The 57671-nt window shown below is 71.2% G+C and carries 43 protein-coding genes, 1 tRNA gene and 1 pseudogene (2 of these 45 running past the window's edge); 16 read left to right on the top strand and 29 right to left on the bottom strand.

Going from position 1 to position 57671, the window contains the following annotated elements; genetic code table 11:
- From E0500_RS24715 to E0500_RS24700, 4 genes are all read left to right on the top strand, one after another.
- Positions 1 to 555: the 3' portion of an alpha/beta fold hydrolase gene (locus E0500_RS24715; RefSeq protein ID WP_131558766.1), read on the top strand. Its footprint begins 312 nt before the window's first position; only the last 555 of its 867 coding nucleotides appear in the window; the start codon falls outside the window, past its left edge; the stop codon is at positions 553 to 555.
- 17 nt (positions 556 to 572) lie between these two features.
- On the top strand, positions 573 to 2885 hold the full coding sequence (locus tag E0500_RS24710) for a CoA transferase (RefSeq protein WP_131558764.1): 2313 nt from the start codon (positions 573 to 575) through the stop codon (positions 2883 to 2885).
- A complete protein-coding gene (locus E0500_RS24705) occupies positions 2882 to 4489 on the top strand; it encodes an AMP-binding protein (protein WP_181587120.1) in 1608 nt (535 codons plus the stop codon). The genes E0500_RS24710 and E0500_RS24705 overlap by 4 nt, the downstream gene beginning before the upstream one ends.
- Positions 4490 to 4624: 135 nt before the next feature.
- Positions 4625 to 5833, top strand: a complete 1209-nt coding sequence (locus E0500_RS24700; RefSeq protein WP_131558762.1) for an NAD(P)/FAD-dependent oxidoreductase — start codon at positions 4625 to 4627, stop codon at positions 5831 to 5833.
- A 47-nt stretch (positions 5834 to 5880) separates the two neighbouring features.
- Here the strand turns inward: E0500_RS24700 and E0500_RS24695 are convergent, their stop codons facing one another.
- The 3 genes from E0500_RS24695 to E0500_RS24685 all read right to left on the bottom strand — a co-directional run bounded on the left by E0500_RS24695 (position 5881) and on the right by E0500_RS24685 (position 12737).
- Positions 5881 to 8472 (bottom strand): SpoIIE family protein phosphatase, encoded by a 2592-nt coding sequence (locus E0500_RS24695; protein WP_131558760.1) that lies wholly within the window; start codon positions 8470 to 8472, stop codon positions 5881 to 5883.
- Positions 8473 to 8605: 133 nt separating this feature from the next.
- On the bottom strand, positions 8606 to 11482 hold the full coding sequence (locus E0500_RS24690; RefSeq protein ID WP_165934847.1) for a glycosyl hydrolase family 95 catalytic domain-containing protein: 2877 nt from the start codon (positions 11480 to 11482) through the stop codon (positions 8606 to 8608).
- 202 nt (positions 11483 to 11684) lie between these two features.
- A complete protein-coding gene (locus E0500_RS24685) occupies positions 11685 to 12737 on the bottom strand; it encodes a LacI family DNA-binding transcriptional regulator (RefSeq protein ID WP_181587119.1) in 1053 nt (350 codons plus the stop codon).
- A gap of 74 nt (positions 12738 to 12811) precedes the next feature.
- On the opposite strand from E0500_RS24685, the gene E0500_RS24680 reads away from it, so the two are divergent.
- A complete protein-coding gene (locus E0500_RS24680; RefSeq protein WP_131558756.1) occupies positions 12812 to 13135 on the top strand; it encodes a hypothetical protein in 324 nt (107 codons plus the stop codon).
- The gene (locus E0500_RS24675) at positions 13132 to 15798 is read left to right on the top strand and encodes a discoidin domain-containing protein (protein ID WP_131558754.1); all 2667 of its coding nucleotides are present in this window, start codon (positions 13132 to 13134) and stop codon (positions 15796 to 15798) included. The genes E0500_RS24680 and E0500_RS24675 overlap by 4 nt, the downstream gene beginning before the upstream one ends.
- A gap of 60 nt (positions 15799 to 15858) precedes the next feature.
- Here the strand turns inward: E0500_RS24675 and E0500_RS24670 are convergent, their stop codons facing one another.
- Complete coding sequence (locus E0500_RS24670) at positions 15859 to 17733, bottom strand: ABC transporter ATP-binding protein (RefSeq protein ID WP_131558752.1); 1875 nt, start codon at positions 17731 to 17733, stop codon at positions 15859 to 15861.
- Positions 17734 to 18095: 362 nt separating this feature from the next.
- Between E0500_RS24670 and E0500_RS24665 the strand changes: the two genes are divergently transcribed.
- Positions 18096 to 18272, top strand: coding sequence for a hypothetical protein (locus tag E0500_RS24665; RefSeq protein ID WP_165934846.1), 177 nt, complete (start codon positions 18096 to 18098; stop codon positions 18270 to 18272).
- A 100-nt stretch (positions 18273 to 18372) separates the two neighbouring features.
- Here E0500_RS24665 and E0500_RS24660 read toward each other — a convergent pair whose 3' ends face one another.
- The 3 genes from E0500_RS24660 to E0500_RS24650 all read right to left on the bottom strand — a co-directional run bounded on the left by E0500_RS24660 (position 18373) and on the right by E0500_RS24650 (position 21234).
- Complete coding sequence (locus tag E0500_RS24660; RefSeq protein ID WP_220140600.1) at positions 18373 to 18867, bottom strand: DUF6069 family protein; 495 nt, start codon at positions 18865 to 18867, stop codon at positions 18373 to 18375.
- A gap of 151 nt (positions 18868 to 19018) precedes the next feature.
- Positions 19019 to 19891, bottom strand: coding sequence for a hypothetical protein (locus E0500_RS24655; RefSeq protein ID WP_131558750.1), 873 nt, complete (start codon positions 19889 to 19891; stop codon positions 19019 to 19021).
- Positions 19892 to 20316: 425 nt separating this feature from the next.
- Positions 20317 to 21234 carry a LysR family transcriptional regulator gene (locus tag E0500_RS24650; protein WP_220140599.1) on the bottom strand — a complete coding sequence of 306 codons (918 nt, stop codon included), beginning with the start codon at positions 21232 to 21234 and terminating at the stop codon, positions 20317 to 20319.
- Between the two features lie 136 nt (positions 21235 to 21370).
- On the opposite strand from E0500_RS24650, the gene E0500_RS24645 reads away from it, so the two are divergent.
- Both E0500_RS24645 and E0500_RS24640 read left to right on the top strand, forming a co-directional pair.
- Complete coding sequence (locus E0500_RS24645) at positions 21371 to 22279, top strand: SDR family NAD(P)-dependent oxidoreductase (protein ID WP_131558748.1); 909 nt, start codon at positions 21371 to 21373, stop codon at positions 22277 to 22279.
- 79 nt (positions 22280 to 22358) lie between these two features.
- Positions 22359 to 23828 (top strand): hypothetical protein, encoded by a 1470-nt coding sequence (locus E0500_RS24640; RefSeq protein WP_309505132.1) that lies wholly within the window; start codon positions 22359 to 22361, stop codon positions 23826 to 23828.
- Here the strand turns inward: E0500_RS24640 and E0500_RS24635 are convergent.
- Positions 23814 to 25409, bottom strand: a complete 1596-nt coding sequence (locus E0500_RS24635) for a PH domain-containing protein (protein ID WP_131558746.1) — start codon at positions 25407 to 25409, stop codon at positions 23814 to 23816. The genes E0500_RS24640 and E0500_RS24635 overlap by 15 nt on opposite strands.
- A 339-nt stretch (positions 25410 to 25748) precedes the next feature.
- On the opposite strand from E0500_RS24635, the gene E0500_RS24630 reads away from it, so the two are divergent.
- Both E0500_RS24630 and E0500_RS24625 read left to right on the top strand, forming a co-directional pair.
- On the top strand, positions 25749 to 28787 hold the full coding sequence (locus E0500_RS24630) for an amidohydrolase family protein (protein ID WP_309505131.1): 3039 nt from the start codon (positions 25749 to 25751) through the stop codon (positions 28785 to 28787).
- 291 nt (positions 28788 to 29078) lie between these two features.
- On the top strand, positions 29079 to 31421 hold the full coding sequence (locus E0500_RS24625; protein ID WP_399119799.1) for a glycosyl hydrolase family 95 catalytic domain-containing protein: 2343 nt from the start codon (positions 29079 to 29081) through the stop codon (positions 31419 to 31421).
- A 169-nt stretch (positions 31422 to 31590) separates the two neighbouring features.
- On the opposite strand, the gene E0500_RS24620 is transcribed toward E0500_RS24625, so the two are convergent.
- Positions 31591 to 32919, bottom strand: a complete 1329-nt coding sequence (locus E0500_RS24620) for an aspartate aminotransferase family protein (RefSeq protein ID WP_131558742.1) — start codon at positions 32917 to 32919, stop codon at positions 31591 to 31593.
- Positions 32920 to 33009: 90 nt separating this feature from the next.
- Between E0500_RS24620 and E0500_RS24615 the strand changes: the two genes are divergently transcribed.
- Positions 33010 to 33915 (top strand): LysR substrate-binding domain-containing protein, encoded by a 906-nt coding sequence (locus E0500_RS24615; protein WP_220140597.1) that lies wholly within the window; start codon positions 33010 to 33012, stop codon positions 33913 to 33915.
- A gap of 9 nt (positions 33916 to 33924) precedes the next feature.
- Here E0500_RS24615 and E0500_RS24610 read toward each other — a convergent pair whose 3' ends face one another.
- Positions 33925 to 34446, bottom strand: a complete 522-nt coding sequence (locus E0500_RS24610) for an SMI1/KNR4 family protein (RefSeq protein ID WP_309505130.1) — start codon at positions 34444 to 34446, stop codon at positions 33925 to 33927.
- Between the two features lie 184 nt (positions 34447 to 34630).
- Here E0500_RS24610 and E0500_RS24605 point away from each other — a divergent pair, with 184 nt between their 5' ends.
- The gene (locus tag E0500_RS24605) at positions 34631 to 35506 is read left to right on the top strand and encodes a hypothetical protein (RefSeq protein WP_131558738.1); all 876 of its coding nucleotides are present in this window, start codon (positions 34631 to 34633) and stop codon (positions 35504 to 35506) included.
- 101 nt (positions 35507 to 35607) lie between these two features.
- On the opposite strand, the gene E0500_RS24600 is transcribed toward E0500_RS24605, so the two are convergent.
- A tRNA-Pro gene (locus tag E0500_RS24600) sits at positions 35608 to 35681 on the bottom strand.
- A gap of 149 nt (positions 35682 to 35830) precedes the next feature.
- Here E0500_RS24600 and E0500_RS24595 point away from each other — a divergent pair.
- Positions 35831 to 36565, top strand: coding sequence for a transketolase (locus E0500_RS24595; protein ID WP_258572922.1), 735 nt, complete (start codon positions 35831 to 35833; stop codon positions 36563 to 36565).
- A 111-nt stretch (positions 36566 to 36676) separates the two neighbouring features.
- Entirely contained in the window at positions 36677 to 37600 is a 924-nt protein-coding gene (locus E0500_RS24590) for a transketolase family protein (RefSeq protein ID WP_131558736.1), read from the top strand.
- A 130-nt stretch (positions 37601 to 37730) separates the two neighbouring features.
- On the opposite strand, the gene E0500_RS24585 is transcribed toward E0500_RS24590, so the two are convergent.
- The 6 genes from E0500_RS24585 to tdh form a co-directional block, all read right to left on the bottom strand.
- Positions 37731 to 38090 carry an MmcQ/YjbR family DNA-binding protein gene (locus E0500_RS24585; RefSeq protein WP_131558734.1) on the bottom strand — a complete coding sequence of 120 codons (360 nt, stop codon included), beginning with the start codon at positions 38088 to 38090 and terminating at the stop codon, positions 37731 to 37733.
- Between the two features lie 44 nt (positions 38091 to 38134).
- A complete protein-coding gene (locus E0500_RS24580; RefSeq protein ID WP_131558732.1) occupies positions 38135 to 38671 on the bottom strand; it encodes a GNAT family N-acetyltransferase in 537 nt (178 codons plus the stop codon).
- Complete coding sequence (locus E0500_RS24575; protein ID WP_131558730.1) at positions 38668 to 39246, bottom strand: helix-turn-helix domain-containing protein; 579 nt, start codon at positions 39244 to 39246, stop codon at positions 38668 to 38670. Before E0500_RS24575 ends, E0500_RS24580 begins: the two co-directional genes overlap by 4 nt.
- A 44-nt stretch (positions 39247 to 39290) precedes the next feature.
- Positions 39291 to 40196 (bottom strand): LysR family transcriptional regulator, encoded by a 906-nt coding sequence (locus tag E0500_RS24570; protein WP_131558728.1) that lies wholly within the window; start codon positions 40194 to 40196, stop codon positions 39291 to 39293.
- Between the two features lie 49 nt (positions 40197 to 40245).
- A complete protein-coding gene (locus E0500_RS24565) occupies positions 40246 to 41445 on the bottom strand; it encodes a glycine C-acetyltransferase (RefSeq protein ID WP_131558726.1) in 1200 nt (399 codons plus the stop codon).
- 145 nt (positions 41446 to 41590) lie between these two features.
- Entirely contained in the window at positions 41591 to 42619 is a 1029-nt protein-coding gene (gene tdh / locus E0500_RS24560) for an L-threonine 3-dehydrogenase (protein ID WP_131558724.1), read from the bottom strand.
- 326 nt (positions 42620 to 42945) lie between these two features.
- On the opposite strand from tdh, the gene E0500_RS24555 reads away from it, so the two are divergent.
- On the top strand, positions 42946 to 44847 hold the full coding sequence (locus E0500_RS24555; protein ID WP_131558722.1) for a DUF2264 domain-containing protein: 1902 nt from the start codon (positions 42946 to 42948) through the stop codon (positions 44845 to 44847).
- 28 nt (positions 44848 to 44875) lie between these two features.
- Here the strand turns inward: E0500_RS24555 and E0500_RS24550 are convergent, their stop codons facing one another.
- The 12 genes and pseudogenes from E0500_RS24550 to E0500_RS24495 all read right to left on the bottom strand — a co-directional run.
- Positions 44876 to 45445 (bottom strand): GAF domain-containing protein, encoded by a 570-nt coding sequence (locus E0500_RS24550; RefSeq protein WP_131558720.1) that lies wholly within the window; start codon positions 45443 to 45445, stop codon positions 44876 to 44878.
- 28 nt (positions 45446 to 45473) lie between these two features.
- Positions 45474 to 46073, bottom strand: coding sequence for an ATP/GTP-binding protein (locus E0500_RS24545; RefSeq protein WP_131558718.1), 600 nt, complete (start codon positions 46071 to 46073; stop codon positions 45474 to 45476).
- Positions 46051 to 46425 (bottom strand): DUF742 domain-containing protein, encoded by a 375-nt coding sequence (locus E0500_RS24540; RefSeq protein WP_131558717.1) that lies wholly within the window; start codon positions 46423 to 46425, stop codon positions 46051 to 46053. The genes E0500_RS24545 and E0500_RS24540 overlap by 23 nt, the downstream gene beginning before the upstream one ends.
- Positions 46422 to 46856, bottom strand: coding sequence for a roadblock/LC7 domain-containing protein (locus E0500_RS24535; protein WP_131558715.1), 435 nt, complete (start codon positions 46854 to 46856; stop codon positions 46422 to 46424). The genes E0500_RS24540 and E0500_RS24535 overlap by 4 nt, the downstream gene beginning before the upstream one ends.
- Before the next feature lie 62 nt (positions 46857 to 46918).
- Positions 46919 to 48936: pseudogene (locus E0500_RS24530) on the bottom strand (ATP-binding protein).
- 491 nt (positions 48937 to 49427) lie between these two features.
- Positions 49428 to 49955 carry a flavin reductase family protein gene (locus E0500_RS24525; protein ID WP_258572921.1) on the bottom strand — a complete coding sequence of 176 codons (528 nt, stop codon included), beginning with the start codon at positions 49953 to 49955 and terminating at the stop codon, positions 49428 to 49430.
- Positions 49952 to 51352: a dihydroorotase family protein gene (locus E0500_RS24520; protein ID WP_131564738.1), complete on the bottom strand. Its 1401-nt coding sequence runs from the start codon at positions 51350 to 51352 to the stop codon at positions 49952 to 49954. Before E0500_RS24520 ends, E0500_RS24525 begins: the two co-directional genes overlap by 4 nt.
- A complete protein-coding gene (locus E0500_RS24515; protein WP_131564739.1) occupies positions 51340 to 52515 on the bottom strand; it encodes an acyl-CoA dehydrogenase family protein in 1176 nt (391 codons plus the stop codon). The genes E0500_RS24520 and E0500_RS24515 overlap by 13 nt, the downstream gene beginning before the upstream one ends.
- Positions 52494 to 53528 (bottom strand): PrpF domain-containing protein, encoded by a 1035-nt coding sequence (locus tag E0500_RS24510; RefSeq protein WP_131564741.1) that lies wholly within the window; start codon positions 53526 to 53528, stop codon positions 52494 to 52496. The genes E0500_RS24515 and E0500_RS24510 overlap by 22 nt, the downstream gene beginning before the upstream one ends.
- Positions 53525 to 55387, bottom strand: a complete 1863-nt coding sequence (asnB, locus tag E0500_RS24505) for an asparagine synthase (glutamine-hydrolyzing) (protein WP_131564743.1) — start codon at positions 55385 to 55387, stop codon at positions 53525 to 53527. Before asnB ends, E0500_RS24510 begins: the two co-directional genes overlap by 4 nt.
- A 7-nt stretch (positions 55388 to 55394) precedes the next feature.
- The gene (locus E0500_RS24500; protein WP_131564745.1) at positions 55395 to 56210 is read right to left on the bottom strand and encodes a cupin domain-containing protein; all 816 of its coding nucleotides are present in this window, start codon (positions 56208 to 56210) and stop codon (positions 55395 to 55397) included.
- Between the two features lie 562 nt (positions 56211 to 56772).
- On the bottom strand, positions 56773 to 57671 hold the 3' portion of the coding sequence (locus tag E0500_RS24495) for a DMT family transporter (protein WP_131564747.1). The gene runs 73 nt beyond the window's last position; only the last 899 of its 972 coding nucleotides appear in the window; the start codon falls outside the window, past its right edge; its stop codon occupies positions 56773 to 56775.

Genomic DNA, 57671 nt, shown 5'->3' with positions numbered 1-57671 from the left:
GTCTGCAACTCGTGGGGCGGGACGATCGCGCTCAACCTGGCCGCCAAGTACCCGGAGCGTGTCCGGTCGCTTGTGATCACCGGCAGTATGCCGGTCTTCCACGGTCCTCTGGCCCCGCTGCCGGAGGGCGGCCGGCGCGGACGCAACGCCCGCGACGTGTACTACGGCGGTGACGGCCCGTCCCGGGAGAAGATGCGGGCCCTGATGGCGCGTCTGGAGTGGTACGACCCGGACGCCGTCCCCGAGGGCACCGTGACGCTGCGCCACGAGCAGAGCCTCGACCCGGAGGAGACCGCGCTGGCCGGCGCCTCGGACAACCCGCGCGGCGACTGGCAGGACCTCTCCGCCGAACTCGGCCGCATCGAGGCCCCCGCGCTCTTCCTGTGGGGGATGTACGACGCCTTCCTGACCCCCGACTACCCCCTGATGCTTGCCCGCATGGTGCCGCGGGGCAGTCTCCATGTGATGGATCAGGCGTCCCACCACCCCCAGGAAGAGCGTCCGTACGATTACTACAGCGTGGTCAGCGGGTTCCTGAACCAGCACCACGGCTGACGGCGAGCGGAGGACACGTGAGCACATCGATCCCCCGCGTCGTCGAACTGTCCAGCCCGTTCGCCCGGTTCGCGGGCAGGCTGCTGGTCGGGCTCGGTCACGACGTCGTCCTCGTCGAACCCCCTCAGGGCGACGGGACCCGGCGCGAACTCGGCGGTGACGCCTTCGCCCACTGGCACGCCGGGAAACGCTCGGTGACGCTGGACCCGTCCACCCCTGAGGGCGCCGCCGGGCTGCGACGCCTGCTGGCGGGCGCCGACGTCCTGCTCGACGGAACGCCGGACGGCGCGGGCCCGGCCGCCGAGGGCCTCGACCATCTGGTCCATGTGCGTGTCACCCCGTTCGGGCTGGTCGGTCCCCGCAGCGGTTGGCAGGGGACCGACCTGGTCGTGGCGGCGCTGGGCGGGATGCTCGCGCAGGTGGGCGATCCCGACGGGCCGCCGCTGCGGCTGCCGGAGAACCAGGCGGAGCAGCTCGCGGGCGTCAACGCGGCGATCGCCGTCCTGCTCGGCCTGCGGGCACGGCGCCGGGGGCCGGGTCAGCTCATCGACGTCTCCGCGCAGGCATGTGTCGCGGCGGCCCTGGAGGCGGGTGCCCTCGCCTATCTGCACGAGGACCGGGTACCGCCGCGGCCGGGGCGCGTGCACCCCCTGGTCCCGCACGGCCTGTTCCGGGCCGCGGACGGTCACCTGGGCGGTGGGCTCGGGGGCAGCCCCCGTATGTGGGACGCGCTGCTCGCCTGGCTGCGCGAGGAGGGCGCTGACGCCGATCTCGCGGAGCCCCGGTGGCAGGACCCGGTCGAGCGCAAGAAACACCAGGAGTACGTCTTCAAGGTCGTCCAGGACTTCGTCGGCACCTGGCCCAAGGCCGAGTTCGCGGAGCGGGCGCAGGCCAGGAAACTGCCCTGGGCGGCCGTGGACCTGCCGTACGAGCTGCCGGACAACCCCCAGCTGTCCGCGCGGAACTTCTTCACCCGGGTCGAGGGCCGGACCGACGTGGGCTTCCCGTTCGCGTTCCCCGAGGGCCGCAGGGTCACCCGGCTCGGCGTGCCCGGCCCCGGCGACGACCAGGCGCTCCTCGACGAGCAACGCCCGGTGCCACGGACCGGGGGTGCCTCCTCCGCCCGGCCCGCTCTGGACGGCGTACGCGTCCTCGACCTGACCTGGGTCCTCGCGGGTCCGTACTGCACGAAGGTCCTGGCCGACCACGGCGCGGACGTCATCAAGGTGGAGTCCCTCGGACGCCCCGACCCCACCCGGTTCGCGCCCTTCATGCACCTGTCGCGGGGCGACCACACGGACCCGAACACCAACGGCTACTTCAACGAGGTCAACCGCAACAAGCGCAGCATCGCCCTCGACACACGGACCGAGGAGGGCGTCGCCGTCCTCCGGGAGCTCATCGCCTCCTGCGACGTCCTCGTGGAGAACTTCAGTGCCACGGTCATGACCCGGCTCGGCCTCGGCTACGACGCGCTGCGCGAGATCAACCCGGGCATCGTGTACGTGAGCATGTCGGGCATGGGCCACACCGGCCCGCGTGCAGGCTGGGTGTCGTATGCCGACACCGTCTCGGCCAGTTCGGGGCTGACCGGGCTGACCGGCTGGGGGCCGGACGACGTGGTGGGCGTGATCTACGGCCACGGTGACATCGTGGCGGGTCTGCAGGCGGCGCTGGCGACGGTCGCCGCGCTGGAGCACCGGGCGGAGACCGGGCGTGGCCAGCACATCGACCTGTCCCAACTGGAGGCGATCGCCGCGCACATGGGGACGAGCCTGCTCACGTCGTCCCGGACTCCGATCGGCAACGCGCACCCGGTGTGGAGCCCTCAGGGGGTGTACCGCTGCCTCGGCGCGGACCGCTGGCTGGCCGTGAGTGTCCGCTCGGACGAGGAGTGGGCGGCGCTGTGCGACGTCCTCGGCCGTCCCGAACTCGCCGTCGACACCCGGCTGTCGACGGCGGAGGGCCGCAGGCGTGAGAGCGCCCTGGTCGACGGCGTGCTGGGCGAGTGGGCGCGCGGTCTGTCCGCCGATCTGGCGGCGGAGCTGCTGCAGGAGCGGGGGGTCCCGGCCGGGGCGGTGCAGGACGGCCGTGAACTCGTCGAGCACGACCCTCAGTTGAGGGCACGCGGCTACTACGTCCGTGCCGAGCACCCGGTCGCGGGCGCCTTTCTGCACGAGGGCGTCCCCATCCGTCTCACCGGCACGCCCGGCGGCATCCGGCGGGCCGCGCCCGTGCTGGGTGCGGACACCGACGAGGTGCTGCGCGACGTGGCGGGCATCTCTCCGGAGCGGCTCCGGCGGCTGCACGAGGAGGATGTGCTGCGATGACCGACTCGACGGCGTACGGCACGGGCACACCCGGCGCGCGGGTGCACGACATGACCGTGCCGGGGCTCGTCGAGTCGGCGGCAGAGAGGTTCGGTGACCGGATCTTCCTGCGCGTGGGGGACGTGACGCGCACGTACGCCGAGACCCGCGAGGCCGCGGCCACCATGGCGGGCGCGCTCGCCGCCCGGGGCTGCCGGCCGGGCGACCGGATCGCGGCACTGCTGTCCAACCGGATCGAACTCGTCGACCTGGTCCTCGGCTGTGCGTGGCTGGGCGCGGTCGTGGTGCCGTTGAACACCGGGTTGCGCGGCCGGTCGCTGCGCCAGGCGCTGGACGCGGCCCGGCCCCGGTTCCTGTACGCCGAGGCGGAGTCGGCGGCGCACGCCGCGGCGGCCGGGCATCGTGGCGTCGTCTGGCCGGTGGGCGGCGAGGACGTCCCCCGGCCGGGCGTGGCCGAGACGATCCCGCCCGCTCCGGTGCGTCCGGAGGACACCGCCGCCCTGCTCTTCACCTCGGGCACGACGGGGAGTTCGCGCGGTGTCCGCTGCCCGGGGGCCCAGTTCGTGTGGTGGGGCCGCAATGTCTCGGACGCACTGCGGCTCACGTCCGACGACGTCCTGTTCACCTGTCTGCCGTTGTTCCACACCAACGCCCTCAACACCCTGGCGCACGCCATGACGGTGGGCGCGAGCTGCGTCGTCGGCGGGCGTTTCTCCGCCTCGCGCTACTGGTCGCAGGTGGCCAAGGCCCGTGCCACGGCCGTCTATCTGCTCGGTGCGATGGTGCCCATGCTGCTCGCGCGGCCACCCGGCCCGGACGACCGGGCACACCGGGCGTGGCGCGGTCTCTCCCCGGCCACCCCGGGCCCCCTGTGGCGGCCCTTCCGCGACCGCTTCGGCGTCACCCTCGTCGACGGGTTCGGCTCGACGGAGACGAACCTCGTGATCGGCGCCACGCCCGACGAGTACCGGCCCGGCCGCATGGGCACGGTACGCGAGGGCTTCTCCGCACGGGTGGTCGACGAGACGCTCAGCCCGGTCGCGGACGGAACCCCGGGCGAGCTCCTCGTCCGCAGCCACCACCCGTACGCCTTCTCCACCGGCTACCTGGGGGATCCGGAGCCGTCGCCCGGTTCCTGGCGCCGTACGGGCGACCGTGTGGTCCGCGAACCCGACGGCTGGTTCCGCTTCGTCGACCGCGTCAAGGACGTCATCCGGCGCCGTGGCGAGAACATCTCGTCGTCCGAGGTGGAGTCGGTGGTCCGCTCCCATCCGGCCGTCGCCGAGGCGGCGGCCTTCCCCGTGAACTCGGAGCTGGCCGAGGACGAGGTCATGGTCGCGGTGGTCGTCCGGCCGGGCAGTGTGCTGGACCCGGAGGACCTGGCCCGGCACTGTGCCTGTGAACTGCCCGCCTTCGCCGTGCCCCGCTTCGTGGAGACGGTTCCTGCGCTGCCGCTCACCGAGACCGGCAAGGTCCGCAAGGCCGTCCTGCGCGAACGCGGCGTGACCTCCCGCACCTGGGACCGTGGCGGCGGCACCTCGGTAACGGCGCCCCTTCGGGGCACGTGGACGGCATCCGCACCGCGGCCGGGCTCGCCGTCCTGACCACGGCACCGCGTCCCGGCGGAGCCCGCGCCCGGTCACCCGGCCGGGTGGAACTCCCGGCCGACGCCCGGTCGTTCACCTCAGTAGCCGCGCGGCCGACCGGCGTCCGTGGGCAGTACGAGGGGAGTGGCGGGAGTGGCGCGGATCATCGTCATCGGGGGCGGGACGGCCGGTACGGCGGCGGCGCTGGCCCTGCACAAGGCCGGGTTCGACGTCACCGTGCACGAGGCGCACCCCGACTCGGCGGAGGACATCGGCGCGTTCCTCACCCTCGCGACCAACGGCCTGCGGGCCCTCGCCCAGTTCGACGCCGTCTCCGCGGTCACCTCCGTCGGTTTCCCGCTGACCACTCTGCGCGTACTCGACGGTACCGGCACGGAGTTGGCGCGGCGTCCCCTCGCGGGGGCCCAAGACCCGCTCCTGCCGTACCGGTGCCTGCGCCGCGGCGAACTGAACGCCGCCCTCCAGGCGGAGGCCGTTCGCAGGGGCATCGGTGTCCGGCACGGCGCCCGGCTGGCCTCCGTCGAGGACGGCCCGGACGACGTCACCGTCCGCTTCACCGACGGCAGCACCGCGACCGGCGGTCTGCTCATCGGCGCCGACGGGCTGAACTCCACCGTCCGCCGCACGATCGCCCCGGCCGTACATCCCCGTTACTCAGGCGAGCACGTCCTCTACGGCTACACCACCGAGGCACCCGTCGCCGGTCCCACGGACCTGTTCACGCTGATCCGCGGCAGCGCGGCCGCCTTCGGCTACGCGGTGAGCCCCGCCGGGGAGACGTACTGGTTCGCCCGCGTCAGCGGTGACCCGCTGTCGGCCGAGGACCTCGCGAACGGCACCCCGGCCCGTTGGCGCGACCTGCTCCTCCCGCTGCTGGGCAAGGACGCCACGCCCGCCGCGGACATGGTCGCGGCCACCACCGACAGCATCCTGGTCACCAACGCCACCGAGATGCCGCCGGCCATGCCCTGGCGTTCCGGGCGGGCTCTGCTCATCGGTGACGCCGCACACGCCGCCTCACCGGCGACCGGGCAGGGCGCGTCGATGGCGTTGGAGGACGCCGTCGTCCTCGCGAAGGCCCTGCGGGACGCCCCGGACACCGAGCGCGCACTGACCGCCTACGAGACGCTCCGCCGCTCCCGCGTGGAACACAACATCACCACCAGCGGACGGATCTCCCGGGGCGCCCACTCCCCCGCGACCGTCCGCCCGGGCAGCCTGGACAGTCCGGGCACGACCGCTGCCCCGGTCAGCGATGACGACCTGGTCCGGCAGCTGGACTGGGGCACCGACCTCTGGACCATGGTCACCGACAGCAGCCCGGCCGGTGACCGGGGCTGATCCGAGCCGGGGCAGGGCCGTCCGGTCACACCGGGGTAGACGTCCGGTCACACCGGCGAGACGCACTGCTCGGCCCAGACGATCTTTCCGGTGGGTGTCTGGCGGGTGCCCCAGCGGTCGGTGAGCTGACCGACGAGCAGCAGGCCGCGACCGCCCTCGTCGAAGGTGCGGGCGCGGCGCGGGTGCGGAGCGGCGTTGCTGCCGTCGGCGACCTCGCAGATCAGGCACTGGTCCTGGATCAGCCGCAGCCGGATGGGGGCGGCGGCGTGCCGGATGGCGTTGGTCACCAGCTCACTGACGACCAGTTCCGTGGTGAACGTGAGGCCGTCCAGCCCCCAGCGGGCCAGCTGGTCGGACGTCACCTTCCGGGCGTCGGCGACGACGGAGGGCTCCTTGTCGAGGTCCCAGGTGGCGATCCGGTCGACGTCCAGGGCGCGGGTACGGGCGACGAGAAGGGCGACGTCGTCCGTGGGCAGACCGGGGAGCAGCCTCTCCAGGACGGTGTCGCAGGTGTCCTCCAGGTCCCGCCCGGGGTGGTGGGACAGAACGCGGCACAGCGTGTCGAGGTTGCCGGGCCTGGCGTTGATCAGGCCGTCGGTGAAGAGGGCGAGCAGGCTGCCCTCGGGCAGTTCCAGCTCCGTGGCCTCGAAGGGCAGACCTCCGACACCGAGCCGGGGACCGGCGGGGACGTCGAGCAGCCGGACCGTGCCGTCGCGCCGGACGAGCGCGGGAACGGGACCGCCCGCCCGGGCGATGGTGCAGTGCCGGGTGACGGGGTCGTACACCGCGTACAGGCAGGTGGCGGCCATGTCACCGGCGGGCTCCTCGGCCTCCGGGGTCTCAAGCACCTCCGGGATCTCGGTGCCGTCGGTCGTCTCGACCTGGCCATCCTCTTCGTCCCAGCTTTCGTCCCAGCCTCTCCTCCGGCTTTCCTCCCGGCTGTCGCCCGCCGCGCTGCTGCTCTCCGCGCTGCTGCTCTCCGCGGCCAGGCGGATGACCAGGTCGTCCAGCTGGGTGAGCAGCTCGTCGGGGGCGAGGTCGACGTCGGCGAGGGTGCGCACCGCGATCCGCAGCCGCCCCATGGCCGCCGTCGCCTGGAGGCCGTGGCCGACGACGTCCCCGACGACGAGCGCGACCCGGGCGCCGGACAGCGGAATCACGTCGAACCAGTCGCCGCCGAAGCCTGCCTGGGTGCTGCCGGGCAGATAGCGCCTGGCGACCTCCACGGCCGGCTGCTGCGGCAGCTGCCTCGGGAGCAGGCTGCGCTGCAGGCTCAGGGCGGTGGCGCGCTCGCGGGTGTAGCGGCGGGCGTTGTCGACGCAAACGGCCGCCCTGGCCACCATTTCGCCGGCCAGGAGCAGGTCGTCCGGGGCGAAGGGCTCCGGGCGCCGGCGGGCGAAGACCGCCACGCCGAGCGTGGTGCCACGGGCCCGCACCGGTATCGACATCACCGAGTGGAAGCCGTAGTCGCATACCCGGGCGGCCCTGTCGGGGTGCGACCGGGTCCACCGGTCGAAGTCGTCGTCTCCCTTCCCGCTCAGGACGGGCCGGCCGGAGGCCAGGGAGCGGGCGGGCGGCGAGTAGTCCGGGTAGATGTCCACCGCGCCGAGTTTGACCGCGGCTTCGGGGGTGCCCTCGGTCGCGGACCGGTGGGCGACCCGGCGCAGGGTGATGGTGCCCACCACCGGGCCCGGGAACGGGTCGCCGCCGTGCAGCACGGAGTCGAGGAGATCGACGCTGACGAAGTCGGCGAGCCGCGGGACGGCCATGTCGGCGAGTTCGTCCGCGGTCCGTGACACGTCCAGAGTGGCTCCGATGCGGGCGTTCGCCTCGTTGAGCACGGCCAGCCGCTGCCGTGCCTCGTACTGACCGGTGATGTCGCATCCCGCCGTGAACACTCCGTGGATCCGGCCGTCCGGATCCGTCACGGGCGACATGGTGACCGCCCACCAGGTCACCTTCCCGGTCCCGGCCTCCGGCGCCGGGGCGGCGACCTCGTAGCGGACCTCCTGCCCCGTCCGGGCCACCGAGCGCATCGTCTCGATCAGACGCTGGGCGGACGCGGGGACGGAGGGTGCTCCCTCCTCCCGGGCGTCCCCGTACAGGTCCTCGACGGCGCGCCCGAGCACCTGCTGCTCGTCGAAGCCGAGCAGGCGGCACGTCGCGGCGTTCATCCGCAGGATCCGCCCGTCGACGTCGTAGACCGCCATGGTGAGCGGGGACCGTGCGAATGCCCACTCCAGGAGCTGCGCGTCGTCGTACGCGCCGACGGCCCGCGACGGCGCCGGGGAGTGGACGAGGAACCACTGGGACTGTCCGTCGGTGGCCGGCGCCGACCAGGCCCGCAGGTCCGCCTCCAGAGGGTGACCGTCTTGGTGCCGCAGCGCGACCCGGCCGCTCCAGCTCTGCGACGCGACGGCGCGCCGCAGGGCCGCCGGCGTCGGATCCGCGGCCAGCAGGAGGGACGCGGGACGGCCGAGCACTTCGGAGGGCGTGTAGCCGAGCAGTTGCCGGGCGCCCGGGTTCCACGCCGTGACCAGGCCGTGTGCGTCCACGGCGGCCACGGCGTCCGGCGACTGGACGGGGTTCCTCCCCCCGTCCCCGCCCACCGGTCGCGGAGTGTCACCGCTCGAACGCATCGTCACTCACCTCGCCGCAGGCCACCCGCGAGGAATGCAGATCCCGAACTTCTTTTTATTACCCGCCACATGGATCAATAACCGGGCAGATACGGACAGACAGGCTCCTGCTGCTCCCTCCTGTTGCTCCCTCCTACCGCTCCAGTGAGAGAGCGAAGACATGAGCCCTGGCCGCCCCGTCGGGCGCGGTCAGTGTGATCGTGGTGAGCTGCCTGCTCGCGTCGAGTTCGATCACCTGATGGAAGACGGCCGCCTTGGTGGCGAGGGGCCCCGTCCGGGTGTGGATCTGGCTCGTGGTCACCGCCTCGGTCTCGCCGTTCTCGGGGCCGGACGCCAGCCAGTTGGTGAGCGTGAGCTGCGCGGTCCCGCTGGTTCCGTCGGCGTAGCGGACCACCGCCGGGACGGTCACGGCCGCCGTGTCGCCCGCGCCGAGGACGTGCAGCTTCGCGTAGGCACCCTGCGGGACGGTGATTTCCTGTCCGGCCGCGACGACGTTGTTGTTGGTTCCCTCACTCCCGTTGGTGAAGAGGAAGGCGATCCCGTTGTCCGTCGTCTCCCCGGTCTGCGGCAGCTGGGCCATGGGGTACGTGCGGCCGGAGCCGTCGAAGTCCCCGTCGCCGTAGTACATCTCGGTGGTGATGCCGTCGTTGTCGAAGACGCCGGTGAGGTCGATCTGGGTGACGGTTCCGCTCTGCGGCGGTTCCGGCAGGCCCCAGGGGTCGGCGGGCACGGTCACCTTCACCGGGGCGATCCGCAGGTCGGGTCGTGAGCCGGCCGGGAGGATCACCGCCTCCCCGTCGCGTAGCAGGTCCAGCTCGACCACGCCGTCGCCCAGGTCGCGCCAGACGGGGGCCGGGCCACCGACCCCGGCGACCGTGAGCCGCCCGCGCAGGGAGTGGCGTATGCGGCACGGCTCCCCGGCGAGGCTGCGCACCCGGACCCAGCGTGTGCTGCCGCCCCGGCGGACGGCGCTGACCAGGAACGCGCCCTGGGTCCGGAAGTCGTGCAGCGTGACGTCCTGCCATGCGGCCGGGACGGCCGGGAAGACGCGAATCGTGTCGCCCCAGCTCTGGCACAGCATGTCGTGCAGGCTCTGCGCGGCGGACAGCGGCGTCTCGACGACGGGCCCGGCCTCGTAGTACATGGTGTTGGGCTGCACGAACCGGGCGACCAGCTCCCGCAGATACGTCAGTGAGTCGTCGCCGCGGCCCATCTGGGCGGTGATCGAGGCGGCGCCGGTGAAGCTGTAGCCGCGCAGGGCTCCCTCGAAGCTGATCCAGTGGTTCAGCGAGCGTTCGATCAGGTCACGGTGCTCGGGCTGCTCCCAGTTGACGAGGTAGAGGGGGTAGACCGACAGCATGTGGGAGTAGTGCCGGTGGGACTTCGCGAAGGGGACTCCGGCTCCGATCATGAAGCCGTTCTCGTCCACCGGGTAGTCGGTCAGCTTCTCCAGCACCTCACGCCACTTCGGCTCCAGGGTGTCCCGGACGCCGAGCAGCTGGGTGGTCTCCAGCAGGGCCGTACAGCTCCAGCGCAGCAGCGCCAGGTCGTAGTTGCAGTCGGGGGCGTTGCCGTACTCGGGCGAGTGGGTCGTCGGCAGGTGCAGTCGTCCGTCCTCGCCCTCGTACAGGAAGTGCAGGTAGTAGTTGGTGGCGCGGCGCAGCAGCGGGTACAGGACGTCTTCCAGGACTCCCCGGTCCATGGTGTGACGGTAGGTCAGCCACACGCTGTGCAGCGCCCAGGGCAGGTTGCCGACCTCCGGGGTGCTGCTGACGCCCGGGACGGCGACCGTGCCGCTGCTGTCGCAGGTGGCGTCGGTGGCGCGGCGCACGCCCGCCGAGTCGGAGCGGTACTCGGGGCGCAGGGCGCCGATCAGGGTGTCGGTGTTCTCGGCGAGGGTGCGCGGGACGGCGTCCAGCTCCAGGTGGTTGGAGCCGTGCACCGCCCAGTACTCCAGCTGGACGTTCAGGTTCCACCACACGGCCGGCCAGGGGGTGGACTCCAGCCAGGGGCCGGTGGTCGCCATGATCGGCGCGTGCTCGCGGGCGCCGGAGGCGAGCTTGTAGAGCTGGATCCAGTAGAAGCTCTGCAGCATCCCGTCGGGGACGGAGAGGAAGCTCTTGCGGTAGAAGCGGTGCCACCACTCGCGATGGGTGCGCAGCAAGCTGGAGACGGGCAGCGCGGACGCCTTGCGGACGGCCGTCCTGGCTCGGCCCTCGGCATCGGTGCCGGGGTGGGAGTGGGCGACGGACAGGACGTACACGCGTTCGCCGCCGAACGTGCGCTCCCGGTGGGCGGTGACGGTCTGGCCACCCGCGACCAGTGACTGGACGACGACACCCGTGCCGTCCGGCTCCCGTGTGATCACCGGATCGGGGTTGGGCTCCAGTCCCTCCGGAGGGTCCTCGCGGACGATGCGCGGGCTGACGGCGGGCGAGGGGACGAACTCCCAGCGGAAGTCCCGCTCCCCCGCGCTCGCCGTGGCGGTGACGAGCAGCAGCGTACGGTCGTTGTGGACCAGGGCGCGCAGTTCGATGCTGCCCTTGTCGGTGGTGACCGTGCCGCTGATCTCGGCGTTCCACAGGTCCAGGCGGAGGTCGGCACCGGTGATGGCGCCGACGGGACGCAGGAGGAGATTGCCGACGGGAAGGCGGGCCAGGCCCCAGTTGTGGCCGAACTCCGGCCGGTGGTCCTGTACTTCGCTGTGGTGGACGGTGAAGCGCAGGGCGTTCGCCCCGGGTTCCCGGTAGACGATCGAGCCGAGCAGACCGTTGCCGAGGAACGGGCCCTCGTACCAGGCGCGCGGCAGTCGCCTCCAGCGCGGGTCCTGTGCGGCGAGGAAGTCCCGCCACTCGCGGTCGGTCCGCATGCCGGTGACGGCCACGGGGCCGACAGCCGGGCCGGGCCCGTCCGCAGCCGCGGCCGGTTCCGCGACGCCCATTCCGGTCGTCGCTCCGGCGGCGGCGCTCGCGGCGACGCGGCCCAGGAACCCCCGCCTGCTGACTCCCATCACCGATCTCCCGTCACATCGATCCGTACGTTGATCCGTACCTTGACCCGCACATGGACCCGTTCATGGACTCGTTCATGGACTCGCCCATGTCCGCAAATTGATCCGATGACTGGCTAGTCGGGAGCGTAAGAAGAGGCCGATGGTGCGTCAATACCCCTGACATGCACGGAGGTTCATCCGATGAATGGCTGGCCAGGGTCTACGCACGACCCGGAGGCGGCCCGCTGCTCTCCCGCACCACCAGCTCGGTCGCCACCTCCACCCGGGTCGTCTCCGGCTGTTCCCCGGACAGCAGCCGCAGCACCATCCGGGCCGCGAGCGCGGTCATGTCGGCCAGGGGGGTGCGGATCGTCGTCAGGCGTGGGGTCACCCAGTCGGCGAACGGCAGATCGTCGAAGCCGACCACGCTGACGTCGTCCGGGATCCGCAGTCCCAGCTCCGCGGCGGCCCGGTAGGTGCCCAGCGCCTGGTGGTCGCTGCCCGCGAAGACCGCGGTCGGACGCTCGGGCAGCGCCAGCAACTCCAGCGCGTGCCGGTGCGCGGGGGTGTGCGTGAAGTCGCCGTACCGGACCAGCGCCGGGTCGAAGGGGAGCCCCGCCTCCGCCAGTGCCGAGCGGTAGCCGTCGACCCGGGCCCGTGAGGTGAGCCGACGCTCCGGGCCGCTGATGATCGCGATCCGGCGGTGGCCCAGCTCGATGAGATGGCGGGTGGCGGCGAGCCCGCCGGGCCAGTTGGTCGCGCCCACCCACGGCGTCCCGGGCGCGGGCTCGTCGATCGGCGCGACCAGCGCGTACGGGATGCCGAGCCGGCCCAGCTCCCCGTGCTGTTCGGGCGTCAGCTCCGGCACCACGAGGATCGCCCCTCGGGTGGGCCGGGTGGCCAGCGAGTCCAGCCACTGCCGGGCGCGCCTGGTCCTGCCGTGCGTGGCGGAGACGACCAGCCCCATGTTCGCGTCGTGCAGCACGTCCTCAGCGCCACGGATCAGCTCCACGGCCCAGGGGCTGTCCAGTTCGTTGATGACGAAGTCGATCAGCCCGCCGGGCTGTGCCGCGGTGGCCGTGGGACGGTGTTTCGCCAGATAGCCGTGCTGCTCCAGCAGGCGCTGCACCTTCGCTCGGGTCTCCGCCGATACATCGGACCTGTCATGCAGCACCTTGGAGACGGTGGAGACCGAAACTCCAGCATGCTCGGCGACTTCGGCCAGAGTCCGCCGCTTCCCTGGGTCAGATCCTGTCCGAACCGTTGACGTCATCGGATGAATCTCCTACGTTTCCGGGGCGGTCGCGAGTTGCGAAAACTATCGCAACCAAGCTCACGGGAGTAAAGGTGATCCGCGATGACGACTCGATGCCGGCGCTGAGCGACGACGGCGGGACACACCACCGGGGGTGCGAGGAGCGGACCGGGACCAGGTTCCGGTGCGACACGGTCCGCTGCGTCCGGCGGCCCTGGCCGGACGTCGAGATCACCGCCGGGCCGACGGCGGCCCCGCCCTGGCACCTGCGTACGCACCGCGTCCGGACCGGGCGTGTGCTGCACACGGCGGCGGGTGCCTTCGCCGTGGGTCGCGGCGCGGGCGTGGAGCGGTCGGCCGGAACGGGGTTCGCCGCTTGGCGGCAGCCCCCGACAACGACTGAAGGCGGGACATGAGACTGAGGCACCTATCCGTACTGGCCGCTGCGACGGCGCTGCTGGCCCTCCCGGTGCAGGGCGAGGCGCAGGCGGCGGGCCCCGGCCGCGCCTACCACGTGGCGCCCTGGGGCAGCGAGAACGCCTACGGTTCCGAGGCGAGACCACTGCGCACGATCGGCGACTGCCTCTCCCGGGTCCGCCCCGGCGACAGCTGTCTGATCCACCGCGGCACCTACCGCGAGCAGGTGAACCCGCCCTCCGGCACCGAGGACGCCCCGATCACCGTCGCCGCGTACGGCGACGGCCCGGTGACCGTGGACGGGACCGAGCCGGTGACCGGCTGGAAGGACGCCGGTGACGGCCTGGTGGCCGCCGACACCGACCTGCCCCTCGACCCCGACTTCAACGCGGTGTTCCTGGACGACGACCGTGCGGCGGAGGGCCGTTGGCCCAACTCCGGCCCCGACCCGCTGAACACCACCTGGGCCGAGGCCGACGCCACCTCCACCGACCAGCGCGTCGACGACACCGACCTGCCCGACGCCGACTGGACCGGCGCCACCGTGCACCTGTGGGCGGGCTCCAACCCGTGGGCCCAGCAGACCGGCACGGTCACCGCCACCTCACCCGGCAAGCTGGACTTCAGGGGCGGCAACCACCGCTGTCCGCCGCTGTGCATGGGCGACCAGAACTACCGCAACTACTACCTCGTCGGCTCCAAGGCGGCCCTGGACCAGCCGGGCGAGTGGTACTACGACGAGACCGCGCGCCGTCTGTACATGGTCCCGCCGAAGGACGGCATCGCCGGACACACCGTGACCGCCAAGCACCGGCTATGGGGCGTCGACCTGAGCGAGAGCTCGTACGTCACCGTGCGCGGACTGAACCTCTGGGGCACGTCCCTCAGAACGGGCGACGACAGCACGGGAGTCACGGTCGACCGGCTGCGCGCCACCTACATCTCGGAGTTCTCTACCCTCCCCATGCCGCCGGACAGCGACCTGGCGATACCGCCGTCCGAGGGCCATATCGTCGCCTCCCGGATCCTCGACTCGGGCGTGCAGATCCTCGGCACCGGCAACACCCTGAAGAACAGCGAGATCTCGCGGTCGGCCGGGGACGGCGTCCTGCTGCGGGGCACCGGCAACACCGTCACCAACAACTACATCCACGACGTCGGGTGGATGGGCAGCTACACACCCGGCATCGAGGTCAACGGCAACGGCCACACGGTCACCCACAACACGGTCCGACGCACGGGACGCGCCTCCATCGACACCGCCTGGCAGCTCAACGGGCCGGAGTTCCGCGACAACCGCATCGCCTACAACGACATGTCCGAAGCCATGCGCACCTCGCGCGACGGCTCCCCCTTCTACGTGTGCTGCAGCCTGAACGGCACCGGCACCTCCATCGACCACAACACCTCGCACGACGCCGACGGCCAGGTCGGCTTCTACGTCGACAACTACTCCGGCCACTTCCGGCTGCACCACAATGTCGCCTGGAACACCGGCGCCCGGGGCACCTTCTTCAACGGCCACACCGGACCGAGCATCGCCAACGAGGACCACAACTCCAGCTACGGCGTGGGCATCAGCGAGAACTCGGTCCGGCTGAGCGGCGCGACGGACGCCTCCGGCTCGTACATCAGCAACATCATCGGCCCGAAACCGATCAGCGTCAGCCAGACCGGCGACCCGCTGCCGGTGGTCCGCTCCAACCTGATCAACGATAAACCCGGCTACACGGACGCCGTGAACGGCGAACTGTGGCTGACGGCCGGCTCCCCCGCCATCGACGCCGGCGAGGTGATCGACGGCATCACGACCGACGTCAGGGGCGCGGCTCCCGACCAGGGCGCGTACGAGTACGGTGAACCGATCTGGTCGACGGGCTGCAATCTGCCGGGCTGTCAGCAGAGGGTCCGGCACGGCACCTGGACGGCGACAGCGAGCGACGGTACGGACGCCGCCGCCGTCACCGACGGGGACATCAACACCCGCTGGACCGCGGCGAGTCCACAGTCCCCGGGCCAGTCCCTGACCGTCGACCTCGGCGAGGCCAAGACCTTCGACCGGCTCGCGCTGGACGCCGGCCGCGACACCAGCGGCCAGCCGTACGGGTTCTCCGTCGCGGTCAGCCGCGACGGCACGCACTGGAGCGAGCCGCTCGCCCGGGTCTCCGGCCGCTCCTTCACCCAGGACGCGGTGTTCCCCCGGCAGACCACCGCCCGCCACCTCAGGATCACGCTCACCGCGAGCGGCCCCGTCCCCTGGGTCGTCAACGACCTGCGCCTGTACGGCGACGGACCCGACTCCGCCGCCACGCTCCAGGCCGAGCAGGCCACGGTCGTACGAGGCGTGCAGCGCGGCACGGCCGCCACCGGCGTACTCGGTTCCGGCGACTGGCTGGGCTTCCGCGAGGTGAACCTCGCCGGGGACCGGCTGACCGTGCGCAGCGCGTCCGCGTGCGCGCGGACCTGTTCGCTGCAACTGCGCCTGGACGCACCGGACGGCCCGTTGCTCGGGGTGGTGCCCGTCCGGGGCGACAGCGACGGGAAGTGGCAGGAGCAGTCGGTGCGCCTGAAGCGCGAGGTCACCGGTAGCCACGATCTCTACCTCGTGGCGGAGGGCGGACGACAGGTCGCCGCGCTGGACTGGCTGACGGTGCGGTCCTGATCAGCGCCGCCGTGCGGGCGGGCCGGGCGGCGGCGCACGGGGCTGCCGCCCGGTTCGCGTTCAGTGCAGGTCGGCCCGCGCGGGGGTGCCGTCCACGGAGATGCCGTCGCCGGGGCTGTCGCTGACGTTACTGTCGCCGACGGGACTGTCATCGAGGAAGCCACCCGACTGGTGCTGCCACAGCCTCGCGTAGGCGCCGTCCGACGCGAGCAGTTCGTGGTGCGTGCCCTGCTCGACGATCCGTCCGCGGTCGAGGACGACGAGGTGGTCCATGGTGGCGACCGTGCTCAGCCGGTGTGCCACCACCAGGGCCGTCCGTCCCTCCATGAGCCGCCACAGCGCCTCCTGGACGAGGAGTTCGCTCTCGGAGTCCAGGGCGCTGGTGGCCTCGTCGAGCAGCAGGATCGGCGCGTCGCGAAGGATCGCCCTGGCGAGGGCGACCCGCTGACGCTGTCCGCCGGACAGCTTGACGCCCCGCTCGCCCACCATGGTCTCGAAACCGTCCGGCAGCACGTCGGCGAACTCGGTGACGTGCGCCGCCTCGGCGGCGCGGCGGATCTCGGCGTCGGTGGCCTCCGGCCGGGCGAACGCGATGTTGTCCCGCAGTGTGCGGTGGAACATCGCGGGTTCCTGGGGCACGTACGCGATCAGGCTGCGCAGGTCGGCCTGGCGCAGCTTGCTGATGTCCTGGCCGCCGATCAGGATCCGGCCGGCGTCGATGTCCGTCATCCGCAGCAGCAGCCGGGAGAGTGTGGTCTTGCCTCCGCCGGACCGGCCGACGAGACCGATCTTCGCCCCGCTGGGCACCGCCAGGTCGAGACCCTTGAAGAGCGGCTCCGCGCCCGCGTGGGCGAAGGTCACCTTCTCGAAGCGGACGTCGGCGGCCCGGGGCCGCAGCGGCTCCGGCGACTCGGGATCGAGCACGGTCGGCGGCACGAGCAGCAGTTCGGTGAACTGCGCGGCCTCGGTCATCGCGCTCTCCATGCGGCGGTAGATCTGGTTGAACTCGAACATGATCCGCGTCGCGTTGGTGTAGTACGTGAAGGCGACCACGACCGCCTCCACGCCGTGCGCGCCCCCGCCGAGCGTGACCGCCAGCAGCAGGCCCAGTACGTTGGTCAGCACGGACATCGGCGCGACCAGGGTGTCGATGCGCAGGTTGCCGTAGTCCCACGACCGGAGCGAGAGCCGCCGCGACTCCGCCACGCGGGAGCGGTGCTCCGCGGCCTCGCGGTCCTCGGCGGCGAACGCCCGGACCGTGTCCATGTTCATCAGGCTGTCGGCGACATGGCCCGACACCCGGGCGACCGCCTGCTCGCGCTGGGCCACAAGCGCCTGGCGACGGCGGATGAGGGGCACCACGCACAGCCCCGTCACCGCGATCATCACCAGGAGACCGACGACGAGCAGCGGTTCGTAGCGCCAGAGCACCACCGCCCCGAACAGCAGCGGCACGAAGTTGCCCATGACCGAGAACGTCAGCGTGTCGACGAACTGCTCGAAGCGGGCGGCGAAGCTCAGGACCCGCTTGGTCAGCGAACCGGCGAAGTTGTCGTGGAAGAAGGCGGCGTCCTTGGCGAACAGCTCGTCCATGCCGATCACGTAGAGGTGCTCGATGCCGCGGGCTTCGAGCCGGTTCAGACAGTGCAGGCCGACGCGCCACACCGCCTCCGCGAACAGCAGGATGCCGGCGAAGCCGAGGACGTACGGCAGTGCCGAGCCGACGGTGGCACCGGTGTCGCCGGCGATGCCGCCGACGAGCTTCGCGACGACCAGCGGAGCGATGTAGTAGAGGCCGATGTTGCCCAGCGCAGGCAGCAGCATCCCGGGAACCGCCAGCCACCGGAGCCGGACCAGTTCCCGTCGGTAGTAACGAAGTGCGAGGAGCACCGAGCCCTTGCCCGGCAATGCGTCGTGCGATTCAGGAGATCCCATCCCCCTGCCTTCCGGTACTCGCACGTCGAAAGCGCCGCGAGAACGGCAGTTTCCCGTGACGGCACCCACGACGTCCAAGCGTTTTTTTCGGTCGCGGAGATGCACTCGACTTCGCATTGGCGCGATTCAATCCCTCTGGTTCACGTCAAAACGCTGGATCCAGTGCGCTACGGATATGAAGACCGTGTCCTGCAAAGTATTGGGAAATGATCCTCACTTTTTTGGGGCGCATGAATTCCGCCGCCGGGACGATCCCAGCCAGAGCAGCGCGGCACCGACGGTGGCGTACAAGCCACGGAGCACACTCGCCTCGCGGCGTCCCCGGGAGGAGCATGGAGGTGAGCGACCAAGGGAGGCCCGCCATGAAGACCGGAGCCTCGTATTACGACCGCTGGCTGTACTCGCACACGCCCTCCCAGGCCGAGGGCGAGCGCGACGAACCGGCCGAGAGCGCGGCCGTGGAACAGCATCCGGACGTCCCCAGGACCGAGCCGTCCCAGGCGGAGGGCGAGCGAGTGGACGACATCCGGACCGCATGACCCCTACAGATGATCAGTGAACGGTGCCCGCAACAGAGCCCCGGTACCGCGCGAGGCGCACCGGGGCTCGGCAGCGTACGGCGCCGTTGCGGACGTCGCCTCACCGATGCTGGTGGGACAGCCTCTGCGCCAGCGCGGGGATGATCACAGCGGCAGCCACCACATGGGACACGGCCAGCACGATCTGGGTGGAAGTCGCCGTGTGCGGGGCGACGGCCGGGCCGGCGAGGGACAGCGCGGTGAGCGCGACAGTGGTCACCGTGAAGGTGCGAGCGGGCCTCCTGGCCCAGCGGGCGAGGGCCACCGCGAGGATGATCCCGGCGACCGACCAGAACACCACGCCGCCGGCGAAGCCGCCCACCGGAATCTCCGCGGCCTCCTCGGCCCCGGGACTGGCCGCGTCCATCGGGACACCGGCAGCCCGGGCGACGAGTGCGAAGGCTTCGGTCACGACAGCACCGGCGAGGGTAGCCAGAACACCGACCAGCCAGACGGGGCGCGCGGCCAGAAAACGGGTCGAGCGAGGTGTGGAAGGGAACTGAGCGGTGGTCTGTGTCTGGGGCGCGGTCTCGCTCACGGCGCGGTCTCCTGTCATGGCAAGGTCTCCTGTTCGGCGTTCGGGCTCGGTATGCCTTTCATGGGGGTAGACCGAGTGACGCCCCAGAACTCAGCGGTTCCCAGAGGACTTTCCGGAGAGTCGGCCGCCGGAGGCAACTCCAGGACGGCGATCACCACCGCACGAGAACTCAGTCACGGTCCCCGATGTTCCCGCTCGACACGAGCGTCCGGCGTGCCCAGAAGCCCAGCAGTACCGTCCCCCCGACCAGCAGCGGTACCGGATCGCCGGCAAGAGGAGCCAAGGCGTATCCCAGTGCCATGACCGTGAAAACGGTCAGGGGTACGAACGCCGCGGTGCCCTCCATCCCCAGCCACAGCTTCGATCCGCCGGTGCCCAGGACGCTCGCCCCGCCGGGCACCCAGGGGCCCGCGGCGACCACCAGCAGACCCGCGGTGCTGAAGGCGTCGGCCAGCTGAAACGGCATTTCCTCAGGGGTGTCCGGGTCGGACCTCCACAGCCGCAGGGTGTCCCCGATCAGCATGAGGGACAGACCGGCGGCCGCCACCCACACGGTGGTCCGGTGGTCGCCCCGTACGAGACCGCGCAGGGCGAACAGAAAACCGAGGAACGCGATTTCGGCGCCCCACAGAACGCCCACCATTCCCGTCTCCAGCTGCCAGCCCCCACCGGGTCCCCGTAGCAGTACCCATCCGGTCAAGAACACGGACCCGGCTGAGACGATCCCGTCCAGCACGCGCAGCAGCCACAGGCGCCGGCCGCTTCCGGCACCGGTCGCGACCGTCAGACCCGCCACTCCCAGGCCGACCACCACCGTCACTCCGGTGACCACCACCGAACCGAGCACCGGCCGCACATCCAGCCCCCAGGCCCAGGGGTGAGCCGACATCACGTCGATCGCGGCCCGGTACACCCCTCCGGCCGCCGCGGAACCCGCCAACAGCAGCAGCCGCGTCCGCACCCGGCCGCCCGCCCCTGACGCGCGGAGCGCCAGGGAAGCCGTCAACGTCCAGCAGGCGACGGCCGGCCCGAGTCCCTGCATGTGTGTCGCCCAACTCTCGACCGCCCACCACCCGGTGGCAGTGAGCACTGAGCCAACGAGACACGCCAAGCCGACCGCGGCCCAGGTCCGCTCCCTGGTCCAACGGAACCGGCCCGCTCGGATCGCGAGCGCTTCCGGCGACTTCCACAACCCCAACATCAGGTGCGCCTCTCAACGGCCACCCGCCCGCAGGACACCCCTGCGGCCGCCCGATCACTCGGAGACCGTAAGGGACTCACCACCAGCGCCGAACGGAAAAGTCGGTTGATTCACTCGTACTGTGTAAAAGGAGTAGTCATCGCTCCTCGCCCTTCGGCTCCGCTCAGCCGCATCACCGTCCCCGATTCACCGTCCCGATCAGGACGTTCGACACGGCGTCGCGTGAGGTAGGGGGCCACTCCCGAGGCGGCCTTCCGGAGTGCGGCTCAGCTCTGCCCGGCGAGGGTGCGCACGATACTGACGAAGTCGGGGACTAGCGGGTTGGGGGTGTCGTCGTGCGGCCAGGCGATGGCGATGCGCAGTGGATCGATGTCGGTGATGCGCCGCCAGGTCAGATCGGGGTGGGAGTAGTAGGCGGCCATCGATTCTGAGCCGATGCAGACGGCGTCGGCGGCGGCGACGTGTTCGAGCATTTCCTCGACGTTGTCGTTCTCCGGTCCCCAAACCGGCTCGGAGCCGTCGGGACGCGGGTTGACCGCCCACCAGTTCACCCATGCGGTCGGTGCGCGGCGGGTCCACATCAGCGGCTCGTCGCGGATGTCGTGAAGGGTGACGCTGTCCGAGGCGGCGAGCGGATGGGTGCGGGCCACGGCCACCCAGCGCGTCTCGGTCGCGATGATCTCGGCGTGGAGCCCTGAGGTGTCGGCCGGCAGCCAGAGGAACGCCACGTCCACCAGTCCGTGGCGGAGTGCGTTGGCCTCGCCTCCCCAGGGGAAGCGTTTGGGCTCGACCGTGGCGTCCGGATGCCGCTGGGCGAACACCGACCGGGCTCGGCGGGCGAGCGCACCGCCTCCGGTGGCCACGAACCCGAAGCGCAGGACCTTGCGGTCGCCTGCGGCGGTGGCGCGCACGATGTGGATGGTGCGCTGCCAGTCGGCCAGGTGGCGGCGCGCGGCGTCGAGCAGCACTTCTCCGGCCCTGGTGAGCCGGACATCGGTCGTGCTGCGGGTGAACAGCTCGGTGCCGAGCCGAGTTTCGAGCTGGCGGATCTGGCGGCTCAACGAGGGCTGCGACACGAACAGTTCCTTCGCCGCCTGGGTGAAGCTGAGCTGCTCGGCGACCGCGACGAAGTAGCGCAGCACTCGTGTGTCGATGTCCACGGACCCGCTCGAGTCGACCCTCATGCCTCAAGCGTATGAGCGCAGGTATTGGACGCCGGAGGGCCTGCGCGATTTACCTGGCCGGTAACGGTCCCCCCGGGGGACTCTCTCCCGGCACTCGGACCGATCGTCCTACCCAGCCATGACCGGAGGATTCCTGATGCAGCATCATGTCCCTTCCCGCCGCCGGGTCCTGGCCGTCGGCACGCTCGGCCTGGCTGCCACTGCGGCGGCCACGCCCGGGGCGGCAGCATCCGCGACAACTTCCGTGGCGGCTTCCGTGGCGGCAGCTCCGTCCGACGCGGGATCCGGACGGTTCGCCGGCAAGGTCGTGCTGATCACCGGCGCCACGTCGGGCATCGGCGAGGCGACCGCTCGCGCTATGGCGCGAGCGGGGGCCAGGGTGTTCTTCTGCGGCCGGCGGGAGCAGCTCGGCCGGCGGGTGGCCGCCGACATCCGGGCGGCGGGCGGTGACGCGACGTTCATACGCGCCGACGTGCGCAGTGAGAGCGAGGTGCGGGACTTCGTCCGCGTCTGCGTCAGCCGCCACGGGAGACTCGACATCGCGGTCAACAACGCCGGCATCGAAAGTCCCCGTGCGGCGCGGCTGCACGAACAGTCCCTCACGGACATGGAGAGCGTCTGGCGCACCAATGCCGGCGGTGTCTTCCTCGGCATGAAGTACGAGATCCCGCAGATGCTGGCCCAGGGCGGCGGGGTGATCGTCAACACCGCGTCGATCTCGGCCGAGGTCGGGTTCGGGACCATCGCGCCGTACAACGCGAGCAAGCACGCTGTCGCCTCGCTGACCAAGGTGGCGGCTCTTGAGTACGCCGCGGACAACATCCGCGTCAACGCGTTCGCGCCCGGCGCGGTGGACACCCCGATGCTGCGGCGGGCCGCCGAAGCGTTCGGGATGACCTACGAGGAGATCGCGCAGGACTACCCGATCAGACGTATCGTCCGCGCCGAGGAGATGGCCTCGGTGGTGATGTGGCTCAGCTCGGACGAAGCGACCGCCGTGGTCGGCACCGACATCGACGCGTCCGGCGGCTACCTCACCGGCTGACAGGACGCTTACCCCGTATCGGCGCTAATGGAGTGGGACAGCGGGCGAATCGTGCGTCACCCAGGCAGAGGGAGACCGTGTGAGTAACGGGCGTTGGACAAGGCGGCAGGCCATGCGGGCCGGGATGACGTCCGCGGCAGTCGCGGCGTTACCGGGGACTCAGGCCGCTGCCGCCGAGGGACACGGCGTGCCCGGGGGCGGGTACGCGTGGAACGTGGAGGCCGTCGGCTACTGCGACATGGACGACCGGCCGGCGTTCAAAATGGCGATCCGCGAGGTGGCGGGACGGTGGTATCTCCACACCGGCCACTTCTGGGACTCCGGCTGGAGCGTCGTCGATGTCACCGATCCGGCGCGGCCCGAGGTGGCGGCCTTCGTCCCGGGTCCCGCGGACACCTGGACCCTGCAGGTCGACCTGTCCGGGACGACCATGGTCACGGCGCTGGAGCAGATCTTTCCCAACTTCGGCGGGGACCCGGACGCCGAGTTCGAGGACGGCGTGCTGATCTGGGACATCGAGGAGCCGCTGAGACCGAAGCGCCTGGGCCGCTTCCGCACTGGCGGAACGGGCACCCACCGCAACCACTATCCCGGCGGACGGTATGTGCACCTGGCCGCCGGACTGCCCGGCCACACCGGCAACATCTACATGATTCTCGACATCACCGACCGGCGCCGCCCGCGTGAGGCGGGCCGCTGGTGGGTGCCCGGCCAGCGTGACGGCGAGGCGTCCGAGCAGAGCAGGGACTCCGAGCAGGGCGGGGGGTCCGAGCAGAGCAGGGCGTCCGAGCAGGGCGGGGCGACGACCACGGCACCACCCGGGCACGGCTTCTGCTGCCCCACCGGCGCGGACGTGTCGCTGCACGGGCCGGCCTATGTGGCGGGCCATCACGCGTACCTGCCCTACGGCGCCGCAGGCATGGTCGTCCTCGACATCTCCGAGGTGTCCCGACCGACGCTTGTGAGCACGCTCCGGTTCAGCCCGCCCTTCCACTCGCGCTTCGGCGTGCACAGCGTGCTGCCGCTGCCCGAGCGCGGCATCGCCTTCGCCAACTCCGAGAACGTCACGTACGCCGAGGGCGCCGCCCACCACAACTCGATCGTCGACATCACGAACCCGGCCGAGCCGTACCTGCTGTCCCTGTTCCCGGAGCCGATACCGCCGAAGAACGCCCCGTACGACGACTTCACGACCCGGGGTGGCTGGCGCGGCCCGCACAACATCAACCACCATCAGCACCACCCGGACGTCGAGCGCCAGGGCAACCTGTTCTATGTCGCGCACTTCAACGCCGGGCTGCCGATCTACGACGTCTCCAACGTGCGGCTGCCGCGCGAGGTCGGCTACTTCCTGCCGCCGGATCCCAGTCGCCGTTACGGCCCCATGCCCGAGGACCGCCTCGTCACCCAGACCGAGGACGTGGTGGTGGACCGCCGTGGCTACATCTACATATCGGACAAGAACCAAGGCGTGTGGATCCTCCGGTACACCGGCCCTCGCAGCGCGGAGCGTCAGACGACGGGTCACAGGCCCTCACGGACACCTTGAGCCGGGCCGACGGAGTCCCCGATGCGCGGCGGTTCCGCCAAGGCTCAACTCACGGATGATGCGGGTCAGGTCGGCCGGGGCGGCCGCGAGGCGGACCGGCTTGCCCGCGTCGTCGAGTTCGGCGATGTGCCAGCTTCTGGGGACGGTGTCGCCGTCGCTGCCCCGAACGCGCCGCACGCCGCCCACGGTGATCCGCTCCATCGGGATCGGCTTCGCCGCGAACCTGCCCGGGCCGGGGTGGGGTGTCACCGCGGGCGGGCCACCACCTCCGAGGACGATGTGCGTGCCGAAGCGGTACGGGTTGTAGTCGGTGTGCTCCAGGAAGCGGGCAGCCAGGAACACCTCCCCAATCTGCTCTTCCTGTCCTTCCGACCCGGCGGACTCGGCGACCGCAGTGTCCTCTCCGGGCGGACGAATGCGGGTGGCGCGCCAAGCCCAGGTGAGCAGGCCCAGCGTGGCCAGGGAACCCGCGGTCGCCCACGTGATCGCCACGGGAGAGGCGAGCAGGGTCGTTGGGTTGAGGTAACTGAGCGGCAGCAGCCACAGGGCCGTGCCGACGAGCGCCGCCGTGAACGGAAGCACCGAGGGGAGGACCTCGTCGTCGGGCAGCCGCCGCCCGCGCAGACGCAGCAGCACGCGGGCGCCGGGGTGCCCCGCGGCGAGAGCGAGGGCGGCCGCGAGGGCGGCCGCGTCCCCGGCGACAGGGATGTGCTGACGCCACACATGGCGTTCCCCGGCGACCTCCATCACCTCGCGGCGCCAGATGGTCAGTTCGACCCTGTCACCGGGCCGGAACTCCTCGGCGTCCTCGCGCGGGACCGCGAGTCGTTCCAGTGGCCGACGGTCGGCGAAGTACAGCCAACTGGGCTTCTTCGCGGGCCAGTTGGCGTCGGTCCGTGTGATCACGGCTGGCAGGGTGGTCAGGCACTCTCCCGCCTCACGTTCCGCGACGGGTGTCCCGGATGTGCATGGGGTGGCCGACCTCCACGCCCGCTCATCCGACCCGATGCTCGGCACCCACCACGCGGCCAGGCCCGCGCACGCGAGCAGCAGCGCGCACAGTGCCAGCGAACCGGCCCAGCCACTCCCGGAGGTGCGGTACGAGACGATGGGGAGGTAGCTCGACTCCGGGTCCCCGTAACGACGGTGCAGCGCACGGAGCGCGCCCACCTTGGCGTCGAAGTCCGGGTCGTCCGGGGACCAGCTGTGCGGCAGGGGCAGGAGCCGCTTGCGTCCGTCGCGCAGCACCAGGATGACGCGACGGGTCTCCTGGACCCGGGGGGTGTTCGCGTACTTCAGGCGTACGCGCAGGTCGGCGACGTCGCGCCACGGCACGCTCCGGCGGCGCAGCAGTGTCCGGGAGTGCAGGCCGTACGCGTCGGCGCTCACCCGGACGGTGACCGCGCGGAGCGACGCGATGCCCACCAGCGACAGCAGCAGCCCGAGACCCAGCCAGGCGTCCGGGCCCTCGTACGCCATGCGCACCACGACCAGGCTCACCCCGGCTGCCGCCAGCCCGACGAAGAACCACAGGGCCCGCGTCTGGAGGGGACGACAGGTCACTTCCCGGACATCGGTCATACGCGGAAGCATCCCACCGTGCGCGCTGCCCCCACCTGTGCATGATGCGGCAGTGTTCCGGCCGACCACGCTGCCGACCGGATGCAACGCGGCAGTGACGCGGGGGCGGAAGCGAGCCATCAATTCCATTGTGTAAATGGAAGTTTGCAGGTCGAGGACAGAGCGGAACGGGCTGTTCCAGTGGCTGCCGTCATGTGTAGGGTGCACTCAAATCTGCGGAGAGGTGGGATGGGATCAGTGGGACTGACACGTCGTGCGCTCATCAAGCGTGGAGCCGGAATCGCTGCGGGCGCAGGGGTATTGAGCGGTCAGGGGACTTCGGCATGGGCCTCCCCGGCCGTGGACGGCCGGACGGGCGCACGTGCCGTCGAAGTGACCGTCACGGAGGCGACCAACGCCTCCGCCGCACTCGCCCCGGACGGCCGGACCGTCGTCCTGGACCTGATGAACCTGCTGTGGACGCTGCCCGCCAAGGGCGGCGACGCCGTGCAGCTCACCGGTGTCGAAGAGGAGGCGAGCGAGCCGGACTTCTCGCCGGACGGCCGCCGGATCGTCTACCAGGCCTACACCGACGGCACCTTCCACCTCTGGCTGATGAACGCCGACGGCACCGGACGGAAGCAGCTCACCTCCGGTGACGCCGACCACCGCGAGCCGCGCTTCTCACCCGACGGCACCCGGATCGCCTGCACCGCCGAGAGCGACGGCCGGTACGCGATCCACGTCATCGAGGTCGACAGTGGCGATGCCACCGTCTGGACCACCGGCACCGGCCAGGAGGCCCAGCCCTACTGGACGCCGGACGGCACGGCGATCGCGTTCACCACCGGGACCGGCGACGCCCCACGGGCCATCGACAAGGTCACCGCCGACGGCACGCGCACCACCCTCGCCAAGGTCACCGAGGGCCGCCTCGCCGGGCCTTCCTTCTCACCCGACGGCAGCCGCCTCGCCTACGTCCACCTCACCACCGCCGGCACCGCGCTCGTCGTCGACGGCGAGACCGTGTCCGACGACGGCGAGGACGTGTTCCCCTTCGCCGCCCGCTGGGCCGGTCCGGACGAGCTCTTCTACACCGCCGACGGAGGCCTTCGCCGCCGTACGCTCCAGGGCACGGTCAAGGACATCCCGTTCAGCGCCCGCGTCACCGTGCCCAAGGTCGCCGAACGGCCCGCCGCCGCCCGGGACTTCGACGGCGCCGGTGACCGCCAGGTCAAGGGCATCGTCGGTCCCGCGCTCTCCCCGGACGGCCGGAGCGTTGCCTTCGGCGCCCTCGGGGACCTGTGGATCATGCGCCGCGGCGGGGCACCCGAGGCGGTCGTCGCCGACGGTCACCGCAACACCGACCCGGCCTGGTCCCCGGACGGCCGTAGCCTCGTGTACGCCAGCGACCGCGACGGCGGCATCGCCCTATGGCGGTACGAGCTCGCCACCCGCGCCAGACGCCGCCTCACCGACACCGGCATCTCCGCCTCCGCGCCCACCGTCAGCCCGGACGGCACCAGCGTCGCCTTCGTCTCCGAGGGCGCCACCCTCTGCCTCCTGGAGTTCGACACCGGAGCCGTCCGCAAGGTCGCCGGCCCGCTCAACGCCCCCGGCCGCCCCACCTTCACCGCCGACGGCAAACGCCTGGCCGCCGCCGTCCTGGTCCCCGTCACTCCCCGCTACCGCGAGGGCCACAACCAGATCCTCACCGTCGAGCTCGCAACCGGCGAGGCCCACTACAGCGAGCCCCTTCCCGGCGGCTCCCTCGCCAACCGCATCGACGCGGGGCCCGTGCACTCGCCCGACGGCACCAGAACGGCATACATCGCGAACGGCACCCTGCACATCAGCGACCTCGACTCCGCCGGCCGCACCACCGGCACCGCCCGCCGGGTGGGCGACGAGACCGCCGACGCGCCCAGTTGGAGCGGCGACTCCGCCACCCTGCTCTACCTCTCCGACGGCCGCCTGCGCCTGACCACCCCCACCGGAAGGACCTCAGCGGTCCCGCTCCGGCTCTCCTGGCGCCCGGCGCGGCCCACCGGCCGTACGGTCGTCCGGGCCGGAGCCCTCTGGGACGGCACCGGCCCTGCCCTGCGGCGCGACGTCGACATCCACCTCGACGGGCACCGGATCGCCGCTGTCACCCCGCGCGGAGAGCGTCCCGTCCGGCCCGGGGACAAGGTGGTCGACGCCCGCGGCCTGACGGTGCTGCCCGGCTTCGTCGCCGTCCACGAGCACGGCCCCTGGGAGCGCAACGAACTCATGCGCCTGTGGCTCTCCTTCGGTGTCACCGCCCTGCGCTCACCCGGCACCTCCCACTACGCGGCAGTCGAGGCCAAGGAGGCCCTCACCTCCGGCCGCCGCACCGGCCCGCGCGTCTTCACCGCCGGCGACCTCGTCGACGGCTCCCGCATCTACTACTCCTCGGGCCGCCCGGTCACGGACGAGGAGCAGCTGGGCCGCGAGATCAACAAGGCCCGCGCCCTCGGCCACGACATGGTCAAGACGTACGTCCGGCTGCCCTACGCACTCCAGCGCTCGGCCGTCCGGGAGGCCCACCGGATCGGCCTGCGGAGCACATCCCACTACCTGTACGGGCCGCTCTGTCTGGGCGCCGACGGCGTCGAGCACGTCGGCGGCACCAGCCGCTACGGCCGACGCCAGAAGGAGACCCACCTCGGCCACAGCTACCAGGACGTCACCGGCCCGCTGGCCGCGAGCGGCATGGCGTTCACGCCCACCTTCGGACTGTCCGGTCTCGGCCTGTCCGCCGTCCGGGCCGCCCTCTACAGGCACGCGGACTGGGCCCTGGACGACCCCCGGCTGACCTCCCTGCTCACCGCCGCCGAGTACGCGGAACTGCGCGAGGGCATCACGGCGGCCCTGGCAAAGGAACCGACCGCCGAACTCGCCTTCGTCGCCCGGCACGGCAAGACCGTCCGCCGCCTGGTCGAAGAGGGCGCCCATGTCGCCGTCGGCACCGACAGCCCGCTCGTCCCGCCCGGCGTCTACTACCACCTCAACCTGCAGACCATGGTCCGTCACGGTGTCAGCCCGTACGAGGCGCTGCGATCCGCCACCGTTCAGGGAGCCCGCACGCTGGGTCTGTCCGACCAGCTCGGCACCGTCGAGCCGGGCAAGCTCGCCGACCTCGTGCTGGTCGAGGGCGACCCGATGACGGACATCGCGGCCGCGGCTGCCGTGCGCCAAGTCGTCCTCGGCGGCGTCCCGCACACGGTCGCGGACCTCACGGCGACGGCGACGCCGACGGCGTCGAAGCAGAGTGGAACGGTCGTCCGCAACGCCACCCTGCCCGACGTCCCCCAGCAACCGGCCCGCGACCACTTCTGGTGGCACCGGGAGGAGCACATTCCCCACTCCTGCTGCTGATCGCGCGACAACTTGTGCGGGTCGAGGGGGACCTCGACCCGCACTTCGGCGATCCCGCAACCTGCACCGGCGGCTCGCGTGAAAGTGGGCGCAGTCGGTGCAGACATCGGTTGGCTCTCAACCTTCCGCCGGTCAGACACTTCCGGGCAAGTCAGTTGACCTGCGAATACGTTCAAGCCACCCACAGATGAGCCGACACCTCGATTTCCGATACGTCGGAGGTCTTCCCCTTTCACTCAAGGCGCCTGCACCATGCCAGGAGGTTCACAACCAGGATTGGGAGGCACCTACGTGACCGTGACGCCTGGGAACGGGATCTCTCGAAGAGGTGTGATCGGTACGGCGGCCGCGGTCGCCGCGGTCGGCTGGTCGGCAGGGTCCGGCACCGGCTGGGCGGCGCCCCGCGCGGCCGGCGGGGCGGAGGGACTGCACGAACGGATGGTCAGGGCCGCCGCTCCGCGTTGGCGGCGGATGCCCGGCGACTGGAAGGACGGCCCCTTCCTGGGCAACGGCCTGCTCGGGGTGCAGGTCTACCGAGGTGCGACGGCCAACTCCGTGAAAGTCATGGTCAGCCACAGCCAGGTGCAGGACCAGCGCCCACAGTGGCGCGCTCCGTACGGATTCTCCCGGTTGCCCATAGGGCACTTCGACCTCACGCTCGCCGGTGAGGTGACCGGCGTCGACTGGACCTTGGACCTCTGGGACGCCGAGCTGCGCGGTACCGTCACCACCACACGGGGCAGCGTCCGCTTCTCGATGCTGGTGCACAACACCCGTGCCGCGCTGCTGATCTCCACCCGGCCCAGTGCCGGCGAGGAGGATGCGGCCTGGTCGTTCACATGGATGTCCGCGACCTCTCCGCGGACAAAGGACAAGCCCGCCGACTACACCGGCAACCCCGACCCCAGCGTCGGCTCCGCCGGAGACACCGGGGCCACCAGGTATGTCGAGCAGCCGCTGATCGCGGGCGGAGGGTGGACCACCGCCTGGCGCGAACGGCGCGTCGGCAGCGGCAGGCTGCTGGCCGCGCACATCGTCTACCGCTTCCCCGAGGACCTGTCGCGCACGACGGAGCTGGCCGTCGCCGAAGTGGCCCGCACACTGTCCTTCGACCCCGACGACCTGGTGCGCGAGCACCGCGACTGGTGGCACCGCTTCTACCGGCGCAGCCTGTTGTCGGTACCCGACAAGCGCATTCAGGACTTCTACTGGATCCAGCTCTACAAGGCAGCCTGCGCCACCCGGGCCGGCGGGCCCTCGATGTCCGAGTGGGGGCCGTGGTACCCGGAGACGGGCGGCAGTTGGACCGCCGTGTGGTGGAACCTCAATGTCCAGATCGCCACTTGGCTGATCCAGGGATCCAACCACCTCGAACTCGACTCCGTCACCTCCACCTTCAAGGACTTCGAGGAGTTCCTGCCGCTGTCCGTCCCGCCGGAGTACCAGGACGGGCAGACCTACGCCCTGGCCCACCCCTCCGACTGGAAGCTCCGCCCCGGCGCCAAGACCGTCGGCATCCCCGGCACGTCCACCAAGACCGACAACAACGGCAATCTCATCTGGGCCATGCACAACGTCTGGCTCAGCTACCGCCACACCATGGACGTGTCGATCGTCCGCGACGTCCTCTTCCCGATCCTCGTCAAGGCGGCGAACTTCTACGACCACTTCCTGTACGAGGGCAGCGACGGAAGGCTTCATCTGCCGCTCACCCGGTCGCCCGAGTGGGCCGACGCCGAGGACTGCACCTACGACCTCTCCCTGCTCCGCTGGGGCTGCGCCACCCTCCTCGACTGCCTGCGCATTCTCCGTACGGACCATCCGCGCGCCGCACGCTGGCGTGAGATCCTCCGGCGCATGGTGGACTACCCGCGGGACCCGACCGGGATCATGATCGGCGCGGGGAAGCCGCTCACCGAGTCCCACCGGCACTTCTCACACATGCTGTGGCTGTATCCGCTGCACGAGCTGAACTGGGACCGGCCGGCCGACCGGGAGATCATGCGGACCACCTTCGACCACTGGATCAAGGACCGCGGTCTGTGGGCGGGTTACAGCTACGCCGTCGCCTCCTCGATGGCATCCGTGATCGAACGGCCCGAAGAGGCCCTGGACTTCTTGACCTTCTTCACCGACGGCAATGTCGTCCACCAGACCTGGGGCGCGAGGATGACGCCGAACACCATGTACGTCGAGGACACGAACCTCGGCATCGAGAGCCCCTTGACGGCGGCCCAGTCGGTCCTCGACACGGCCGTGCAGAGCCATGGCGGCATCGTGCGGGTCTTCCCCTCCGTGTCACGGCGCTGGCCCGACTTCTCGGTCCAAGCCCTGCGTACCCAGGGCGCGTTCCTCATCGACGCGGACCGGTCAGGCGGCCGAACCCGCTGGGTACGCGTCCACAGCGAGGCCGGCGCACCACTGGTGCTGCAGCACGGCATCGACGGCGCCATCGACGTACGGGACGAGCACGGGCGGCGCCTGCGCTACCGGGAGACGGGGGCCGGCCGTATCGAGGTTCCCCTCGGCAGGGGAGAAACGGCCGTCGTTCTCCGCCGTGGCACGGACGCGGACCTCGGCCCGCGTGACGTACCGGCCGTCGGAGACTCGAAGCCGTGGGGGCTGCCGGACTGAACCGGCACCTCACCGATCGATAGCGTTGATCGCGCCCAGCAGACGCGGGCTCGGGGGCGAGCCCGCGTCGGGCGCTCCCGGCCCGCGGTCTGCGCGGTGGCTGCAGGCCGCCGCGCTGCCTGTGTTCCGCAGCCCGTGTTCCGCAGCCTGGTCAGCATCAGCAGGTGGCTCAGAGGGCGGCGCAGGTGTCGCCGATCGCCTCGTCCAGAATCGCCAGGCCGAGCGAAAGCTCGTCCTCGGTGGCGGTCAGCGGCGGCGCCATCCGCAGGACTCCGCCCATGCCGGGGAGCTGGACGATGTTGGTGTGCAGGCCGAGTTCGAGGCAGCGCCGGGTGACCCGAGCGCCCAGCTCGTTCGAGCTCCGCTTGGTCTCGCGGTCAACGACGAGTTCGAGCCCGGCCAGCAGGCCCCGGCCGCGGATGTCGCCGACGATCGCGTGACGCTTGGCGATGTCCGCCAGGCCGTGGCGGAGGAACGCGCCGAGCGACCGCGCGCGCTCGTCGAGCCTGTCGCCGATCAGGACGTCGAGGACGGTGTTGCCGACCGCGGCCACGAGCGGATCGGCGACGTGCGTGGTGAAGAAGAGGAACCCGCGCTCGTGCGCCTCCTGCTCGATCTCGGCGCTGGTGACCACGGCCGCGAGAGGGAGCCCGGCACCGAGCGTCTTGGACAACGTGAGGATGTCGGGAACGACGCCGTCGCGCTCGAACGCGTACCAGGTCCCCGTACGGCAGAGGCCGGTCTGGGCCTCGTCGAGGATCAACAGCATGCCGCGTTCCCTGCATTTTTCTTGCAGGGCCGCGAAATACCCGACTGGCGGCTCGATGATTCCGCCTGAACTGAGAATCGGTTCGACGAGGCACGCGGCCAGGCTGCCGGTCGACTGGGCGTCGATCAGGTCGAAGGCGAAGTCCAGCTGGCGGCGCCAGTCCAGCGAGCCGTCGGCCGCGGTGAAGTCGGGCCGGTACGCGTTCGGCACGGGGATGGCGAAGTTGCCGGGCGCGGCCGGGCCGTAGCCCTTGCGACCCGCGCTGTAGGTGGCGGACGCGGCGGCCTGCGTCATGCCGTGCCAGGACCGCGCGAACGAGACGATCTCGTGCCTGCCGGTGACGAGCTTGGCCATCCGGATCGCGGCTTCGTTCGACTCGGCGCCGGTCGTCAGCAGCAGCGCCTTCTCCAGCGGCGCGGGCAACGTGTCGGCCAGCCGCCGGGCGAGGTCGACCACTGGGCGGCTGAGCATGCCGCTGAAGAGGTGGTCGAGGGTCGCGACCTGCCGCTGGACGGTCGCGACGATCTCCGGGTGCGAGTGGCCGAGGATCGCGCTCATCTGGCCGGATGTGAAGTCAAGGATCTTCCGGCCGCTCTCGGTGAACAGGAAACTCCCGGCGGCACGGTCGATGATCTCGGGGGTGAACTCGCCGCCGTAGCGTACGAGATGCCTCTCGGCATCGGTCCAGAAGGTTTCGGTGGACGACGTGGAGGTGGTCACAGCAGCCATGTCGCCGACGGTAGGTCGCGCTCGAGTGACACGTCCATCTCACAATTCCGGCTCCCCTGTTCGGCAGAACCGCACAACAATGAGGGCGTGATGAACCCCTGGAGGCTCCGGCTGCTGAGCCTGCTGGACACGCTGGGCACCGTCCGTGCGGTCGCCCAGGCCGCCAACCTGAGCCCGTCAAGCGTGTCTCAGCAGCTCGCCGTGCTGGAGACCGAGACGCGCACACAACTGCTGGAACGAACGGGACGCCGGGTGCGGCTGACCCCGGCCGGGCTGATCCTCGCCCGGCGGGCGCGGGCGATCCTCGATCACATGGACAGCGTCGAGGCGGAGCTGCGCGGGTTCGGCGAGGAGCCGTCCGGCCTGGTGCGGCTGGGGGCGTTCCAGAGCGCGATCCACACCATGGCCGTCCCGGCGGTAACACGTCTGGCGCGCGAGTATCCGCACCTGGACGTCGAGTTGCTGGAACTGGAGCCGCACGACAGCATGCCCGCGCTGCGAGGTGGCGACGCGGACGTCATCATCACGACCACGGACTTCGTCGAGCCGCCGTTGGGACCGGATCTCGACCTCGTGCCACTGGCCACGGACGAGATCCTGCTGGTGGTCCCGCCCGGGCATCCCGCGGCCGGGCGAGGCGCCGTGGACCTCGCGGCCTACGCGGACGAGCCGTGGGCGTTCGACACGCCACAGTCGTACATGGCGAGTCTCGCGCTACGCCTGTGCCGTCAATCGAGGTTCGAGCCGCGGGTGGTGTGCCGGTTCAGCAACTACATGATGACCCTCCAGCACGTCGAGGCCGGGCTGTCGATCGCGCTGCTGCCCGGCTTGGCGGTCGATCGCCGTTATCGCGTCGCCACCGGGCATCTCGCGACTCCCGTGACGCGCACGATCACGGCGGCGATCCGTCGTGGCTCACCACCTCGCGCGGCGGTGAGCGTCGTGTTGGACGCGCTGCGTCACCAGCCGGATCTTCCGCTGCCGGGTCGTGAGTGAGGTTCATTCTCAGGGCAGGAATTCGTAGAACGGGCGGTCAGGCGCGAAGTTGCGAGAACACAACGTCACGTCTCTCCCTCTGAGATAGTCCAGCAACCATTCACTGAACGTCATCTCGTAGAGAGTCCACGCCGGACTGTCGAACTCCTGGACCACGACACGCCAGGGCGACGAGGGGGCGTCGGGAACGCGAAGGAAAACCGCCTCGCCCGTCATGGCCGTCGCCACCGGCATCAATTCGCCGGGGTTCGCCCCCACCGGACTGGGCAGGTACTCCGCCATGTCCTCCTCGCGCCAGAGCTCGAGATCCAGCCTGATGTCCTTTCCCAGGCTGTGCAGAAGATGGCCGGCAGGGTGCTTCAGGTACAACTGCCCGTTGATCGAGATCGAACCGTAGGCGTCCACGATCTCACGGAAGTCCGCAGGGAATTCGATGCCGAGTTCCTGCTCCAGTTCGATCCATGGTGCCGGATCCGACCAGTTGAACCGGGGTTCACCCAACAGGGCTTGTATCTCTGAAAGCGTTGCCACCAGTAGTGTCCTGAATCGTTGATTCGTTGGCAGTAGATAGTGAGGGTCTCTCACGCGAGCGTTGTCTGGTTCGGTCGTGCCGCATTCGGCGTTACTTCCTGCGCAGTCTGCGTCATTCTGTCGTTCCGAGGAAACTTCAGCGTGCGTCTCCGACTGTCACACGTGGCTGCGACACTCTCTGCCCATGACGCCACAACCACGCTGGACCGACGACCTCTTCCCGTTCCCCACCCCACCCGCACTCGCCAAAATGGTCGACATCGCCTGGGAGGAGGGGTTCCTCACGACGGACCTGTACGAGGAGGGCCTGTACGACGGCCCCCGCGTGCAGACCAGCTTTGCCTTGCCCTTCGAGCTGTGCGAGGTACCCCTCGCGCCTCAGGGGTGGGAGTACTGCTACGCGGGAGAAGTGTCCCGCCGACACCACGTACCGTTCATGTCCGTACCGGAGCTCCTGCCCTTCGCGGACCTTGGTACCGGCACCTGCGTCGGCTGGGTGGTCCCCGCGCCGGAACTCGGGCGCACCGACCATCCCGTTGCTTCCTTCGGTCACAAGGAGCCGGGCATCATTGGCCGGAACACCCTGGATGGCCTCACGTTTGTGCTCTCCCTCGCCCTGCGCAGCGGAGGAGAGCACCGCCGCACCCAGGTGGCACGACTGTCGGCCGAACTCGGTATCCGGCCCGCCCCGGAGTCCGTGGTGAACCCCGCCGGCGGCGACGTGGAGATCCCCCTCGATCTCGCGCCACCGGCCGGCTGGCGCCACGAACCCGACCCGTCCGGCATCGGGATCGGCGTTCTCGCACCGAACGACGCTTTTGGTGACGAGTACCCCTCCTTCATCGGGGAGACGGACACCATCCTGGCCGACGCCTCCCGGATGCTCGACGCGGGCCACCCGGCGAGCGCCCTTCTGGGACTCACCGCCGCCTACCACGAGGACGCACAGCGCCTCCCGGACCTCCACCCCTTGTGGGCCCGCGCTTACGACGATCTCGACCGCCCTCTGTTCCGTGAACGTCTCGACGTCATGCTGGAGGACCACCGGCAGGCATTCTGAGTAAAGGTGCGGATGAACGGCATGCTCAACCTCGAAGATCGGAAACGACCCATGCGAAAAGGGCCCTCACAGGCTCTCGCCTGCGAAGACCCTTCGCACTGTCGGGACGACAGGATTTGAACCTGCGACCCCTTGACCCCCAGTCAAGTGCGCTACCAAGCTGCGCCACGTCCCGTTGCCCGTCTGACCTGGGGTTTCCCCTGGCTCAACGTGCACAGAAACAATACCGCACTCGGACCGGTGGTCGCGCACTCGTTTCTGCGCGGTACGGACAGGCGCGGCGACGCTTGACCTGAAGTTTGGTTGAGGTTGCACGATCGTCGTATGTCGATCGGAACTGAGCGCGCAGACCGTCATGAGTACGGAAACACACACGACAGCTACACGTACACGGACCTGCCCCACCTGATGGGGATGATGACGGGGGACGAGAAGCACGGCCCCGCGGCCACATCCACACTGGACGTGCTGTGGGTGCTCTACGACCGGGTACTGCGGGTCGAGCCGAAGCGGACGGGGGATCCGGAACGGGACCGGTTCCTGTTGTCCAAGGGGCACGGGCCCATGGCGTACTACGCGGTGCTCGCCGCCAAGGGGTTCCTGCCCGTCGAGTGGCTGCCGGAGTTCGGTTCGTACGACTCGCCACTGGGTCACCACCCGGACCGGGTCCTGGTACCGGGCGCCGAGATCGGCAGCGGGTCGCTCGGGCACGGGCTGCCCCTCGCGGTCGGTACGGCGCTGGGGCTGCGGGCCCAGGGGCTCGACAGGCCCAGCGTCTGGGTGCTGATCGGGGACGCCGAGCTGGACGAGGGCAGCAACCACGAGGCGATCGCGTACGCCGGGCCTGCCGGCCTCGACCGACTGCACACCGTCGTGGTCGACAACGCCTCCGCCAGCCACGCGCTGCCTGGCGGCATCGCCGCGCGGTTCGAGGCGGCCGGCTGGTCCGCCGAGACCGTCGACGGACGTGATCACGAGGCGTTGTACGCCGCCTTCACGGCACCGCATCCGGGCCGCCCCCGCGTGGTCGTCGCCCGCGTCGAGCCCAAGGACGCCTGACTGACGACGCTCCGCAACCCGCCCTCTCGACCGCCGTCGAGTTCTCGACCAGTCCGCCCCCAGTCCCAGTCCACCTCCAGTCCGTCTTCAGACACTGAAAGGACCCCACCCATGGACACCATGCGTGACCGCTTCGCCCCCGTCGCCTCCCGGCTGCTCGACGAGGACCCGCGGGTCGCGGTCGTCCTCGCCGAGATCGGCAAGGACGGGTTCGAGGAGGCGCAACACCGGCATCCGGATCGAGTGATCAATGTGGGTATTCGCGAGCAGCTGCTGGTCGGGGCCGGTGCGGGACTGGCGCTGACCGGGATGCGGCCCGTGGTGCACACCTTCGCCAGCTTCCTGGTGGAGCGACCCTTCGAGCAGGTCAAACTCGATCTCGGGCACCAGGACGTGGGCGCGGTGCTGGTCAGTGCCGCCGCGTCGTTCGACTGGCCCGCCGGGGGCTTCACCCACATGGCGCCCGGCGACGTGGCCCTGCTGGACACGCTGGACGGCTGGACCGTGCACGTCCCGGGACACCCCGACGAGGCGGAGACCCTGCTACGGCATGCGGTGGGCCCGGGCGGCAACAAGGCGGACAAGGTGTACGTGCGGCTGTCCGTGCAGGCGAACGAGCGGAGCCTCGCGGTCGACGGGGCCCGGTTCCTCACCGTTCGCGAAGGGCGCGACGGCGTGGTCGTCGCCGTCGGGCCGCTGCTCGACGCCGTACTCGCCGCCACGGAAGGGCTCGACGTCACCGTCCTGTACGCCACCACCGTGCGCCCCTTCGACGCCGCGGCGCTGCGCCGTGCCACGGAGACGGCCGGAGCGGACGTGGTCCTCGTCGAGCCGTACCTGGCCGGTACCTCCACGGCCGCCGCGAACGACGCCCTCGCCGACATCCCGCACCGGGTGCTGGGGCTCGGGGTCGGGCGCCGGGAACTGCGGCGGTACGGGACGGTCGAGGAGCACGTGTCCGCGCACGGTCTCGACGCCGGGTCGCTGCGGGAGCGGATCACGGGGTTCCTGGGAGCGACTCCGGCCCACGTCTGACATCCGAGATCTGGCATGTGGCGTCTGGCGTCTGGCGTCTGGCATGTGGCTTCTGGCGTCTGGCGTCTGGCTTCTGGCTTCTGGCATCCGACGTCTTCCGCCCTCGATCACTGCCGGACCGTCGGCTGGCTCAGTCCGCCACCGGCAGTCCCAGTCCCGGATGTGCCTCCAGCAGCCGTGGCGGTGCGGCCTGCCGCCAGGAGTCGGCGAGGATGTCGCGCAGCTCGTTCTCGTCCTCCAGGACGGCCAGCCGGACCCGTACCCAGGCGAAGCTCGCCTCGTGGTCGGCGATCCAGAACTTGTCCGGTTCGGCCAGGACCAGTTCGTCCCGCTCCACCTTGGGGCAGCGCACGGCGATGGAGGTCTCGTCCTCGGGCAGCGTGGCGAACATCTTCCCCGCCACCCGGAACGTGGGCATGCTCCAGGCGATCTTCTCCGTCGTGTCCGGCAGGGAGAGGGCGATACGTCGTACGTCTTCGGCGTCGAGCATGAGACGCACCGTAGCGGGCGCCACTGACAATCACCCGGAGAGCGTCACCTGGTGTGAGGGGGTGCCCCGATGCGCTTGTAGTAGATCGTCGTCGGCCGCAGCTCGCCGGCCGGGCTCGCCGCGTAGTCGGGGATCGCCCCGAGCCGGGTCCAGCCGGCCGCGAGGTACAGGTGCTCGGCCGGGCTGTCGGTCTCGGTGTCCAGGTGCAGCAGCGTGACACCGGAGTCCTCGGCCGCACGTTCGGCGGTGGCCAGCAGCGTACGGCCGAGCCCGCGCCCCCGAGCACTCCGGTGCACCATCAGTTTGACCAGTTCGGCCCGGTGGCGGCTGTTGGGCTTGTCCGGGAAGGCGAGGCTGACGGTCCCGACCACCCGGCCTCCGTCCCGCGCGGCCCACACGGCGAGTTCACCGGCGGTCACCGCCGTCGCGCGCCCCTTCCACCAGGCGAGGGCCGCCGCCCGGTCGAGCGGTGCGAGGAAGCCCACCGAGGCTCCGCCGTGCACGGTGTCGGTCAGCAGGTCGGCCAGCTCTTCGGCGCAGGCCGCCACTGCGGCTGCGTCCAGCTGGGAGACCGCCGTCATGGCAGCACCACCGCCAGCGCGTACCGCACGTCGTCCGGCCCGGGGCACCGGAACCGCGTCGGCCCCCACACGCGCAGCCGCAGGCAGTCCCCGGCCGTCAAGTGGTGCTCCACGTCCCGGGCCGTGAAGTGGAGCGCCCCGTCCAGGACCCAGATGTGCTGTTCGAGGCCGGGCACCGGAGGCCGGTCGTACGCGATGTCGGCGCCCGCCACGAGCCGCCCCTCGACCAGTTCACCGCGCAGCCCCGGGTACGGCGGCGACACGGACCGCCGTACGAACCCGGAGGCCGGGTCCTCCCAGACGGACTGCTCGGCCGCCCGTACGACCATGACGGGCTCCGACTCGACCTCGCTCAGGAGCTGGGACATGGTCCGCCCGTAGACGTTGCAGAGGCGGTTCAGCTGCGCGGCAGTGGGGCTGGTCTCGCCGCGCTCGGCCCGGGACAGGGCCGAGCGGCTCACCCCGGTGCGCTCGGCCAGCTCCTCCAGGGACCAGCCGCGCTCGGCCCTCAGCTCGCCGAGCCGCCGGGCGAGCCGGGCGTCGGCAGCCTGCAGCCCATCACCATCACTTCTCACATTCGGGATGCTATCCCGAAATCGGGAACCAGCTTTCCGTGGACTCACCCCATGGCTGCCGCCTCACCCAGCGCATCCAGCACGGGGCGGATCAGCGGATGCTCCTCCGCGCCCCGGCGCACGGCGGCGAAGACCCGGCGTGTGGGCGCTGTGCCGTCGACGGGGCGTACGACGACTCCGGTGAGGTCCATGCCGTGCAGGGCCGAGCGCGGCACGAGGGCGACGCCCGCGTCGGCGCAGGCCAGGGCGACGACCGCCCGGAAGTCGTCCGAGGAGTGCTGGAGGCGGGGCTGGAACCCGGCGTTCTCGCAGGCCAGGACCACGACGTCGTGGCAGGGGTTGCCCGGGTAGGGGCCGATCCACGGGTCCTTGGCCAGCTCCGCGAGCGGGACCTCGGCGGTGTCCGCCAGGCGATGGGTGACCGGGACGACGGCGTCGAAGGGCTCGGCGTACAGCGGAACGTGGGTGAGGCGCGGGTCGTCCGCGTCCGGGGCGCCCCGGTACTCGACGGCGACCGCTATGTCGACCTGCCGGTCCAGCACCATCGGCAGGCTGGCGTCGCCCTCCGCGTCCTGGACGCGGACGCGGATCCCCGGGGCCGTGGCGGCCAGGCGCGTCAGCGCCGGGGCGACGACGAGGACGATGCCGGTCGCGAAGGAGGCGACGGTGACCGTGCCGGCCGCGCCGGAGCGGTACGCCGCCAACTCCGCCTCGGCTCGCTCCAGTTGGGCGAGGACCGCGTTGGTGTGGGCGAGCAGGATCTCACCGGCGGGCGTCAGCCGTACCCCCTTCGCACCGCGCTCGACCAGCCGGTGGCCGGTCTCCTGTTCCAGGGCGGTGAGCTGCTGGGAGACGGCCGACGGGGTGAGGTACAGCGCCGCGGCGGCCGCGGTCACCGTCCGGTGGTCGGCCACCGCGCGGAGAATGTGCAGCCGCCGTGCTTCGATCATGCGACCGATTCTCCCAGCTCTTCCGGGTCGGTCGGGTACCCGGTGCGGCTCAGAGCCCGAGTTCCGCCCGCGCCGCCACGAACGCGTCCACCGCACGGTGCACGTCCTGTGCCGAGTGCGCGGCCGACAGCTGCACCCGGATGCGGGCCTGGCCCTGCGGGACGACCGGGTACGAGAAGCCGATCACGTACACCCCGCGCTCCAGCAGCAGCTCGGCCATGCGCCCGGCCACCGTCGCGTCGCCGATCATGACGGGTGCGATCGGGTGGTCGCCGGGGAGGATGTCGAAGCCCTCCTCGGTCATCCGGCGGCGGAACAGGGCGGTGTTCTCGGCGAGCCGGACCCGTAGGTCGTCCGCCGACTCCAGCAGGTCGAGCACCTTCAGCGAGGCCGCCGCGATCACCGGGGCGAGGGTGTTCGAGAAGAGGTACGGCCGGGAGCGCTGGCGCAGCAGGGCGACGATCTCGGCGCGGGCGGCGACGTACCCGCCGGACGCGCCGCCGAGGGCCTTGCCGAGGGTGCCCGTGACGATGTCGACGCGGTCCATGACGTCGTGCAGCTCGGGGGTGCCGCGGCCGCCCGGGCCGACGAAGCCGACGGCGTGCGAGTCGTCGACCATGACCATCGCGTCGTGGCGGTCGGCGAGGTCGCAGATCTCGCGCAGGGGCGCGACATAGCCGTCCATGGAGAACACGCCGTCGGTGACGATCAGCTTGCGCCGGGCACCGCCCTCGGCCGCCTCCTTCAACTGTCGTTCCAGGTCGGCCATGTCGCGGTTGGCGTAGCGGAAGCGGCGGGCCTTGGACAGGCGGATGCCGTCGATGATCGAGGCGTGGTTGAGCGCGTCGGAGATCACCGCGTCCTCGGGGCCCAGCAGGGTCTCGAAGACGCCTCCGTTGGCGTCGAAGCAGGAGGAGTACAGGATCGTGTCCTCCTGGCCGAGGAACGCCGACAACCGTGCTTCCAGCTCCTTGTGCACCTCCTGCGTACCGCAGATGAAGCGCACGGAGGCCATGCCGTACCCCCAGCGGTCGAGCGCCTGGTGGGCGGCGGCGATGACCTCGGGGTGGTCGGCGAGGCCGAGGTAGTTGTTCGCGCAGAAGTTGAGCACCTCGCCGGGGCGGCCGCCCGCGGTGACGCCGACGGTCGCGGACTGCGGGGTGCCGATGACGCGCTCCGGCTTGTGCAGGCCGGCGGCGCGGATCTCGTCGAGGGTGGCGCGCACTTCAGCGCGTACAGAGTCGAACATCGAGGGCTCCATAGGGTGCGGTGGGCGAGTGAGCCGAAGGGGCACGCCGGTGTCGAGAATTCGAGCGCGCGGGGGCCCGAAGGGCTGAGCACGGTCGGGTTCCCGCCACCGGCTTGAGCCGCCCGGAGGCGAACCGAGCCAGAGATCAAGCAGTCCAGTCGAGGATGACCTTGCCGCCGCGGCCGCTCGCCGCGTCGGCGAACCCCGCCTCGAAGTCGCGGTAGTCGTACCGGCCGGTGATCACCGGGGCCAGGTCAAGGCCGCCCTCCAGCAGGACCGACATCGCGTACCAGGTCTCGAACATCTCCCGGCCGTAGATGCCCTTGATCGTGATCATGGAGGTGACGATCCGGGACCAGTCCACCGGGAACTCCTCCGTGGGCAGCCCGAGCATCGCGACCCGGCCGCCGTGCGTCATGTTGGCGATCATGTCGCGCAGTGCCTCGGGGCGGCCGGACATCTCCAGTCCTATGTCGAAGCCCTCGCGCAGCCCCAACTGCCTCTGTCCGTCGGTGATCCGGGCGCTCGACACGTTCAGGGCGAGGTCGACGCCGATCTTGCGGGCGAGGTCCAGCCGCTCCTCGCTCACGTCGGTGACGACGACGTTGCGGGCACCGGCGTGCCGTGCCACGGCGGCGGCCATCAGTCCGATCGGGCCGGCGCCCGTGATCAGCACGTCCTCGCCGACCAGCGGGAAGGAGAGCGCGGTGTGCACGGCGTTGCCGAACGGGTCGAAGATCGCCGCCACGTCGAGGTCCACGGGCACCCGGTGCACCCACACGTTGGACGCGGGCAACGCCACGTACTCGGCGAAGGCACCGTCACGCCCGACGCCGAGCCCGACCGTGGCACGGCACAGGTGACGGCGTCCGGCGAGGCAGTTGCGGCACTTGCCGCACACGAGGTGGCCCTCGCCGCTGACCCGGTCGCCGGGCTTGATGTCGGTGACGTCGCGGCCCGTACCGACGACCTCGCCGACGAACTCGTGGCCGATCACGAGCGGGGTACGAATGGTCTGCCGCGCCCAGCCGTCCCAGTTGCGGATGTGCAGGTCGGTACCGCAGATACCGGTTCTGAGGACCTTGATCAGTACGTCGCCCGGGCCGGTCTCGGGCTCCGGGACGTCCGCGAGCCGCAGGCCGGGCTGCGCCTTCTCCTTGACCAGCGCCTTCACGCTACGGCTCCTGTGGGTGAGGTCCCGGAGCCGGGCATGCCGAAGAAGCCCGGACCGGGAGAGGGATGGGATCTCGTGGGAACGAGGGGTGGGATCTCGCAGGAAACTCGTAGGAAATCTGCCGTACGGTCCCGCCCCCGGTCCATCGAGGATTTCTTAAGCTCCGCCGCAGCTTTGCTTCACGCCTTACGCGGTCCCCGCGGGCGCCTGCGCGGTGCGCGAGGCACGCGAGCCGTATTGATCCAATCGCCGCCGCTTGCCGTATCCCTCCTGAGAGGCACCACCCCGACCAGGCACCCCCACTGCCAAGGAGCCAAAACCCCGTCATGCTGCCCGCACCGCACATGGCCCTGCCGCCCACCGACCGTGTCCGTTCCCCGTTCACCGGCTGGACCCGCGAGCACTGGGAGGCGCTCGCCGACCGTCAACTCGAAGCACTGTTCCCGTACGCGACACCCGGCTTCGCTCAGTACCGGCTGCCCGGCCGAGGCTCGACCTCGGGTGTGGTCGCGGACGGCCTCGAAGGCTTCGCCCGCTCGTTCCTGCTGGCCTCCTTCCGTATTGCGGGAGCCGGCGGGGCCGGCGGAGCCGTGGATCCTCGTCTCACCGAACGTTACGTGCGGGGTCTGACAACGGGATCGGACCGTGACAGCGGCGAGGCATGGCCCGAACTCACCGACTGCTCGCCCCAGATGGCCGAGGCGGCCGCCATCGCACTCGGCCTGCACGAGACCCGCGCATGGATCTGGGACCGGCTGCCGCCCCAGGTCCAGGAGCAGATCGTGGACTGGTTATGGGGCTTCGTGGGCCGTCGTACCGCGGACGACCACGGTCGGCTCTTCCAGGTGGTCGCCGAGCAGTTCCTGGCGTCGGTCGGGGCGCCGTACCGGCAGGAGGACATCGAGACCGGCCTCGACCGCATCGAGGACTGGTACGTCGGTGACGGCTGGTACTCCGACGGCGACGGCCGCACGTTCGACTACCACAACGCCTGGTCCCTGCACCTGTATCCGCTGCTGTGGTGCCGTATCGCGGGCGGCAACGACGGAGGACGCGGCCGGGTCTACCGCAGGCGGCTGGCCGAGTTCCTCGCCTCCTACCCGCAGTTCTTCGGCGCGGACGGCGCCCCCGTCCACCACGGCCGCTCGCTGACGTACCGTTTCGCCGCGACCGCCCCCGTGTGGCTGGGCGCCCTGGCGGGCTGCACACCCCTGGCCCCGGGGCAGACCCGGCGTCTGGCCTCGGGGGCCGTACGGCACTTCGTGGAGCGGGGTGTGCCCGACGAGCGCGGGTTGCTGCCGCTCGGCTGGTACGGCACGTTCCTGCCCTCGACGGGGGCGTTGTCCGGGCCGGGCTCACCGTACTGGGCGGGCACCGCCTTCCTGGGGTTGCTGCTGCCCGCGGAGCACCCGGTGTGGAGGGAGCGCGAACAGCCGCTGCCCGTCGAGGTGTCCGACCAGTACACCGCGCTCCCGGCGCCGGGCTGGCTGCTGCACGGCACCCGGCACGACGGGATCGTACGGCTCGTCAACCACGGCAGCTCGCCACAGGACCCCGCCGACGACGATCCGCACGCCAGCCGGTTCGGCTACTCGACGGCGACGGCGCCCGAGGCGGGGACGCACGCGCGGGAGCGCAACGTGGACGGCCACCTCGCGCTCCTCGCGCCGGATGGCACTCCCTCGCGCCGACGCCGGATACGGCCCCTGCGGTGCGCCGGACGGATGGCGGCGTCCCGGTACGACGCCCAACTGCCGGGCGAGGAGGACACGTTCCCGGTCGAGACGACGAGCGTCCTTCAGGGGCCGTGGGAGATCCGGGTGCACCGGGTGCACGCCCCGGCGGGTGCGGCGGTCCGGGAGGGCGGGTACACGGTCGCGGACCGGAACCGGCCGTCGGCCGAGCGGGGTGCGGGATGGGCGCTGGTACGGACCGCGCACGGGCTCAACAGCGCGATGGTCGCCCTCCACGGCTGGGACGCGGACACGGGCATCGCACGCGAGGTGGAGGCCAACGCGTTCGGCGCGCACTCGGCGACGCCGTACCTGCGGTGCGGCGCCGGTCTGCCCGGCGGCAGCGGCATCTTCGTCACGCTGCTCGCGCTGACCCGGGACACCGTCCATCCTCAGGCGCTGCGGGAGTCGGTGGTCTGTGCGGTGGAGGGGGACGAGGTGCGCATCACCTTCCCCGAAGGGGACACCGTCGCCGTACGGTTCCTGGCGGGATGACCACACGGTCCGGCTCCCGGGCGGAGGGCTACGGGAACGGCTCCCGGCGTTCGAGTTGCTCGACCAGTTCGGCGGCCAGCGACTTGATGGTCTCCAGACCGGCCCGGCCCCACGCGCGCGGGGTGACGTCGGCCGCGCAGACCGTGCCCAGGGCGATGCCCGTGCGGTCGACGAGCGGGGCGCCGAGGTAGGAACGGATGCCGACCTCGTCCACGATGGGGTTTCCGGCGAACCGCGGATACTCCCTGACGTCCTCCAGGACCAGTGCCTTGCGTCGGACCACCACATGAGGGCAGAAGCCGAACTCGCGGGGCATATGGCGGGACACCATGGTCTTCGCACCTTCCGCCTCGACGAGGATGCCGTCAGGTTTATGCAGTCCGGCGAAGAACTGCCGGTGCTCGTCGATGAAGGTGACCATCGCGTACGGGGCCGAGGCGACCTCCGCGAGCCGCTGCGCGAATACATCGAAGCCGGAGCCGGGCTCCGGGTGTACGCCGAGGCCCAGCAGACGCAGCCGTCGTACGCGCTCGGGGGCGTCCCGGTCCTCGGGGGTCAGCAGCAGCCGACCGGACGGGCGGCCCGGGTCGTAGCTCATGGCCGCACCCCACCACTCATGTCGTCCCTCATGTGTGGGCTCCATGGCTCCGGGCGCGCGCGGGTGTGTGGGCGAGGAGGTGGCGGACCAGGGTGAGCAGGGTCTGCACGCCGGAGCTGGAGATCCGGGCGTCGCAGCACACCACCGGGATCTCGGGGCTGAGGTCGATGGCCGCGCGTACCTCCGCCGGGTCGTAGCGGTACGAGCCGTCGAACTCGTTGAGCGCGACGACGAAGGGGAGGCCGCGCTGCTCGAAGAAGTCGACGGCGGCGAAACAGTCCTCCAGGCGGCGGGTGTCGGCGAGGATGACCGCGCCGAGTGCGCCTTCGGAGAGTTCGTCCCACATGAACCAGAACCGCTGCTGGCCGGGGGTGCCGAACAGGTAGAGCACGTGTTCCGGGTCGAGGGTGATGCGGCCGAAGTCCATGGCCACGGTCGTCTCGACCTTGTTCTCGATCCCGTCGAGGCTGTCGGTCGCGGCGCTGACCGTGGTGAGCAGTTCCTCCGTGCTGAGCGGCGCGATCTCGCTCACCGCGCCGACGAAGGTCGTCTTGCCGACTCCGAACCCGCCCGCCACCAGGATTTTGAGTGCGGTGGGGAAGGGGTCAGAGCTGTCGTCGTAGTCCATCGAGCACTGCCTCCAGAAGAGACCGGTCTGTGGGGTTGTGGAAGGCCGGGGGCCTCGCGGTGAGGGCCCCGCAGTCGACCAGGTCGGACAGGAGCACCTTGGTGACCGCCGCCGGCAGCTTGAGGTGCGCGGCGACCTCGGCGACCGAGACGGGTGCCCGGCACAGGTCGAGTGCCTGGGCGTGCTCGGGGCCGAGGTAGCCGAGTGGGATGGTTGCGCTGGCCATCACCTGCGTCAGGAGGTCGAGTGTGGCGGTCGGCCTGGTCCGGCCGTTGCTGACCGTGTAGGGACGCACCAGCCGACCGGCCGCGTCGTCGAGCCAGGGCCCGTCGCCGGCCGCGGCCGCGCTCAAGGCCTCAACGCCGGGGGTTCGACGGCGGGCTGCCTGGGCGCTGTCATCAGGTACGGGCGGACGCTCTTGACCAGCATCGCCATCTCGTAGCCGAGCACCGCGGCGTCGGCCTCGCGTCCGGCCATGACGGCGAGACAGGTGCCGGAGCCGGCCGTGGAGACGAACAGCAGGGTCGAGTCGAGTTCGACGACGACCTGGCGCACATCGCCGCCGTCCCCGAAGCGGACCCCCGCGCTGCGGCCGAGGGAGTAGAGGCCGGAGGCCAGTGCGGCCATGTGGTCGGCGCTGTCCGGGTCGAGGCCGTGGACCGACTTCACCAGTCCGTCGCAGGAGAGCAGCACCGCGCTCGTGGTGTGCGGTACGCGCTGCACGAGGCCGCTCATCAGCCAGTCGAGATCGGAAACATGGCCGGTCGGGGCGTCGCTTGCCATGGTGGATCGACTCCTTGGGGTACGAAGGTCTGCGGGAGCGGAGGGGGTGGGCAGGGATGTGGTCATCCGGTCGGTGTGCTCCCGTCGTGCCGGGCGGTGAGGTCGTGTTCAGGCGCGGACTCCCGCGTCCCGTGCCCCTCGCGGGGCGGGTACGCCGTGCGCGCATCGCTCAGGTGGGCCGCGTCCGGGGCCGACGGGACCGCTATGGGGGTGCTGTCCAGGCGCAGGACGCCGAGGGTGGACGCCGTGTCCGTGTGCAGGGCGTCCATGTGGCTCGCATCGGCATGGGACACGGTGTCGGTGTGTCCCGGCTCCATGGCGGTGGCGTCCATGTGCCCCTGCTCCATGTGGTGGGCCTCCGCGAGGCCGATCCCCCGTTGGAAGGCCGCCATCAGTCCGGGGTCGTGGCCGACGTAGTGGTCGGGGTCCTGGCGGGGCGTGGGCGCGGGGCCGCCCCGCAGCTGGGGCGCCATGTGCTCCTGGGCGCGCCGACGGGGCAGCTGGGGCTTGCCGGTGGTGCCGGGGACCGCGCCGGTGCGCGGTGCGGGGGCGTGGTGGCGTTCTCCAGGAGGGTCCGCCGGTCGTCGGGGCGGATGCCGGGCAGGGCGTCGGCCGGGTTGGGCCGCTCCTGGCGGGTGTCGCGCACGGGCAGTCGGCTCGGGCCACCGCCCGGGCCGGCCGGCGTCTGCTGCCGCGGTACGGCGTGAGCGGCGCCCTGACCGGTGGGGGCGGGACCGGGGGCGGGGGCGGACCGGTTCGGCTGCGGCTGGGTGGCGGTCGGCTGGGGCTGGGGCTGGGTGACCGTCGGCTGGGGCTGGGGCTGGGTGACCGTCGGCTGGGGCTCGGGCTGGGGCACGTCACCGGAGATGCCCGGCTCCGTGCCGAGCAGCCCCTGGGGGACGATGAGCACGGCCTGGACACCGCCGTAGATGTTGGTCTGCAGCCGGACGTGGATGCCGTGCCGCCGGGCGAGCTGGGAGACCACGAACAGGCCGATGCGGCCGTCCTGGAGGAGGCTCGCGACGTTCACCTGGTCAGGGTCGGCGAGCAGGGTGTTCATCTTGTTCTGCTCGGTCACCGGCATACCGAGCCCGCGGTCCTCGACCTCGACGGCGAGGCCGGAGGTGACGATGTTGGCGCGCAGCAGGACCTGGGTGTGGGGGGCGGAGAACACCGTGGCGTTCTCGACGAGTTCGGCCAGCAGATGGATGACGTCGGCGACCGCGTGCCCGCGCAGGGTGCCCTCGGTGGGCGGCACCAGCTTGACCCGTGAGTACTGCTCGACCTCCGCGATGGCCGAGCGCAGCACCTCGGTCATGGGGACCGGGTTGCTCCACTGACGGCGGGAGACGGCGCCGCCGAGCACGGCGAGGTTCTCGGCGTGACGGCGGGTGCGGGTGGCGAGGTGGTCGACGTGGAAGAGGCCCTTGAGCAGGTCGGGGTCCTCGATCTCGTTCTCCAGCTCGTCGAGGATCGAGATCTCGCGGTGTACCAGGGACTGCAGGCGCCGGGCGAGGTTGACGAAGACCTCGACCTTCTGTTCGCTGTCGGCCTGGCTGGAGAGCCGGGAGGCCTGGACGACGGCGGTGACGGCGGCGTCGTGGGCGTGCGCGAGGTCCGCGGCGAGCAGCTCGAACTCGTCGGCGTCCGCGGCGGGTTCGCTGCGCGCCCCCGGCTCGGGCGGGTCCTCGCCCCGGCGCAGCGCCTCGACGAGCGTGCGCAGGTCGGCCTCACCGCGGGCGCTGGTACGACGCAGGGCGCCGAGGCGTTCGCTCACGGACCTCGCGGCGCGGCCGGCGGCCACGGCGGCGATCACGATGCCGGCGAGGGTGACCCCGACGGCTCCGGCGAGCACGGCCCACAAGGCGGGGCTGGGGCGTGCTCCGGTGGAGCGGACGGTGAAGAGCACGGCCGCGCCGGCGCTGAGCGCCACCGCGATGGGCGGCAGGACCGCCAGACGCAGCAGTTGTGACCGTATCGGCGTCTCGGGCAGCGAGGGGGCGGTGCGGGCGACCGGTCGTCCGTGCCGGCCGCCCTCACGGCGGTCGGACCGGGCGGTCGGTGCGCGGAGCTGAGACATCGGTGTCCTTGTACTGGTGCGTCGGGGGCGTGGAGGGCTCCCGCGTCTGCGCGACCCGGGCACACGCCATCGCGTGCCGGTCGAGAGAACCTGAGAACCGAAGAACTCAGTCCTGCTTCGCGCGACGGCGACACACAGTAGTCGCGAACGCATCACGTGCGATGCGCAGTTGACAAAGTCCCGTGCAAAGGTTCCCGCCCTGGTATGAGACTTCGTACGACAGGCCGATAAACCTTCGGACATTCGTTCCCGATCCGGAATTGAATCGATCGAAGCTGGTCAGAGGCGGTCGCGAACAAACAACGATGGCCGAGGTCAGTTCGACCATCGGCCATCGGAAAACGATCGGGAATTTCACCTGGCGGGAGCGGCTTGCGACACTCCGGTGTCCGCGGAGATCCTTTCAGAGACATCACCCTTTGTGGTGACCGGACTGTCTCCGACGGGGAGCCAACCACCCGTCAGAGTGACGGCGGCAGCCGGTCGCCGGGTCATGGGCGTCGCGCGTGCGCGAAACCGCGTCGGTGCCATACCAGGCCGCCCCCATGGGCGGATTCGCCGTCCACACCGGTGACCCGGCCCACCAGAATCGTGTGGTCCCCTCCCTCCAGGATGTCGTGCCGCACGCACCGGAGGGTCAGGGTGACGTCCCGCAGAACGGGTGCCGGATGCGCGTCCGGCGCCAGCGCGACGTCGTCGAAACGCTGCTCGGCCGGTCGCATGAACCGCCTGACCAGGTACTCGTCGCCCGGGCCGAGGAGGTGGACGGCGAAGGCGTCGGAACCGATCAGCGCATCGTGCGTGCGCGAACCCCGGTCGATGCAGACGAGGAACAGCGGCGGCGTCAGCGACAGGGAAGTGACGGCACTGGCCGTCAGACCGCGTGGCATGCCGCGGTCGTCGTAGCACGTGACGATGGTGACGGGTGCCGCCATGGCGGACATCGCCGCCCGGAAGGCCTCGGCCGGTTCGGTCGCCGTGCTGGGAGCGGGCTGGGACGCGAGGAGGGTTCCGGTCATCGGGCCACCTCCAGCGAGCGGGCCGCGCCCTGCAGCCAGTGGCCCTGCGGACGGCCGGCGAACCCGGTTCGGACGTCCCAGGAGACACGGCCCGCCTTCACCGTGGTGGTGAAGCGACCGGTGAAGGTCCAGCCCTCGTACGCCGACCAGCCGCACAGCGATATCACGTCGCGCGCCGAGAACTGCCAGCGCTCGGACGGGTCCAACAGCGCCAGGTCGGCGTCCGCACCCGGCTCCAGCCGGCCCTTCCCGGGCAGGTCGAAGAGGCGGGCGGGTCCGTCTCCCATGAGCCGGGCCAGATGCAGGGCAGCCTCGTCGGGCTCGACTCCCCGTGTGTGCAGGCCGGTCCAGACGGCCGTGGCCAGTTCCTGGACGCCGGGGAGTCCGGGGGGCGCTTCGGCGGGTGGGCGATTCTTCTCCTCCACGGTGTGGGGAGCGTGGTCGCTGCCGAGGGTGACGGCCTGGCCGTGCAGTACGGCCTGCCAGAGGCGTCGCTGGTCGCGACCGTCGCGGATGGCCGGGGAGAGCCGGGTGCGCGGACCGCGTCGCGTGGTGTCGTCATGGGTGAACGACAGGTGGTGGCCGGTCACTTCGAAGGTGAGGGGCAGTCCCTCGGCGGCCGCCGCCGTGAGCAGGTCGGCCTCCTCCGCCGAGGACACGTGCAGGATGTGCGCCTTCGTCCCGTACTCGCGCACCAGGCGGACCACATGGGCGACAGCGACGATGCCTCCGGAGCGCGGCCGGTGCGGCTCGTACTGGCCGTAGGAGTCCGGGGCGCCCGAGCTCACGTCGAGGAGATCGAAGACATGCTGGTCCTCGGCGTGCAGGACCAGCCGGACGCCCCCGCGGGCGGCGGCGGCGAAGGCCCGCCGCAACTGCTCGCCGTCACGGAAGACGACCGGCGCGGTGTGGTGGCCCGCCATGAACACCTTCGCGGAGGTCGCTATCCGCGGGTCGAGGTCCGCCAGGAGTTCGGGGTGGTCGGGATCGGCACCGATGTGGAAGCGGTAGTCGGCCCAGGAACGTCCGGCGATCCGGTCGGCCTTGGCTCTGATCCCGGCTTCGTCCAGGGACGGCGGACGGGTGTTGGGCATGTCGACGACGGTGGTCACTCCCCCGGCGAGGGCGGCACGGCTGCCGTGCTCCCACGTCTCCTTGTACTCCAGGCCGGGGGTGCGGAAGTGGACGTGGGAGTCGATCAGGCCCGGCAGCACATAGCGGCCGCGGGCGTCGAGGCGCGGTCCCGCGGGCAGAGGCTCCCCTACCGCGAGCAGGGTCGACACGCGGCCTTCACGGATCACGACGGTGCCGTTCCGGACGCCTTCGGGGGTGACGAGGCGGCCGCCTTCGACTATCAGGTCGGCGGGTGCGGGATTCGGGGTACTCAGCGGTTCCACGGCAGACTCACCAGTTCCTTGCAGAGGTCGTTGGTCGGTCCCATCAGGGCGACGGCTCGGGCATCGCGGTCGTAGCGGTTGATGTCGTGCGAGGCGACGTAGCCGGCCGAGCCGAGCATCCGCTCCACGGTGGAGACGACGCGCTCGGCGGCCGAGGAGGCGAAGAGCTTGGAGTGCAGCGTGGTCATGCCGGGGTCGGCGGCACTGCGCCGTCCCGCGCGCTCCACGACCGCACGGGCGGCCTCGACCTCGGTGGCGAGGTCGACCAGTTGGTGACGGACAGCCTGCTGTGCCGTCAGTCCACGCCGCTCGGCGTGCTCGTGGGCGAGGTCGAGGGCTGCCTGGGCCAGACCGACGGAGACGGCACCGAGGCTGGCGCCGCTGTCCCGGACGCCGGCGATGATCGAGGCGGCCGTGCCGACCGGGCCCAGCCGGTTCGCGTCCGGCACACGGCAGTCGTGGACGGAGACGAAGCCGGTGGCCGAGCCGCGCATCCCGGTCAGCCGCAGCGACGTGTCGGGCTCCAGACCGGGGGTGTCCGCCGTTACCAGGAAGAAGGTCTGTCCGGCGGAGCCGTACCCGGTGTCGGTGCCGCTGTCCGGTGCCGGTTCCTCGGTCTGCGCCAGCACCAGGTAGACGTCCGCCAGGCCGGCGCTCGTGGTGAAGGACTTGGCGCCGTCCAGGACCCAGCCGCCGTCGGGTGTGCGGCGGGCCGTGGTGGACAGCCGTTTCTTGTTCGCGCCGGCGCCCGTCTCGCTCCAGGCGGAGGCGGCGAGCCAGTCACCGCGGGCGAGCCGGGGCAGCAGCCGACGGCACAGCGCCGGGCTGCCGTGTTCCAGGACGCGCCTGCTGACCGCGTAGTGCTGGAAGAGCATGATCGCGGCAGAGGCGTTGACCTGTGCCACCTGTTCGACTGCCGTGTTCAGCCCCTGGGCATCGTCGCCCGTGCCGCCGTACTCGTAGGGCAGGGCCAGGCCGAGCATTCCGCTGTCGCGCAGCAGGGCCACGGCTTCCCGGTCCGGTTCGCCGCTCGCGTCGGCGGCCCGGGCGCAGGCGGCGAGGCGCTCGCGCACCGGCGCGGTGAGCCCGGAGGCCGGCAGGGTGAGCAGCGCGGCGGTGAAGTCCGGCGCGGCGGGCACGGTCAGGCTGTCAGTGGAAGCCATGACAACTCCTGGGAGGTTCGGGCGGGCAGGAAGCGGCCGCGGTAGTCGACCTGTTTCTCCGCTACGGAGACCCAGGCGAGCCGCCGGTCGTGCGGGCCACCGGTCGTGCGGGCCGAGACGCGGATCGTGGCGCCCGGGGTGCGCAGGGCGAGCATGCCGCTCGGCGACTGTTCCGTGTGGCCGGAGAGCAGGTGGGGCACCGTGCCCTCGATGGCGGCGCCCGCGGCGAGGCACGTCGCGCCGGTGAGAGCCACCGTGGGGTGCCAGGACGGCACGGATATGGCGCGGACCGCGAGCGTGCCCAGGACGTCCGGGAGCAGCGCGGCGACCTTGGGGAAGGCGCCCCCGGTGTCCCAGCCCTGTGCCTCGCAGACCGCACGGCGCAGCCGCGTCATCCGGTCGAAGAGGACCAGGTCGTCGGCGAAGAGTTCGTCGACGGTGGGGACGCCGAGTTCGTCGGCGTGCACGAAGATGTACGGATTGCCCATCGAGACCAGGGAGACGGGAACCATCCGTCCCTCGAACGGAATGCCGGTGACAGCGTCACCCGTGATGAGCAGCTCCCGCACCGGGCGCGGCGGGGAGCACAGGAAATGGGCGGTGAACCGAGTGCCCCCGTCGGAGGTTTCCTCGGTCTCGCACACGACGTTGTCGCCGTTGTTGAGGACGTTGACCCGCACGCGGCAGCCCGGCACGAGCGGCTGGATCATACCGGTGCGGGCGGCCGCCTCCACGGCGGCCAGGATGGAGTGCCCGCACGATCCGCGCAGGTCGAAGCTGTCGAGGCGGTCCGGCAGGGACTGTACGAACCGGTAGTCCAGGTCGAACAACGGGTGCCGGGAGGGTTGGACGAGCGCGTTCTTCAGGACGTCTGAGGCCCCGTTGTCCACGAGGGTCGCCCGCAGTTCGGTGAGCCGGGCGAGCAGTTCGGGTTCGGCTTCGGGCAGGGTGCGCGCGTCCACGACCGCGGTGGGGCAGGGCGTGCCGTGCGCCCTGGCGAGGGTGACGGTCATGCCGCCGCCTGGAGGACCGGTGCCGGTGCGGCGAGGATGATCGGGGCATCGGCGGCCGTGAAGAACTCCTGCCGCCACAGCTGGTGCGACATCAGGGACCACAGGGCGAGGGAGACGGTGTCGCTGGGCCTGACGGCCTGTTCGTCGAAGAGCGCCTCGACCTGCTCGGGCCGGATACGGCCGTCGGCACGCAGCGTTTCGGTGGCCAGCACATCGCGGGCCATCGCCCACAGCCGCTGGCCGGGGGCGAGCATCGCGGTGACCGGGAGGGTGAAGGGCTGCTTGGGCCGCTCCAGCACGCTGCGCGGGACGAGCCCCTGGGCGGCCCGGTAGAGGGCTCGCTTGACCCCCTGCCCCGGTACGAGCCGGTGGCTGTCGGTGAGGGTGGCGGCGAAGCGCACGACCGACGGCTGGCAGAACGGCAGCCGCACCTCGACCGAACTCGCCATCGACAGGTGGTCGACACGGCGCAGGTGGTAGGCGGGCAGGCGATAGCGCTGCTCCACCGCGGTGATGCGCCTGAGGCGGCTGCCGGGGCTGTACCGCAGGGTCCGCCGAATGTCGGCGGGCAGGGCGGGGCCTGTCGCGTTCACGGCGAACGCGTACTCGTCGGTGTACAGGCGTGCGCGCAACGCCTGCGGGACGGCGGCGAGGTGGTCGAGGTAGTCGTCCGCCCAGTCCGATCCGTGGTGGGCCGCGACCGCCTGGGTCATGCGGCTGTAGCCGCCGAAGAGTTCGTCGGCGGCGTCGCCGGTGAGGGCGACCTTGAAGCCGGCGTCGCGGACCGCGCGGAACAGGGAGAACGTGGAGAGCGTGATGGGGTCGGCGTTGGGCTGCCCCAGGTGACGCACCACGTCGGTCATCAGGTCGGGGAAGGTGGCGGGGTCGATCTCCACCTGATGGTGGTGGGTGCCGACGCTGCGGGCGACCTCGGCGGCGTAGGCACGTTCGTCGCTGGGCCAGGTGCCGGTGTAGGCGATGTTGAAGGTGTGCAGGGCGCCGCTGCCGCCGCCCGTGCGGAACGCCTCGGCCGCCAGCGCCGTGACGAGGCTGGAGTCGAGGCCGCCCGAGGTGACGGCGGCGACGGGGGCGTCCGCGATCAGCAGCCGGGACACCTCACGGGACAGCAGGTCGCGCAGCTGCGTGCCCGCCTCGTCCAGCGTGCGGCCCCGGTCGGGGCGCAGGCCCTGCTCGTGAGCCATCGGGCGGTGCTTGATGCGCAGTCCGTCCCGGTGGCTGACGACGGCGGTGACGGCCGGCGGCAGCACCCGGATGCCGCGGAACATGGTGCGGTCGCCGAACGGTGTCTTGGAGGTGAGGTAAGCGTCCAGACCCATCTCGTCCTCCTCGGCGCTGACGCCCGAGAAGCCGAGGAGCGCGGGCAGTTCGGAGGCGAAGTGGAACCGGCCGGCGGTGCGTTCCCAGTGGTAGTAGAGCGGCTTCATGCCCGAGTCGTCGGTGGCCAGCACCATGCGCGGGGTGGCGCGCAGGTCCATGACCGCGATCGAGTACATGCCGTCCAGGTGCTCGGCGAACCGTTCCCCGTAGGTGATGTAGAGCGCAGGCAGGATGGAGCCGTCGCAGTGGTCGGTGAAGTGGAAGCCGAGTCCGGTGAGACGGTCACGCAGTTCCCGGTGGTTGTAGATCTCACCGTTGAAGACCACGGTGACGCGACCGAGGTGGTACGGCTGGGCGCCGCCCTCGGGGTCCATGATCGACAGGCGGTTGTTGCCGAGGGCCCAGTCGGGCCGGTGCGCGACGCCCTGGGCGTCGGGGCCGCCGTGGTACATCAGGTCGGCGACGCCGCGCAGTTCGGTCTCGTCGGAGTGGACGTTGAAGGTTCCGTAGATGCGGCACACGGGGCGTTCACCTGACCTGGGAGGAGTAGCCGGCGGCGGAGTAGAGCGCGGGGTCGTAGGGGCTGGGGCCACCGCAGGTCACGAAGCGGCGGGCGGCGGAGCCGGTGTGCGGGTTGCGCGCGCCGTGCAGGACGCCGGGAGCCGCGTACAGCACGTCTCCGGCCGCGACGTCGACCCAGTGGTCACGCAGGTACATCTGACCGATGCCTTCGAAGGCGATGAACGCCTCGTCGCTGTCGGGGTGGAGGTGGACGTTGAAGGTCTCGCCGGGCTGCTGGATGCCGCAGTGCAGGCACAGGCGGCTGCTGCCGGTGCCCGGCCAGAAGACGAAATTCATGGTGGCCCGGGCCTCGGCCGCCTCGATCTGGCCGGTGCCGCCGAAGCCGCGCAGCTGGGTGGTGTCGTCCCACAGCGAGGAGTGCAGGACCGGATCGCTGCCGGGGGTGGCGCCGGCGAGGGGCGTGCGCCAGATGTACGCCGTCATGCCGGCGTCGTCGGCGGTGAGGGTGAGCGCGCGGCCGGTGGGGGCGTAGGCGGCGCGGCCACGCTCGACGTGGCGGCTGAGGTCGCCGACCGCGGCGGTGCCGGAGCCGGCGAAGACGACGACGGTGTTCTCCTCGGCCGCGCTGTCGTCGGGGACGAAGGACTCGCCGCCGGCGATGCGGACGACATGGAGGGTGACGTGGGTGGAGCCCGCGGCCGGGCTGACGGGGGTCGCCACGGTGGTGCGGGCGGCGGGGTGGGCGACGGGACGGAACTCCAGCTCGGCCGCGGTGATGATGCGGGCGTCACCGAGGGCGGTGGCTGAGGTGGTTGGGGGCATGCCGGTGGCTGCTTTCTGTGTTCGCAGGCCGCTGTGGATGGCATCGGCCTGCCGGTGCGGGTGGGGAGAAAAGCGGGTGGAGCGGACGGAAGGCGGCGGGCCACGGTCCTGGCGGCCGTGGGAGGTGGCCGCCCTGGGGCGGTGGGCGCGAACCGTGCGGCCCGTCGCTCGAAAGCCAGGCCGGCGCCGAGGTACGCGGCTGCCACGCGCGGATCGTGAACCCGCGTTCCGTGGTGGCCGGGGCGCCCTGTGGCTGCTCTTCCGGTGGCTTTCCGTGGCGCTGTGCTCTTGCGTGGTACTGCAAGGCTCGCTCGCGCCGTTCCCGGTTGTGTCCCGCATCGCTCCCGGCGCCCTGGGAGGCCGTGGGAACGAAAGGGGCGCTCGGGAGACGGGACGGCAACAGCGTTGTGGGGGCGGGGCTGAGAACACACGGTGTGTTCTCAGCCCCGCCCCACAACGCCGCACGGTGCGTCCCGAGAAACGGGACGCACCGTGAAGGCAGGCGGACGGAGTCGTACGGCAGGCCTCGAAGGGGCCGCTCAGCGAGCCCGGAGCAGGCCGCTCAGCAGGCCTCCCTGGCGACCGCGGTCGGCGCCGGATCGGGGACGGACGGCGCCGGCGTCGCCCGCGCGGACGGTGCCGCGGCACGGCGCGCCGGCCAGGCCAGGCGTCCCTCCGCCAGGGCGAGCGCGGCGATGACGACCACGCCGCCCACCGGCACGTTCCAGGTGATGGCTTCGCGCAGGGCGACCGCGCCGACGATCACGGAGAACACGGGGACGAGGTAGTTGACGCCGGAGGCGGTGGTCGGGCCGGCGTCCGCGATGAGCCGGTTCATCAGGACGAAGGCGACACCCGTGGAGGCGCCCCCGAGCACCAGGAGCGACAGCAACGGGCCGGCCGTCAGCTCGCCCGGCAGGTCCCAGCCGATGCTGAAGGTGGTGATCAGGCCGGTGATGACCGTGGCGGAGGTGAGCTGACCGGCGGTCACGGCCAGGGCGGGGATCTTGTACGGCGCGATGAAGCGGCGCACATAGACGAAGCTGATCGCGTAGCTCACCGCAGCTCCGACACAGGCCAGTTGGCCGCCGACGGAACCGAAGCCCTCGGTCCGCCAGGGCCCGACCACGACGACCAGGCCCACGAACCCGATGAGGAGACCCGTCACCTTGCGGGCGGTGGGCTTCTCCGTACTGATGGCCAGGGCCGCGATGCCCATGGTGACCAGTGGTGTGGCGCCCTGGATGACGCCGGCGACAGTGGCGGTGGTGTGCTGCTCGCCGACGGCGAAGAGGGTGAACGGGACGACGTTGCCGAACACCGAGGCGACGACGATGTGCCCCCAGGCCTTGCGGTCCGGGAGTGCGGCCTTGGTCACGGCGAGGATCAGCGCGACGACCAGCGCGCCCACGAGGAGCCGGCCGAAGGCGAGTTGGAGGGGGGCGAAGGCGTCCAGCGACA

Origin of the sequence: Streptomyces sp. KM273126, assembly GCF_004337435.2 — a bacterium.
GTDB lineage: Bacteria > Actinomycetota > Actinomycetes > Streptomycetales > Streptomycetaceae > Streptomyces > Streptomyces acidicola.
Note: the sequence above shows the minus strand (reverse complement) of the source record. Positions and strands in the feature narration are given on the sequence as shown.

What these genes read in the sequence shown, in the direction of transcription:
- E0500_RS24510 (WP_131564741.1), bottom strand. Translation starts at nt 53,528, where the DNA reads ATGACCGTCACCCTCGCCAGGGCGCACGGCACGCCCTGCCCCACCGCG.
- E0500_RS24675 (WP_131558754.1), top strand. Translation starts at nt 13,132, where the DNA reads ATGAGACTGAGGCACCTATCCGTACTGGCCGCTGCGACGGCGCTGCTG.
- E0500_RS24655 (WP_131558750.1), bottom strand. Translation starts at nt 19,891, where the DNA reads ATGCAGGGACTCGGGCCGGCCGTCGCCTGCTGGACGTTGACGGCTTCC.
- E0500_RS24515 (WP_131564739.1), bottom strand. Translation starts at nt 52,515, where the DNA reads ATGGCTTCCACTGACAGCCTGACCGTGCCCGCCGCGCCGGACTTCACC.
- E0500_RS24685 (WP_181587119.1), bottom strand. Translation starts at nt 12,737, where the DNA reads ATGACGTCAACGGTTCGGACAGGATCTGACCCAGGGAAGCGGCGGACT.
- E0500_RS24695 (WP_131558760.1), bottom strand. Translation starts at nt 8,472, where the DNA reads ATGCGTTCGAGCGGTGACACTCCGCGACCGGTGGGCGGGGACGGGGGG.
- E0500_RS24670 (WP_131558752.1), bottom strand. Translation starts at nt 17,733, where the DNA reads ATGGGATCTCCTGAATCGCACGACGCATTGCCGGGCAAGGGCTCGGTG.
- E0500_RS24660 (WP_220140600.1), bottom strand. Translation starts at nt 18,867, where the DNA reads ATGACAGGAGACCGCGCCGTGAGCGAGACCGCGCCCCAGACACAGACC.
- E0500_RS24545 (WP_131558718.1), bottom strand. Translation starts at nt 46,073, where the DNA reads ATGGACTACGACGACAGCTCTGACCCCTTCCCCACCGCACTCAAAATC.
- E0500_RS24615 (WP_220140597.1), top strand. Translation starts at nt 33,010, where the DNA reads ATGAACCCCTGGAGGCTCCGGCTGCTGAGCCTGCTGGACACGCTGGGC.
- E0500_RS24665 (WP_165934846.1), top strand. Translation starts at nt 18,096, where the DNA reads ATGAAGACCGGAGCCTCGTATTACGACCGCTGGCTGTACTCGCACACG.
- E0500_RS24570 (WP_131558728.1), bottom strand. Translation starts at nt 40,196, where the DNA reads ATGATCGAAGCACGGCGGCTGCACATTCTCCGCGCGGTGGCCGACCAC.
- E0500_RS24635 (WP_131558746.1), bottom strand. Translation starts at nt 25,409, where the DNA reads ATGACCGATGTCCGGGAAGTGACCTGTCGTCCCCTCCAGACGCGGGCC.
- E0500_RS24535 (WP_131558715.1), bottom strand. Translation starts at nt 46,856, where the DNA reads ATGGCAAGCGACGCCCCGACCGGCCATGTTTCCGATCTCGACTGGCTG.
- E0500_RS24565 (WP_131558726.1), bottom strand. Translation starts at nt 41,445, where the DNA reads ATGTTCGACTCTGTACGCGCTGAAGTGCGCGCCACCCTCGACGAGATC.
- E0500_RS24590 (WP_131558736.1), top strand. Translation starts at nt 36,677, where the DNA reads ATGGACACCATGCGTGACCGCTTCGCCCCCGTCGCCTCCCGGCTGCTC.
- E0500_RS24605 (WP_131558738.1), top strand. Translation starts at nt 34,631, where the DNA reads ATGACGCCACAACCACGCTGGACCGACGACCTCTTCCCGTTCCCCACC.
- E0500_RS24620 (WP_131558742.1), bottom strand. Translation starts at nt 32,919, where the DNA reads ATGGCTGCTGTGACCACCTCCACGTCGTCCACCGAAACCTTCTGGACC.
- E0500_RS24705 (WP_181587120.1), top strand. Translation starts at nt 2,882, where the DNA reads ATGACCGACTCGACGGCGTACGGCACGGGCACACCCGGCGCGCGGGTG.
- E0500_RS24500 (WP_131564745.1), bottom strand. Translation starts at nt 56,210, where the DNA reads ATGCCCCCAACCACCTCAGCCACCGCCCTCGGTGACGCCCGCATCATC.
- E0500_RS24555 (WP_131558722.1), top strand. Translation starts at nt 42,946, where the DNA reads ATGCTGCCCGCACCGCACATGGCCCTGCCGCCCACCGACCGTGTCCGT.
- E0500_RS24595 (WP_258572922.1), top strand. Translation starts at nt 35,831, where the DNA reads ATGTCGATCGGAACTGAGCGCGCAGACCGTCATGAGTACGGAAACACA.
- E0500_RS24580 (WP_131558732.1), bottom strand. Translation starts at nt 38,671, where the DNA reads ATGACGGCGGTCTCCCAGCTGGACGCAGCCGCAGTGGCGGCCTGCGCC.
- E0500_RS24650 (WP_220140599.1), bottom strand. Translation starts at nt 21,234, where the DNA reads ATGAGGGTCGACTCGAGCGGGTCCGTGGACATCGACACACGAGTGCTG.
- E0500_RS24585 (WP_131558734.1), bottom strand. Translation starts at nt 38,090, where the DNA reads ATGCTCGACGCCGAAGACGTACGACGTATCGCCCTCTCCCTGCCGGAC.
- E0500_RS24550 (WP_131558720.1), bottom strand. Translation starts at nt 45,445, where the DNA reads ATGAGCTACGACCCGGGCCGCCCGTCCGGTCGGCTGCTGCTGACCCCC.
- E0500_RS24645 (WP_131558748.1), top strand. Translation starts at nt 21,371, where the DNA reads ATGCAGCATCATGTCCCTTCCCGCCGCCGGGTCCTGGCCGTCGGCACG.
- E0500_RS24525 (WP_258572921.1), bottom strand. Translation starts at nt 49,955, where the DNA reads ATGACCGGAACCCTCCTCGCGTCCCAGCCCGCTCCCAGCACGGCGACC.
- E0500_RS24690 (WP_165934847.1), bottom strand. Translation starts at nt 11,482, where the DNA reads ATGGGAGTCAGCAGGCGGGGGTTCCTGGGCCGCGTCGCCGCGAGCGCC.